36 protein-coding genes, 1 tRNA gene and 2 pseudogenes are annotated in these 40,758 nt (G+C 68.2%); 8 read left to right on the top strand and 31 right to left on the bottom strand.

What is annotated here, in order from left to right; all coding sequences use genetic code 11:
* Nucleotides 1-6 precede the first annotated feature (6 nt).
* Complete coding sequence (locus ACFWEP_RS05940; protein ID WP_387366177.1) at nt 7-996, bottom strand: methyltransferase domain-containing protein; 990 nt, start codon at nt 994-996, stop codon at nt 7-9.
* A gap of 66 nt (nt 997-1,062) precedes the next feature.
* On the bottom strand, nt 1,063-1,974 hold the full coding sequence (locus tag ACFWEP_RS05935) for a LysR family transcriptional regulator (protein WP_387366174.1): 912 nt from the start codon (nt 1,972-1,974) through the stop codon (nt 1,063-1,065).
* 126 nt (nt 1,975-2,100) lie between these two features.
* Between ACFWEP_RS05935 and ACFWEP_RS05930 the strand changes: the two genes are divergently transcribed.
* Together ACFWEP_RS05930 and ACFWEP_RS05925 are read left to right on the top strand one after the other, a co-directional pair.
* Nucleotides 2,101-3,471: an MFS transporter gene (locus tag ACFWEP_RS05930; protein WP_387366171.1), complete on the top strand. Its 1,371-nt coding sequence runs from the start codon at nt 2,101-2,103 to the stop codon at nt 3,469-3,471.
* Between the two features lie 114 nt (nt 3,472-3,585).
* Nucleotides 3,586-3,990, top strand: coding sequence for a globin (locus ACFWEP_RS05925; protein WP_387366168.1), 405 nt, complete (start codon nt 3,586-3,588; stop codon nt 3,988-3,990).
* 39 nt (nt 3,991-4,029) lie between these two features.
* Here ACFWEP_RS05925 and ACFWEP_RS05920 read toward each other — a convergent pair whose 3' ends face one another.
* The 7 genes and pseudogenes from ACFWEP_RS05920 to ACFWEP_RS05890 all read right to left on the bottom strand — a co-directional run bounded on the left by ACFWEP_RS05920 (nt 4,030) and on the right by ACFWEP_RS05890 (nt 14,090).
* Nucleotides 4,030-4,737, bottom strand: coding sequence for a hypothetical protein (locus ACFWEP_RS05920; protein WP_387366165.1), 708 nt, complete (start codon nt 4,735-4,737; stop codon nt 4,030-4,032).
* Nucleotides 4,734-5,156, bottom strand: coding sequence for a thioesterase family protein (locus ACFWEP_RS05915; RefSeq protein ID WP_266704383.1), 423 nt, complete (start codon nt 5,154-5,156; stop codon nt 4,734-4,736). The genes ACFWEP_RS05920 and ACFWEP_RS05915 overlap by 4 nt, the downstream gene beginning before the upstream one ends.
* A gap of 5 nt (nt 5,157-5,161) precedes the next feature.
* A complete protein-coding gene (gene ettA / locus ACFWEP_RS05910) occupies nt 5,162-6,826 on the bottom strand; it encodes an energy-dependent translational throttle protein EttA (protein WP_387366161.1) in 1,665 nt (554 codons plus the stop codon).
* Between the two features lie 434 nt (nt 6,827-7,260).
* On the bottom strand, nt 7,261-8,787 hold the full coding sequence (locus tag ACFWEP_RS05905) for a Cys-Gln thioester bond-forming surface protein (protein ID WP_387366158.1): 1,527 nt from the start codon (nt 8,785-8,787) through the stop codon (nt 7,261-7,263).
* Between the two features lie 548 nt (nt 8,788-9,335).
* Nucleotides 9,336-9,701, bottom strand: a pseudogene (locus tag ACFWEP_RS05900) (single-stranded DNA-binding protein); the annotation flags it as partial.
* Between the two features lie 376 nt (nt 9,702-10,077).
* On the bottom strand, nt 10,078-12,447 hold the full coding sequence (locus ACFWEP_RS05895; RefSeq protein ID WP_387366155.1) for a GTPase: 2,370 nt from the start codon (nt 12,445-12,447) through the stop codon (nt 10,078-10,080).
* On the bottom strand, nt 12,444-14,090 hold the full coding sequence (locus ACFWEP_RS05890) for an ATP-binding protein (RefSeq protein WP_387366180.1): 1,647 nt from the start codon (nt 14,088-14,090) through the stop codon (nt 12,444-12,446). Before ACFWEP_RS05890 ends, ACFWEP_RS05895 begins: the two co-directional genes overlap by 4 nt.
* Before the next feature lie 317 nt (nt 14,091-14,407).
* Between ACFWEP_RS05890 and ACFWEP_RS05885 the strand changes: the two genes are divergently transcribed.
* Nucleotides 14,408-14,480, top strand: a tRNA-Arg gene (locus ACFWEP_RS05885).
* A 177-nt stretch (nt 14,481-14,657) separates the two neighbouring features.
* Here ACFWEP_RS05885 and ACFWEP_RS05880 read toward each other — a convergent pair.
* From ACFWEP_RS05880 to ACFWEP_RS05830, 11 genes are all read right to left on the bottom strand, one after another.
* Nucleotides 14,658-16,052 (bottom strand): tyrosine-type recombinase/integrase, encoded by a 1,395-nt coding sequence (locus ACFWEP_RS05880; protein ID WP_387366152.1) that lies wholly within the window; start codon nt 16,050-16,052, stop codon nt 14,658-14,660.
* Nucleotides 16,052-16,252 (bottom strand): helix-turn-helix domain-containing protein, encoded by a 201-nt coding sequence (locus tag ACFWEP_RS05875; protein WP_328721633.1) that lies wholly within the window; start codon nt 16,250-16,252, stop codon nt 16,052-16,054. The genes ACFWEP_RS05880 and ACFWEP_RS05875 overlap by 1 nt, the downstream gene beginning before the upstream one ends.
* A complete protein-coding gene (gene repSA / locus ACFWEP_RS05870) occupies nt 16,249-17,655 on the bottom strand; it encodes a replication initiator protein RepSA (RefSeq protein ID WP_387366148.1) in 1,407 nt (468 codons plus the stop codon). The genes ACFWEP_RS05875 and repSA overlap by 4 nt, the downstream gene beginning before the upstream one ends.
* Nucleotides 17,656-17,766: 111 nt before the next feature.
* The gene (locus ACFWEP_RS05865; protein ID WP_387366145.1) at nt 17,767-18,087 is read right to left on the bottom strand and encodes a SpdD-like protein; all 321 of its coding nucleotides are present in this window, start codon (nt 18,085-18,087) and stop codon (nt 17,767-17,769) included.
* A gap of 21 nt (nt 18,088-18,108) precedes the next feature.
* Nucleotides 18,109-18,264: a hypothetical protein gene (locus ACFWEP_RS05860; protein ID WP_266704398.1), complete on the bottom strand. Its 156-nt coding sequence runs from the start codon at nt 18,262-18,264 to the stop codon at nt 18,109-18,111.
* 12 nt (nt 18,265-18,276) lie between these two features.
* Entirely contained in the window at nt 18,277-18,468 is a 192-nt protein-coding gene (locus ACFWEP_RS05855) for a mobile element transfer protein (RefSeq protein ID WP_387366141.1), read from the bottom strand.
* Nucleotides 18,469-18,487: 19 nt separating this feature from the next.
* Nucleotides 18,488-19,156, bottom strand: a complete 669-nt coding sequence (locus ACFWEP_RS05850) for a DUF2637 domain-containing protein (protein WP_387366138.1) — start codon at nt 19,154-19,156, stop codon at nt 18,488-18,490.
* Nucleotides 19,156-19,353: a hypothetical protein gene (locus ACFWEP_RS05845; protein WP_387366135.1), complete on the bottom strand. Its 198-nt coding sequence runs from the start codon at nt 19,351-19,353 to the stop codon at nt 19,156-19,158. The genes ACFWEP_RS05850 and ACFWEP_RS05845 overlap by 1 nt, the downstream gene beginning before the upstream one ends.
* 110 nt (nt 19,354-19,463) lie before the next feature.
* Complete coding sequence (locus ACFWEP_RS05840; RefSeq protein ID WP_387366132.1) at nt 19,464-20,822, bottom strand: FtsK/SpoIIIE domain-containing protein; 1,359 nt, start codon at nt 20,820-20,822, stop codon at nt 19,464-19,466.
* A 2-nt stretch (nt 20,823-20,824) separates the two neighbouring features.
* Entirely contained in the window at nt 20,825-21,181 is a 357-nt protein-coding gene (locus ACFWEP_RS05835) for a hypothetical protein (protein ID WP_387366129.1), read from the bottom strand.
* Between the two features lie 139 nt (nt 21,182-21,320).
* Nucleotides 21,321-22,100: a GntR family transcriptional regulator gene (locus ACFWEP_RS05830; RefSeq protein WP_387366126.1), complete on the bottom strand. Its 780-nt coding sequence runs from the start codon at nt 22,098-22,100 to the stop codon at nt 21,321-21,323.
* 18 nt (nt 22,101-22,118) lie between these two features.
* On the opposite strand from ACFWEP_RS05830, the gene ACFWEP_RS05825 reads away from it, so the two are divergent.
* Entirely contained in the window at nt 22,119-22,583 is a 465-nt protein-coding gene (locus ACFWEP_RS05825; RefSeq protein ID WP_387366123.1) for an NUDIX hydrolase, read from the top strand.
* A gap of 441 nt (nt 22,584-23,024) precedes the next feature.
* Here ACFWEP_RS05825 and ACFWEP_RS05820 read toward each other — a convergent pair whose 3' ends face one another.
* Both ACFWEP_RS05820 and ACFWEP_RS05815 read right to left on the bottom strand, forming a co-directional pair.
* The gene (locus ACFWEP_RS05820; protein ID WP_387366120.1) at nt 23,025-23,927 is read right to left on the bottom strand and encodes a hypothetical protein; all 903 of its coding nucleotides are present in this window, start codon (nt 23,925-23,927) and stop codon (nt 23,025-23,027) included.
* A 31-nt stretch (nt 23,928-23,958) separates the two neighbouring features.
* A complete protein-coding gene (locus ACFWEP_RS05815; RefSeq protein WP_387366117.1) occupies nt 23,959-25,440 on the bottom strand; it encodes an AAA family ATPase in 1,482 nt (493 codons plus the stop codon).
* Between the two features lie 881 nt (nt 25,441-26,321).
* On the opposite strand from ACFWEP_RS05815, the gene ACFWEP_RS05810 reads away from it, so the two are divergent.
* Nucleotides 26,322-27,260: a restriction endonuclease gene (locus ACFWEP_RS05810; RefSeq protein ID WP_387366114.1), complete on the top strand. Its 939-nt coding sequence runs from the start codon at nt 26,322-26,324 to the stop codon at nt 27,258-27,260.
* A gap of 181 nt (nt 27,261-27,441) precedes the next feature.
* Nucleotides 27,442-27,906 (top strand): hypothetical protein, encoded by a 465-nt coding sequence (locus ACFWEP_RS05805; RefSeq protein WP_387366111.1) that lies wholly within the window; start codon nt 27,442-27,444, stop codon nt 27,904-27,906.
* A 433-nt stretch (nt 27,907-28,339) separates the two neighbouring features.
* On the opposite strand, the gene ACFWEP_RS05800 is transcribed toward ACFWEP_RS05805, so the two are convergent.
* The 5 genes from ACFWEP_RS05800 to ACFWEP_RS05780 all read right to left on the bottom strand — a co-directional run bounded on the left by ACFWEP_RS05800 (nt 28,340) and on the right by ACFWEP_RS05780 (nt 34,719).
* Complete coding sequence (locus tag ACFWEP_RS05800) at nt 28,340-29,149, bottom strand: DUF6551 family protein (RefSeq protein ID WP_387366108.1); 810 nt, start codon at nt 29,147-29,149, stop codon at nt 28,340-28,342.
* A gap of 235 nt (nt 29,150-29,384) precedes the next feature.
* Nucleotides 29,385-31,055 carry an HNH endonuclease gene (locus ACFWEP_RS05795; RefSeq protein ID WP_387366105.1) on the bottom strand — a complete coding sequence of 557 codons (1,671 nt, stop codon included), beginning with the start codon at nt 31,053-31,055 and terminating at the stop codon, nt 29,385-29,387.
* 1,908 nt (nt 31,056-32,963) lie between these two features.
* Nucleotides 32,964-33,683 carry a GntR family transcriptional regulator gene (locus tag ACFWEP_RS05790; RefSeq protein WP_387366102.1) on the bottom strand — a complete coding sequence of 240 codons (720 nt, stop codon included), beginning with the start codon at nt 33,681-33,683 and terminating at the stop codon, nt 32,964-32,966.
* Nucleotides 33,684-34,113: 430 nt separating this feature from the next.
* Nucleotides 34,114-34,428, bottom strand: coding sequence for a hypothetical protein (locus tag ACFWEP_RS05785; RefSeq protein WP_387366099.1), 315 nt, complete (start codon nt 34,426-34,428; stop codon nt 34,114-34,116).
* Nucleotides 34,429-34,440: 12 nt separating this feature from the next.
* Nucleotides 34,441-34,719, bottom strand: a complete 279-nt coding sequence (locus tag ACFWEP_RS05780) for a hypothetical protein (protein ID WP_387366096.1) — start codon at nt 34,717-34,719, stop codon at nt 34,441-34,443.
* 77 nt (nt 34,720-34,796) lie between these two features.
* On the opposite strand from ACFWEP_RS05780, the gene ACFWEP_RS05775 reads away from it, so the two are divergent.
* Complete coding sequence (locus ACFWEP_RS05775) at nt 34,797-35,555, top strand: GntR family transcriptional regulator (RefSeq protein WP_387366093.1); 759 nt, start codon at nt 34,797-34,799, stop codon at nt 35,553-35,555.
* 666 nt (nt 35,556-36,221) lie between these two features.
* Here ACFWEP_RS05775 and ACFWEP_RS05770 read toward each other — a convergent pair.
* The 3 genes from ACFWEP_RS05770 to ACFWEP_RS05760 all read right to left on the bottom strand — a co-directional run bounded on the left by ACFWEP_RS05770 (nt 36,222) and on the right by ACFWEP_RS05760 (nt 39,802).
* A complete protein-coding gene (locus ACFWEP_RS05770) occupies nt 36,222-38,552 on the bottom strand; it encodes an FtsX-like permease family protein (protein ID WP_387366090.1) in 2,331 nt (776 codons plus the stop codon).
* Nucleotides 38,549-39,217: an ABC transporter ATP-binding protein gene (locus ACFWEP_RS05765; protein WP_387366087.1), complete on the bottom strand. Its 669-nt coding sequence runs from the start codon at nt 39,215-39,217 to the stop codon at nt 38,549-38,551. Before ACFWEP_RS05765 ends, ACFWEP_RS05770 begins: the two co-directional genes overlap by 4 nt.
* 174 nt (nt 39,218-39,391) lie before the next feature.
* Nucleotides 39,392-39,802, bottom strand: coding sequence for a hypothetical protein (locus ACFWEP_RS05760; protein WP_387366084.1), 411 nt, complete (start codon nt 39,800-39,802; stop codon nt 39,392-39,394).
* Between the two features lie 303 nt (nt 39,803-40,105).
* Here ACFWEP_RS05760 and ACFWEP_RS05755 point away from each other — a divergent pair.
* A pseudogene (locus ACFWEP_RS05755) lies at nt 40,106-40,371 on the top strand (transposase family protein); the annotation flags it as partial.
* A 58-nt stretch (nt 40,372-40,429) separates the two neighbouring features.
* On the opposite strand, the gene ACFWEP_RS05750 reads toward ACFWEP_RS05755, so the two are convergent.
* The gene (locus ACFWEP_RS05750; protein ID WP_387366081.1) at nt 40,430-40,543 is read right to left on the bottom strand and encodes an LPXTG cell wall anchor domain-containing protein; all 114 of its coding nucleotides are present in this window, start codon (nt 40,541-40,543) and stop codon (nt 40,430-40,432) included.
* Nucleotides 40,544-40,758 lie beyond the last annotated feature (215 nt).

Below are 40,758 nucleotides of genomic sequence, written 5' to 3'. Positions count from 1 at the left end.
GGCCCCTCACCGCCCCTGGTGGCCGGTGAGGGGCCATACGTACGGGCCCTCCGGGTCGTCCAGCCAGGCCCACTGGCGGCCCCGGTCGACGGTGAGGCCGAAGCGTTCCCGCCCGGGGCGGCCCTCCCCCTCCCAGAGGTTCATCGCCTCGTCCGCCCCGAGCGAGCCGCCCGCCAGCGTGAGCAGGAACGAGAAGAGGTCGTTCCCGGTCATCCGCCGGGCCGGACCACCGGTCCGCTCCGGAGTCCCGCGCAGCGGTACGAAGAACGCCGGGGTGTGCAGGAAGTGCCCCTCCGCCCGGCGTCCGCCCGCCGAATCCCGTACCCGGAGCGAGATCAGCCCGGTGGCGAACGGGGCCAGGACGCGCGCGTCCGGAGCGCACTGGGCGAGCCAGTCCTCGGGGATCAGCGGCAGGGTGCAGGTCGCGATGATCCGGTCGTACGGGCTCCGCCCGGGGCAGCCGCGCGCCCCGTCGCCGGTGACGACGGTGGGGCTGTATCCGGCGGCGGCGAGGTGGCGGCGGGCGGACTCGGTGATCTCCGGGTCGAGATCGACGGTGGTGACCGCCCGGTCACCGAGCCGGTGGGCGAGCAGGGCCGCGTTGTAGCCGGTGCCCGCGCCGATCTCCAGCACGCTCTGCCCGTCGCGCACGTCCAGTTCGTCGAGCATGAGCGCCATCAGGGAGGGCTGGCTGCTGGAGGAGACGAGCTCGCCGTCCTTCATCCGGGTGGCCAGCGGCCCGTCCGCGTACGCCCCGCGCAGCCACTGCTCGCGGCGTACGGGGTCGGCGTCCTCGCGCCAGAGACGCACGGCGCCGAGGAGACCGCCCTCGTAGTAGTACGGCACGAACAGGTGGCGCGGCACGTCCTCGAAGGCCGCGCGCCAGCCGAGGTCGCGCAGCCCGCCGCCGGCCACGATGAGCCGCACCATGGCCTGCCGGGCCGCGGCCCCCTCGGCTTCGAACGGATCACGCGTCTCGCGCGCTCGGGCACCCATGCCTCCACTCTCCTGCCGCGGTGCCCGGTGGGCGACCGGCGCGCGCCCGTCACGGGTGCGGGGCGGTCACGGGTGCCCGGCCCACCCCTCCGGGTACGGGCCCGCGGCGGCGTAGAGGGTCTCCCGCAAGCCCGACAGGGCCGACTCGCGGTCCTCTCGCCAGACGAGACGCAGACAGAGGTCGGGGAGGGGCAGGCCGAGGCGGACCAGGGCGCCGGTCCGGAGGCTGTCCGCGACCGCGAAGCGGGGCAGCAGCGAGATCCCCAGGCCGTGTTCGGCCCAGGCGCGCATCACCGGGACCCCGCCTGCCCGGATCCGCTCGGGCCCGGCGCCGAGAGCACGCTCCCCGGCCATCCAGAAGGAGCACTCGGGCACGTTGACCAGCAGCCGTACGCCGTCGAGGTCCGCCGGGGTCAGCGCCGTCCGCCCGGCCAGCGGGTGCCCGGGCGCCGCGACCAGGACGAGCGGGACCGGGTCGAGATCGACGAAGGCCAGGGGTTCGGCGGGCGGGGGGAAACCCAGTGCGCCGATCTCCTCGCCCGAGTCCAGGAGCAGGGCCGCGTCGAGGCGCCCCGCCACCACGTCGGCGAACAGCCCTTCGCGGGTGCGGTCGGAGCGCACGTCGACGTCGAGGCCGGGCCGCCGCTCGGCCAGCCGGGTGAGGATCAGCGGGACGTGCGAGCCGGCCAGGGTCTCCAGCGCGCCGAGCCTCAGGTTCCGGCGCCCGGTCCTGACGTCGTGGACGGCCTGTTCGGCGGTGTCGAGCAGGGAACGCGCCCAGCCTCGCATCCGCTGCCCCGCGGGAGTCAGCTCCATCCCTCCGGGACCCCGGACGAACAGGGTGACCCCGAGGGCCGTTTCGAGGGTGCGGATCTGTTGCGAGACCGACGAGGGGGCCAGCCCGAGCGCACCCGCCGCGCCGGTCACCGTCCGGTGCTCGACGACGGCGGCGAAGGACCTGAGTTGACGTAACTCCATGTCGGAGGAGAACCCGGCGGAGCGTTCGGAAATTCCGAACGCGGTGTGCGGGGCAGCCGGTGGAGCGCCCGCGCCGGAACGGCCAGAGTGAGCCGTCCGCCCCGACCCCCTGGAGGCCGTCCCCTCATGGCTGTCGTCAACCTGCCCGATTCACACGGCCGTTCCCTGCCGAGGAGATGGCGTGCCCTCGCGCTCACCGGCATCTCGCTGGGCTATTTCATGGTGCTCCTCGACACCACGGTGCTGTCGGTCGCCGAACCCGATCTCGCCTCCTCCCTGGCCACGTCGACGGCCGGACTCCAATGGGCGGTCACCGGTTACACCGTGGCCTTCGCGGCGCTGCTGCTCCCGGCGGGGGCGGCGGCCGACAAGTACGGTGCCGAGCGGCTCTTCCGGGGCGGCGTCGTGGTGTTCGTCCTCGCGTCGCTGCTCAGCTCCGTCGCCCCCGGCCTGACCACCCTGCTGGTGCTCCGGGCGCTCTCCGGCGCCGCCGCCGCGGCGTGCGTACCCGCCTCCATCGCGATGATCGGCCGGCTGTACCCGGAGCCCGCCGCGCGGGCACGCGCGGTCTCGGTGTGGGCCGCGGTCAGCGGTGCCGCCGTCGCGGCCGGCCCGATCGCCGGGGGCGCCCTCGTCGGGGCGGCCGGATGGCGCGCGGTGTTCCTGGTCAACGTGCCCGTCGGGGCGGTGGTCCTGGCCCTCACCCGGAGCCGTGCGTGGCGCTGTCCGCGCGGTGCCCGCGCCATCGACTGGCCGGCCCAGGTGGCGGCCGGTGCGGCGCTGGCATTGCTCACGGACGCGCTGATCGCCGCCGGGGCCCGCTCCTGGGGCCACGCGGCGGTGTCCTCGGTGGGATGCGTCGTCGCGACGCTGGCCTTCGTCGGACGCGAACGCCGTAGCCCGTCACCGGTGCTCGACCCCGTGCTGATCCGGTCCGCCCGGGTCCGGGCCGTCCTCCTGGCGGCGGCAGCCACCGGGTTCGCGCTGGCCGGCGCGCTCTTCGTACTGCCGCTGCTCCTCCAGGAGCAGCGCCACCTGAGCCCGCTGGAAACCGGGCTCGCGTTCCTTCCGCTGACCGTCCCCTTCGCCGCGAACCCGCCGCTGACCGGCCGGATCGTGGCGGCCAGGGGCCCCCGGCTCCCCGTCCTGACCGGCCTGTCCCTGCTGACCGCCGGTGGCGCCGCGCTCGCCGGCACCGTGCTCGCCGACGGGGACTCCTTCTGGCTCGCCCCGGGCCTGCTGCTCACCGGCTTCGGCATCTCCCTCGTGCTGCCGGCCGTCGTCGCGGCCGTCGTCGACGCCGCCCCGGTGGGCGGCGCGGGTGCCGCCGGTGGCCTGCTCAACGCGGTGCGCCAGGTCGGTGCCACCCTCGGCGTCGCCGTCATGGGAGCCACGGCGTCCTCGCACCCCGGGTGGTCCCTGCTGATGTCGGCCGGAGTCTGCGCACTCGCCGGGCTCGTCTTCGCCGCGGCGCGCCCCGCCGCGAGGCAGCGGTGACGGAGCCGGGGCCGGTGGCGGGGTACGTACCGCGCCGTGGACCGCGGGAACGGCCGGGGCCGGGAGGGTCCTAGGACCCCCGACCTCGGCCGGTACGTCTGCGACCATGGACGGGTGACAGAGAACCCGCACGACACGCTTCAGGAGCAGACCTTCTACGAGCAGGTCGGCGGCGAGGCGACTTTCCGGCGCCTGGTGCACCGCTTCTACGAAGGAGTGGCCGAGGACCCGCTGCTGCGGCCGATGTACCCGGAGGAGGACCTGGGCCCGGCCGAGGAGCGGTTCGCGCTCTTCCTGATGCAGTACTGGGGCGGCCCCCGGACGTACAGCGACCACCGTGGCCATCCCCGGCTGCGGATGCGGCACCAGCCCTTCCGGGTGGACCGGGCGGCGCACGACGCCTGGCTCGGACACATGCGGGTCGCCCTGGACGAGCAGGGGCTCTCGCCCGAGCACGAGCAGAAGCTGTGGTCCTACCTCACCTACGCGGCGGCATCGATGGTGAACACCGCCGACTGAACAACCGGCGTCCGGCGGCCCGCGCATGGTTCGGCGCCTTCAGCGCCGGCCGACGGACAGCTGGAGCGCCCCGAGGCTGCCGCTGCCCTCCGTACGCAGGGCGACGGAGCCGTACGGGCTCCGCAGGCGCAGCCAGGACCCCGCGGCCAGCAGGCCGACCGGCAGGTCCGGCTGGGGGCGGAGGAAGCCGAGCGACTGGGCGGCGTGCACGGCGCGCAGCGGGAGCGGGGTCCCGCCGACCGGCCGGGACCAGATCTCGCGGCCGATCAGATCGCGTTCGGCCCGGGTGCGACGGTCCTCGGGCAGCGCCTCGTCGCGCGTGCGGAACTCGCCGACCGCCGTGTTCAGCGCGGTGCGCAGCTCCTGCGGCCCCGGCAGCCCGGGGAGTTCGCGCCAGGGGCCGCGCGGCGGCAGCATGCCGGTCCACGGCGGTCCGGTCACGGGGCCGGGCAGGACTCCTGCCGCCCCCGTGGGGCTTTCAGGGTCGAGCGTCTCCAGGAACTCCCCCGCCGACACCGTGACGTCGAAGGTCTCAGGGCTCCCGGTACCGGCACCGGCCAGGCGTGCCGTACGGATCGCGAGCACGTCGAAGGACGGCGGGCGTCCGAACACGGCCAGCGCCCCGCCGGTCGCCTGGAGGCGGACGGCGGCGGCGCGGTCGTAGTGGAGCAGCCGACCGAGGAAGGCGGCGAGATCGGCCGCCTCCCTCGGATCGGCGAAGAGCACGGAGTGCGCGGGCATCGTCATGCCGCGGCGGGCTCCTGCTCCATGTACTCCTGGAGGAAGAGCTTCTCCTCGGCGGAGATCCGCCGGGGCCGCCCTTCCACCAGGTTGTAGGGCACGACGACCGTGGAGGCCCGCACGTACACCAGGTCCGCGTCCTTGATCTCGTACGCGATCGTCAGTGACGCCGCGCCGATCTTCGTGACCCAGGACTCGACGGTGACCGGCGCGTGGCGGTGGACCAGCGGCCGGAGGTAGTCGATCTCGTGACGGGCCACGACGGAACCGCCCGCGAAGGACGGCGAACCGTCCCCCGGCGCGAGCCGGAACATGAAGTCGATGCGCGCCTCCTCCAGGTAGCGGAGGAAGACCACGTTGTTGACGTGGCCGAAGGCGTCCATGTCCGACCAGCGGAGCGGGCAGGGGTAGAGGTGACGGGCCACGGTGATCAGCCCCGGGTGAGCTTCTTGTACGTGGCGCGGTGCGGGCGGGCCGCGTCCGCGCCGAGGCGCTCGACCTTGTTCTTCTCGTACGACTCGAAGTTGCCCTCGAACCAGTACCACTTGGAGTCGCCCTCGTACGCCAGGATGTGCGTGGCGACGCGGTCCAGGAACCAGCGGTCGTGGGAGATGACCACAGCGGCACCGGGGAACTCCAGCAGGGCGTTCTCCAGCGACGACAGGGTCTCGACGTCCAGGTCGTTGGTGGGCTCGTCGAGGAGCAGCAGGTTGCCGCCCTCCTTGAGCGTCAGCGCGAGGTTCAGGCGGTTGCGCTCACCACCGGAGAGGACACCGGCCGGCTTCTGCTGGTCCGGGCCCTTGAAGCCGAACGCGGAGACGTACGCCCGCGAGGGCATCTCGACCTGGCCGACGTTGATGTAGTCCAGCTCGTCCGAGACGACGGCCCAGAGGGTCTTCTTCGGGTCGATGTTGGCGCGGGACTGGTCGACGTACGAGATCTTGACCGTCTCGCCGATCTTGACCGTGCCGGAGTCCGGCGTCTCCAGGCCCTGGAGCATCTTGAACAGCGTGGTCTTGCCCGCGCCGTTCGGACCGATGATGCCCACGATGCCGTTGCGCGGCAGCGTGAACGACAGGTCGTCGATCAGGACCTTGTCGCCGAAGGCCTTCGAGAGGTGCTCGACCTCGACGACGATGGACCCGAGGCGCGGGCCCGGCGGGATCTGGATCTCCTCGAAGTCCAGCTTCCGCATCTTGTCGGCTTCGGCCGCCATCTCCTCGTAACGGGCGAGGCGGGCCTTGGACTTGGTCTGACGGCCCTTGGCGTTGGACCGGACCCACTCCAGCTCTTCCTTGAGCCGCTTGGCGCGCTTCTCGTCCTTGCGGCCCTCGACCTTGAGGCGAGTGGCCTTCTTGTCGAGGTACGTGGAGTAGTTGCCCTCGTACGGGAGCGCGCGGCCGCGGTCCAGTTCGAGGATCCACTCGGCGACGTTGTTGAGGAAGTACCGGTCGTGGGTGACGGCGACGACCGCACCCGCGTACTTCGAGAGGTGCTGCTCCAGCCAGTTCACCGACTCGGCGTCGAGGTGGTTGGTGGGCTCGTCGAGCAGCAGGAGGTCCGGGGCCTCGATGAGCAGCTTGCAGAGCGCCACGCGGCGCTTCTCGCCACCGGAGAGGTTGGTGACGGCCCAGTCGCCGGGCGGGCAGCCCAGGGCGTCCATGGCCTGCTCCAGCTGGGCGTCCAGGTCCCACGCGTTGGCGTGGTCCAGGTCCTCCTGGAGCTTGCCCATCTCGTCCAGCAGCGCGTCGGAGTAGTCGGTCGCCATGAGCTCGGCGACCTCGTTGAAGCGCTTCAGCTTGCCCATGATCTCGGCGGCGCCGTCCTGCACGTTCTGCAGGACGGTCTTCTCCTCGTCGAGCTTCGGCTCCTGCATGAGGATGCCGACGCTGAAGCCGGGCGAGAGGAAGGCATCACCGTTGGACGGCTGCTCCAGGCCGGCCATGATCTTGAGCACCGTGGACTTACCGGCGCCGTTGGGGCCGACGACACCGATCTTCGCGCCGGGCAGGAAGTTCAAGGTGACGTCATCCAGAATCACCTTGTCGCCGTGCGCCTTGCGCGTCTTGCGCATGGTGTAGATGTACTCAGCCAAGAGAAACCGTCCGGCAGCAATAGGGGTGGGAGCAGATACACCCCATCTTGCCTGACGACAAGCCCACGGGGGAAACCCGTCCCGCGCGGGGCCGCTGACCTGGGCGGCCGCAAAGGCGACATCCCCGGACGAGGCCACCGACGGACGCGAGCTCCCGACGCGGGGCGTCTCGGGGCCGACCCCGTTGGGGTCCAGGGGACGACCCCGGCGCGGCGCCGCACCGGGGGCCCCGGGCCGTGACCACGGGCCCGTACCCGGTCCCGCGCGGATTCGCCCGCGTACACACGAAGGCCCCGGCACCCCCTGGAATCCTGGGTGCCGGGGCCTTCGGCCGTACGGTCCTGCTGTTCGGCTCGACTACTCAGCCCAGCTGCTCAGCTGCTCAGCTGCTCAGCCACGGTGCGGCGCGCGCGGTGACCGTGCGCGCCCGGCCGTCACTGGCCGGCCGCGGCCGACTTCTTTCGGCGGAGGAAGAACACCGCTCCACCACCGAGGACGACGAGCGCGACGGCGACACCGGCGATGACCGGGGTGGCGCTGGAACCACCGGTGGCGGCGAGGTCGCCCTCACCACCGCCGGTCACGTCGCCGGCGGCGACGGTCGTGGCCGGGCTCGGCGAGGCGCCGGTCTGCGTGTCGGTGCCCTCGTCGCCGCCCGGAGCCGGGGTGGCCGCGGTGACGCAGTCGAGGACGCCCTTGAAGTTCTGCGAGAAGTCGTTGTCGACGCCGACGACCGTGATGTCGTACGACTTGTCCTCCCCGACGCCGACCGACGCGGTCTTCGAACCGCCGGGCTCAACGGTGTAAACGTCACCGGCCACCGCGAACGTGAACCTGAACGGCTGGTCACCGTTGTTGGTCACGGTGAAGTCGATGCGGTTGTCGGCGCAGTTCTTCTGCGCGGTCACCGCGGGAACCGGGCCCTTGGCGGCCCAGGTGGCGGCTGCCTGCGCGGAGACGACCGACTCGCTGGAGCCGGCCAGGATCTGAGTCTGACTGGTGGTCGTCACACCGGTGAAGACGCGGCCGACCGGAACCGAGGTGGTCGCCTGCACGGTGAGCGAGGCGGTGCCGTCCGTGGCGCCCTTCGGCACGTCGAAGTAGAGCTCGGTGCCATCGGTCGCCTTCGAGACGGGGTTGCCGTCCTTGTCGGTGATCTTGACGCCGCTGGCGACTGCGTCGGCCGGCGGGGCCACCGTGGCCTCGGCCGCGTCGGTGTGCACGGTGACCGGGCCGAGCAGGCCGCCGGCCTGGCCGGAGACGGCCGCCGGGCTCAGGGTCAGCGAGGCCTGGGGCTCGGTCGAGTCCTGGGCCTTGTCTTCGAGGTAGTCGGCGAGCTTCTCGGCGTCCTCGTTGACCGCGGTGACGTCGGCCTTGTCCGAGAAGCGCCAGATGGCGACCTGGGTGCCCGCGGCAGCGGTGCCCGCGGTGAGGGACTTGGCGCCGGACGCCTTCGCGAGCGAGGCGAGGTCGTCGACCTGCGGGTAGGAGTGCTCAAGGATCCAGCGGATACGGCCGGCGTCGGCGTTCTTGCCGAGCGAGGACTCCGCCCAGGGAGTCTCCTTGTACTCCGCGCTGCTCTGGGTGGGGTTGTGGATGTCGATGCAGTACGTCTTGAGCTTGCCGCCACCGTCGACGGTCATCTCGAAGAGACCGGCGGACACCGACTGGGTCCCCTTGTCCGTCTTGATCTTGGCGCCGTCGTACGTCTTCAGCCCGTCCAGGACGGCTACCGCGCCGCCCGGGTGCTGGGGTGCGGTGTCCTCGGCCGCCGCCGCGCCCGCGCCGACGAGGGCGCCCGCCGCGACGAGGCCGGTGACCAGTGCGGCGGAGGCCAGGCGGGTGAGCCCGTTGCCCCGCCCCCGCAGCGGTCGGCGCGTGCCCGAACCGGCGCCGAGGGCCGGGCCGTTCGCTATGCCGGAATCTTCAAGCGCTGAAATCTCAGAAAAAGCAGAAGTCACAGAATTCCCCTCCGGGGCGGGACCCTCGCGCTCGGTGCGCGTGTGGGGAGTGCCCCGCCGACAGACTCAAGTGCCCATGAGTACGGGGGAATCCTATGGAGGGGGGTGCAAACCGCTCCCCTGTCTTGCTCTCGCACAACCATTCCGAATCGCAATCGTTATCACCGCCACTCCCGCCCCGAGGAGCACGGCGAAAACCATCAGCACCCCGTCACCAGGTGCTCACCGAGCGCGTGTCAAGGTTGTCAAGATGTCGACATGACGCCTACAGGCCCTTTCTGACGGACCGTCCGGGCCCCTGACCCGTCTCCCGCACACGGCGGTCCGGTCGCCCTCGTACGGGCTGGTGGCCCGCCGGCGGGCTGCCTCTCCCAGGACGGGCCGTCACCTGCGGATTCGCTCGCGAAAACCGGACCGTCCTCGTCCCCTCCTCCTGGTCCCGCCGCCCTTCCTCCTGCCCGGTCTCCCGGGCCTCCCGGGCCCGCCCCGGAGCCCTTGCCCGCACCCGTCCCTGCGCCCGTCCCTGCGTCCATCTCCGTGCCGAACGGCGGCTCACGTCGTACCGACCGCCGGAAGGCCGCGGAGCCGCGGCTCAGGTCGTGGCCCACCGCGACCGCCTCGACGTCCACGAACGTCTTTCGCGCGCCGTCGCGTTCCTCCTCCCGTACCTTCAGCCGGCCGTGCACCAGCAGGGGTTCGCCCACGGAGACCGAGGCCGCCACGTTCGACGCGAGGCTCCGCCACGCCCACACCGTGTAGAAGCTCGTGTGCCCGTCGGCCCAGAGCTGTTTCTCCCGGTCCCAGCGGCGCGGCGTCACGGCGAGGCGGAACCGGGCCATCCCGCCCGAGGCCGTCTCCCGGAAGTCCACCCCCGTAGCGGCGTTGCCGACCAACGTCACCAAGGTCTCGTTCATGTCCTGTCCCCCGTGTTCGCTTCCTGTGTGTACGGACAGCCGCCCGCGTACCGGACAGTCGCCCGCGCGCGAGCAGCCCTCCGTGCACGAGCGGCCCCCTCCGTCCGGGCGGCCTGTCCGGCAGCACTGCCCGTCCGAGCAGCCCTGCCGTCCGAGCAGCCCTGCCGGACCGGTCGGCACCGCCGCGCGCGGGACCGTCCTCGCGCGAGCGGGCCCGGAACGCGGGAGAGCCCCGCGCGCCGGTGGGCTCGCGAGGCTCTCCCGCACCCCGTCCTGCCGCCTCCCGTCACCGGACCGATTGCGGACCGGTGCTGGTCCCTGTCCGACCAGGACTCCATGCTGGACGAGGTGAGGCGATCCTGCCGGGGCCTGTGGACTACCCGCCGGTTGTGGAAAACTCCGTCACCGCCCCGTACCGCTCGCGCACTTCGCGGTAGCGGGCGAGTTCGGCGGCGACCGGATCGAGGACCCTGGCGCGACCGCATCCGGCCGCCGCGTCCCGCAACCGCCTCTCGATCTCCTGCCCGTACCGTCGCGCCGGTCCCCGCGCGGCGGCAGCGCACGCCCACTCCACCAGCGGTCCGCCGACGACTCCCGCGAGCATCACGAGCGCGGGAACGATCAGTCCTGGTTCCAGAACGCCGGCGATCTGGCCGACCAGCCACAGCCCGCCGAAGATCTGCAGCAGGGTCATGGACGCCTGGACCACCACCGCCGCCGGCCACCACCTGGGGCGCGCAGGCCTGGCGGGGCGGCCCGCGAGTACGGGCGTACCCTGGGCGCCGCCGGCTCCGGTCTCCGTACCGGCCCCCCGGGAACGGCTCCGTCCGAACCTGCCGGGGCCGCGGCCCCGGCCGGCGCCACGCCACCTTCCCTTTCCGGGGACTCCCGCGCCGTGTCCCGTACCGCTCTCCGCATCGCTTCCCGTGTCGCCGCCGGCCTTCCGGCCACGGGCGGGAGCGGCCGAACCCGCCTTCTCCGCCAGTTCGTCCAGTGCCTCGGACAGCCCCTTCGACCCGTTGTACGCGGCTTCGCGCACGGCCTGCGCCCACGGGTCCGGGAGCCCCGCGGCGGCGTCGTCCGCCACGATCCGCACCGCCTGCTCGACCCGCTGCCGCGCGGTCGCCTGCTCCTCCTCGCGCGGCGGTGCGAGGACCTGGCCCATCCGTTCCAGGCCTCCGAGCCTGCGCGTCGACTCGTACCAGCGCCAGAGCCGCAGCCATGGAGTGCCACAAGCCCGGCCCGCGTTACGGCGCCACTCCCGCTCGGCCGCCTGCCCGGCCGCCGAAGCTCCGACCGCGTCGGCGAGCCGGTCGGTGAACTCCTCCCGCGCCCGCTCGCCCAACCCGGGCCGCCCCTGCGCGACGTACACCGGGCGCAGCCGCGCGGCGGCGGCGTCCACGTCGGCGGAGAGCCGGCGCTGTGCGGCCGCACGTTCCTGCACGAACTTGCCCAGCAGCTCACGCAGTTCGCCCACTCCATCGCCGGTGAGAGCGGACAGGGCGAGCACGGTGGCGCCGGGGTCGCCGTGCTCACCCACCGCCATGCCGTCCTCGTCGAGCAGCCTGCGCAGATCGTCGAGGACCAGGTCGGCGGCCTCGCCGGGCAGCCGGTCGATCTGGTTGAGCACGACGAAGCTGACTTCCGCGTGTCCGGCCAGCGGGCGCAGATAGCGCTCGTGCAGGGCCGCGTCGCCGTACTTCTCCGGGTCCACGACCCAGACCACCGCGTCCACCAGCGCGAGGACCCGGTCCACCTGCTCCCGGTGCCCGGCAGCCGCCGAGTCGTGGTCGGGGAGGTCCACCAGGACGAGTCCCTGGAGCGCCGGGTCGGCCCCCGCCGTCCCCGGCTGCGGCCTGCGTCGGAGCCGGCCCGGGATCGCCAGGCGGTCGAGGAGGCCGGCCGCCCCGTCCGTCCAACTGCACGCGATCGGGGAGGAGGTGGTCGGCCGCCGTACACCGGTGTCGGAGATCTGGGCTCCGGCGAGGGCGTTGAACAGGGAGGACTTCCCGCTCCCCGTCGCTCCGGCGAGCGCGACCACGGTGTGCCGGGAGGAGAGCCGCTGCCGCGCGGCGGACTCCTCGAGTACCCGGCCGGCCTCGGCGAGCGCCCCCTGGTCGAGCCGTGCGCGGGAGAGACCGACCAGCTCGCGCAGCGCTTCGAGTCGCGGCCGGAGCGTACCGCCGGACGGTACGTACGCCTCCACCTCGGGTCCGGGTTCGTCCTCCGGCACCGCCCGCCCAGGGTCGTGGCCCTTGGTCCGGGAGGCCGCGGCCCGCCGTGCGATCAGCCCGTCGTCCCAGTGGGAGGGCAGGCCCGAGGGGGTGACGGCGGTGTCCTGCGGGTCCGGCTCGCCGGCGGATCGGAGTACGGCGGGCTCGTCCGGCCCGCCCCGCTCACCCGTCGGTCCCGGCACGCCGCCCCGCTCTCCGGGCGCCTCCGCCGACCCGGGCGCGTCCGCGTTCCGGGCCGTGCGTCCGGCGCCCGGGACCTTCGGGTCACCGGCTGTCGAGGCACCGCCGGGGCGGGCCATCGGGCTGGAGGCCTCCGAGCCGCCATCGGGCTCCTCCGGCACCCTCACCTCGGTCCCCCCACCGCTCGCGTCCGCCTCGACCCGCCGCCGGACCCCATGCTCCCGGTCCTGATCGCCTCGTCCCCGGCCCCGATCGCCCTGTTCCCGGGCCCGATCACCTTCCTCCGGGCCCTGATCGCCCTGTTCACGGTCCTGATCCACGACGGCAGTCATCGCTGCCTCCTCTCCCTCTGCAGCACGGACAGTGCGGCGATCAGCTCTGCTTGCGGTTCGGGGGCGATGTCGAGCGCGTCGAGCGGGGCGAGCCGCCGTTCCCGCTCCACCCGCAGCACCTGTTCCAGATAACTGGTGAGGAGAGACCCGCCCTTGTCCCGCAACCGCAGGGCGCCCTGGGCGCCGATGCGTTCGGCGAGCTGCTCCCCGGCGCTACGGGCGCGGCGACCGCCGAGCAGGGCGGCGGCGAGCAGCGCGGCGACGGTCTCCGAATCCGGCGCGACACTGCGGTCGAGCCGGCCCACCTCTTCCTCGGCCAGCTCTTCGACGACACGCCGCCACCGGCGTACCGCCACCGCGATCCGCCCTTCGACGTCCTCCGCCGGGCCCCAGCCGCCGCTCTCCTTGCCGGAGCTCTCGAAGCGGAACGCCGCCGCCGCCGGATCACGCCGCCAGGTCGTACGGATCTTCTCGTCGGCGGCGGCGACGGCGCACTGGATCAACGCGACCAGGCTCTCCACCAGCGCTTCCAGCACCTCGCAGGCCGAGCTGTCCAGCGGGTACCCACGCCAGCGCGTCCGGGCGTCGCCCGCAAGTACGGCCCCGTTTCCAAGCCGGCGGCGGATGCGCTCGGCCTCCTTCTCGTACGCGTCCTCGACCGCTCCGGTCAGCCTGACGGCCGCCGCGTACTGCTGGGCGACGGCCCCGGCCAGGGCGGGCATCCGCACGTTCAGCGAGTCGATGACCCCGGACGCCGTACGCCCCACGGCCTGCTGGCGGGCGGCGGGGTCCTGGGCCCGGTGGGTGAGCCAGGCGCGCAGCGGAGCTACGGCCGTGGTGGGCAGCAGCCCACTGGCGCCGCCCGCCGACTCGGGCAGCTCGGGGATGGTGAAGCGGGGTACGTCCCCGAGCCCGGCCCGGGTCATCAGCGCCGCGTACTGGCGGGACACCTCCCCGACCACCTGATGCGGCACCCGGTCGAGGACGCTGACCAGCGAAGCGTCGTACTCCTTCGCCGTACGCAGCATGTGCCAGGGCACCGCGTCGGCATACCGGGATGCCGTGGTCACCATCACCCACACGTCGGCCGCGCAGATGAGTTCGGCGGCGAGGACCCGGTTGCGTTCGACGAGGGAGTCGATGTCGGGGGCGTCCAGCAGCGCGAGCCCGCGCGGCAGACTCATCGCCGTCTCGATCCGCAGTTCCTGTGCCGCCCCGCGAGCCCGTCCGGCACCCGCCTCCTCGATCCCGTCCGCCCCGGCCCCCCGCCCCGGCGGCAGCCAGACCCGGACCAGCTCCGGCAACACCCGTACGTCCGCGAACCAGTGGTGGTCGTCCGGGTGACAGACCAGCACCGGCGTCCGGGTCGTCGGCCGCAGCACCCCCGCCTCGCTGACCCGGCACCCGACGAGCGAGTTGACCAACGTGGACTTCCCCGCCCCGGTGGACCCGCCGATCACCGCGAGCAGCGGCGCCTCGGGAGCCCTGAGCCGGGGCAGCAGGTAGTCGTCGAGCTGCGCGAGGAGTTCGGCCCTGGTCTGACGTGCCCGCTCCGACCCGGGCAGCGGTAGTGGCAGACGCACGGCAGCGACACGGTCGCGCAGGACGGAGAGTGCGTCGATGAGCTGAGGCCGTACATCCAAGGTCACCACATGCGAAGAATGCCCGCTTTAGGTGGCTTTTTGAAGCGTATGGGTACCCGTGCGCGGCGGATCCACTCCGAGAGCAGCGGCGACCCGCACAGCGCGGGCATAACGAGTGCACAACACCCGCGCGATCCGGCCCGAAAACCGGTGCGCGATCCGCACCCAGCTGCGATTATCGGTTCGCTTCACCGAACCTCCACAAGGTGCCACGCAGGCGAAGCAACCGGGACACCGCGACAAGAGCCCTATCCTTGTCCGGGCACGGCCAGGGACTCCCTCACCACAGGACCCCCGTCCGCCACGGCCCACACCCGGCCCCCGTAGCTCAGTGGATAGAGCAGGCGCCTTCTAAGCGCTTGGCCGCAGGTTCGAGTCCTGCCGGGGGCACTGCCGAGAGCCCTCCCCATCGGGAGGGCTTTTCGCTGGTCAGGGCGGGTTTCGGTGGGGGCGGCGAAGCCCCGGCATCCCCCTCTGCGATCAAGGTCGGACACCGGGGCTGTACGGCTGTCACCGGGTTTTTGCGGGTGGCTGAGTCGAATACGAGTCGAAGTTTTCGGCGAACGGTCAACCAGCGTCCGGCGGCTCCGGGAGGTCCCCCGCCGCTTCGAGCCGCCTCTTGAGATCGGGAAGTTGCCCTTCCACGCACCGCGCGTAGGTGGCCAGAAGCACCGGAACACTGTTGCCCGCCCAGTCCGCGACCTGGGCCGGCGGAACGCCGTCATTCAGCCACTTCGTCAGGCGCGTGTGCCGGTTGTCGTACACCCGCCGCCCGGTGGGCGATTCGATGACGTGCGGAGCCAACACCGCCTCGCGCGCACTCCGCCAAGCCCGCCGGATCACCGAGCCCGCGAGGACGCCGCCCGTCTCACCCTGGAAGAGCAGATCACCGGGCTGGAGGTCTTCGTCCTCGATGTGCTGACGGAGGACTCGCGTCAGGGCGGGGTGCCCCGGAACCGTGCGCGTCTCGCCCTCGGCCCGGCCTTTGAGGTCGCGTTCCTCGTGGATCTTGCCGGTGTCGGTCCACTGCTTGCCCACTTCCGGTGTGGCCATGTGGATCAGCAGTTCACACCACTGGTCGGCGGCACCGAGCGTAGGCAGCGACACGTCCTTGACCCGCATGGCCGCAGCCTCTTCGGGGCGCAGACCGCAGTAGTACAAGGTCGCGAAGAACGCGTGCAGTCGCTTCCCACCGCGAGGCCGCCGCCGTATCCAGTCTAGGAGCGCCGCCGCCTGATCGGGGTTCATCAACGACCGCTTGTCCACGGCGTTCGTGGTCTTGGCGACAGCCGTCGCGTCCTTCCCTTTGGGGAGCGGGTTGGCCCGCAGAACGCGCCGTCGGATCGCGTACTTCATGACGACGTTGAGGATGCGGCGGTGACGCTTGCGGGACCAGGCGGCGGCTTGCTTGCCGTCAAGGCGCGTGTCGACGGCTCGTAGAACCTCATCTACCTTGCCGGGGTCTTCCCAAGTCGAGACGGGCAGCGAGTTCCGCTCCACCCATCGGAGGATGGTCTCCACGTCGTCAGGGGCCGTACTCCGCCGGTTCGTGTTGAACGCCCACTCACGGAGTGCGGTACGCACCGCCACCGGCTCGAACTGGGCAGGCCGGGTGCGGAGAAGCGCGACGGTGGTCGCGGTCAACGTCTTCGCGAGGTTCTTCCGGCTGTTGCCGCCGAGTTGGGACCAGCGCGCGTCCACGTACTCGACAGCGAAGGCGTACCAGCTCACAGCGGCGGACTTCGAACGGTGAGAGACGGGCAGGCCCGTCGCGATGACGAACGCCTCGCCCTTGCCCGTCGCCGTGATGAGTCCGGAACGGAAGCCCTCGGCCAGGGCAACGGTGTCGAACGTCTCGCGCCAGCGCTTCCCTGCCACCTCCCAGCGCACGGTGTAGGTGGTCTTCCGGGCGCCCTTATAGGAGATGATCTTGATGACCTTGACGTCGTACGTCGTCTCCATCAGGCGGCGTCCTCACGGTCGTCAAGCCAGTGGTCGAGGTCGAGCCGTCGAATCCTCAGGTCGCCGTTCGGGAGCTTGATGCAGCGGGGCGCCCGGTGCTTGGCACGCCAGTCGTAGAAGGTCGAGCGCGAGACGGCCAGTTCGTCACAGACCTCGGCCAGGGTGAGCAGCGTGGTGCGGGACCGGACGGCGGTGGTCATGACCCGCTCCCTTCGCTCCGGAGCGCGTCGCGGGCCGTCTCCCGGTTGAGCTGGAGGTCCCGGGCGATGGTGGCGGCGAGTGCGGCCTCGCCCGGGGTGTGGCCGTGGCCGGCGTACTGCCAGTCGGTCAGGACGAGGACGGTGTCCGGCTCCCGGTCGTCGAAGTCGAGGACGGGTGCTTCCTGAGCGGCGCGGTAGTCGGCGCGAGCCTGACGGAGGGCGCCGAGGGTGGTCGAGTACGTACGCGACTTGGACGAGAAGTGCCCGCGGAAGCCGAGCATGTGCGCCCACGCCCAGATACGTCGGTCCGGGTAGAGCGGGTCCAGATCGCGGCAGGCGACGATGAGGCGTCGGGCGTGGTCCGGGACCCCGTAGCGGTCGAGTTCGGAGAGCTCGCCGATGCGGCGGTCCAGGGTGCCGGTGTTCTCCGCGGCCTTGGTGGCGTACTTCGCCACGTAGGAGGCGACGGCCTGCTCGCTGAGATCAGAGCCGCCGTCGAAGGCTTTCACCGGGCGCACGTCGAGCTGTCGGCCCCATCGGAAGGTACGGGCAGGCTGGTCGCCGGAAGCGGGGAGCGAGACCGAGGTGTACGCATGCGCGGCTGCGGAACGTATCGCCTCGGTCAGGAGCGCGACCGTGGCCCACGCGGGCGGAGGCGTCCCCGGACCGGTCGGCCCGTCGAGGCGCACGACGGCATGGAAGTGCAGGGCGCCGCGCTTCTGGAACTCGGCGACCTTGCCGTACGAGAGGCGGACGTGGGCGGCGAGTTCGCTTCGCGGCAGGCCGGCGCGGGCGGCGAGTTCGCGGCGGAGCCGGGTGGTGAAGCGCTGCCAGAGCTGTCCGGCGAGGTTGTTGAAGAGCACGGCGCCCGCGTAGTCGTAGGTGTCGGGGGCGAGGGCCGTTCCCAACTCCGGTGCGTTGAGCGCATGGTGGGCGCCGCAGCGGCAGGCGCCGTGACCGGGGCGGTTGTGGACCGGGCCGAACGAGGGAGCCGTGAGGGTAGCGAAGACGCGCGGGTGGTCGCGGACGCTCGCCGGGATGTCTCGGCGGTCGTCCCCGGCCAGTCCGGCGCGGATCAGGTGGTAGGTGTCGCCCGCGTAGGTCCACGCGCAGGAGGGGCAGCGGGACGCGCGGCGGTTTCCGCAGGCGATGCGGAGGCGTCCGCCCGGTTCCCCCGCGGTCGAGTAGTGGTGCAGGCTCTCGCCGGTGGTCTTGTCCTTGTGGAGGACCCAGCCGTTCAGATGGACCGGGTCGGCGCAGCCGCCGGTGCGGCGGACCTGCTCCTCCCAGCGGGTGTAGTCGTCGGCCGAGGCCGCCCGGAGCACGTCGCCGAGAACGATCGGGTCGAACGGTCGGACAGTTGTGGGCGCATTCTTCGCCGTGGATGAGGCCCGGTGGGGCATGCTGAAGGTTCCTTCCGGTTGCGAGATCGGACGGGTACGGCTCCCGGGCGGCGGATGCTTGGCGGTATCAGAGCCGCCCGGGGCCGGTCAGACGTGGCAGGAGTGGGCTGGTCAGCGCCGCTTGCTGCCCGGCGCGAGCAGGGAGCGCAGCACGACGGCGCAGACCGCGACCGAGGCGCCCGTGATGGCGACGGCGAGCAGCAGGGAAACGAGTACAGCCCCGAGGACCAGGACGACGGCCGTACCGGCGCCGACGAGGGCGAGCGCAGCGCCCGGGGTGATCTGGACGACCGGGCGGGCCGGCTGCGGGGCAACGGTGGGCACCGTGGGCAGGGCCTGGGTGCTCGGCACGACGTCGGTCGGCTGGATGACGGCGGGCGGCGTCACCAACCCGGTGGGCTGGGGCATGGTCGGGACCTTGGGCTGGAACATGAGCGGGTCTCCTTTCGCGGGTTACTTGACGGCGGGGTCGATGACGGAGGCGAAGAGGCTGTCGGCGAGGAGGTAGCCGCCGAGGAGGAACACGCAGACCAGCCACCAGGGCGGGCGGACGAGCTTCACGCCGAGGTAGCCGACGACCACGAGGGCGAACCAGAGGGGGACGTCCATGGGTGGTGCCTCCTAGCGGGCGGTGCAGCGGTGGGTGCGGGCGGCGAGCTGGGCGGCGGTCCGGCTGGAGTAGTCGGCGGACCAGCCGCAGCGGTCGGCGGTGCAGACGGTGGCGTGCACCGTCCGGCCGTTGCGGTCGCGGTGGGTGCCGATCTGCACGGGGCCGATCCGCATCAGGGAGTGGAAGTTGTCGCGTGCGGGCATGGCTGTCTCTCCTTGCTGGTCAGGCGAGGTGGGCGGCGATGGCGGCGGCAAGGTGGGGCGGGACGCCGAGGCGGGAGCGCAGGGTGTCGGTGTCGATCGGAGAGCCGGTGCGGTCGCGGTGCTCGTCGGCGACCTTGCGGGCGTGATCGACCAGCGCGGCGGGGACGGGCGGGACCGGGGAGGGCTGGACGGGAGGCGCGGACGCTTCGTCGTCCGGTACCGGCAGCGGGATGGCGTCAGCCGGGGGCACGGGGTCGGTGTCGGCCGTGTCTTCGACCGCCACCGCGTCCGTGGCGGTGGCCGGCATCATCGGCTCCCGGTCCGTAGCCGAGTGAGCCAGGAGGGTGCCGCCGAGGAAGGCCAGCGCGGGCCATCCGGCGATGCCGAGCCGGAGCGGGGCGGGCGGGTCGGCCAGGTCGAGGAATCCGGCGGTGGCGATGTTGGCGCCGAGCGAGGCGACCAGCGCCACCAGGAACCAACACCAGGCCAGTCGGGACGGTCCCTCGGCCCGGAGGCGGCGCCAGGCCGCGACAAGGAGGAGGTCGACGCTGACCGGGTAGGCCCACGCCTTCCAGCCGTCCTGCCCGGCTGCGGCGGCCAGGTCGTGCAGGTGGGCGAAGGACAGGGCCCCGGCGATCACGGCTTGGATCAACACCGCGTCGATCCGGAGACGGGGCCGGGCGCCCATCAGAAGCCCTCACACGGGCCGCTGTCGGGGTCGTAGCCCTCCGGCAGCCAGTCGATCGGCGCGACGAGCAGCGACACGGCGAGGGACTGGCTGACGGTCTCCGCGAAGTCGAGGTCGGCGCCGGGGGTCTCGGCGTACAGGGCGGCTTGGCCGAGCAGGCGCACGGTGCGGACGAAGTCCTCGCAGTCCGGGCACATGGTGGTTCTCCCTCTCTGGGGCATGGCGGGGGTAGGGACCTGGCGCGAAGGCGGTCGCGCCGACCGGGAAGGGTGGGGAGGAAGGATCAGGCGGTGAGGGGCGGGAAGGCTCAGGCGGTCGCCGTCGGCGAAGTGACGGCCGACGGCGCGGGAGCGGAAGCGGAGACGGCGAGAACGGGGCGGAAGGCTGCCAGTTCAGGCAGGTCCGGGGTCCGGTCGGCGTACCGGTTGCAGAGGTTCACGGCTTGGCGCAGCGAGGTGTGCGGGGCGCGGATGCGATGCCATCCGCCGGACGAGTCGCCCGCTATGGCGATGCCCTGCTTGTCGGCCGGTATCTGGATGGCGGCCAGGACGGCGTCCGGGGAGATGTCGCCGAAGGCCATGTTGGCGGAGGTCTCGTCGTTGACGCGGTGGGCGGTACGGCCGGTGAGCTGGGCACGGAGCATGGTGATGCCCTTGCCGAGTTCGGAGCCGAACCGCTGCCCGCAGATTTCGAGGTAGATGCCCGCGGCCCTGCCCAGCTGGGCGAGACGGACGAGGGCGGTGATGATGCGGTCCCGGCGCTTCTCTTCTTCCTTGCTCGCGTACAGGGCGAGTTCGGCGACTTCATCGACCAGGACCACGACCGGGGTGGGGCGCAGGTCGTCGGGCAGGTCCCAGATGTCCGCTGCGATCTCCGCATCCGGTAAGTCTGCGGTGATCCGCTGCTGGACGCGGATGAGTCGGTAGACGTCCGCCATCCGTTCGACGAGGGCGTCGAGGAGTTCGGCGGCGGCGTCCGGGTTGTCGGCCAGCGCGGAGAAGCGGCGGGCCAGCGGGAACAGTTCGACCCCGCGCTTGCAGTCGATGCCGACGAGGGCGACGTCCATCGGGGCGAGGCCGGCGACCAGGTTGCGCTGGTAGACCGACTTCCCGGACTCCGTGGCCCCGAGCGTGAGGGCGTGGGGTATCGCCCGGTAGTCGCGGTAGTGCACCGCTCCGTCCTCCCGCAGGGCGACCGGCACACGCATCGGCCGGGTGTCGACCTTGGCCGGCATCTGCACCCGCTTCAGTACGTCGTAGCCGGTCATCCGCACTTCGACCACGCCGGACCGCAGCTCGCGCGAGTTCACGCCGTACATCGAGAACGAGTGGCGGAGCCGGTCCGAGGCGGCGGAGACGTCGAAGGCGTCCTGTCCGGGGCGAAGCTTGAGCCGCAGGACCAGGCCGGTACGGGTCGGCCGCAGTCGGAGGATGCGCGGTGGACGCGGCTCCGGCATCTCCCGGTTGGTGACCCGCGCCAGGGCGAGCCGCCACCGTGCGGGCGGAACGGTGAGCCCGCACGCGTCCATGACCGAGCCGTACCGGACGAGGACCCGCAGGGCGGCCAGGGTCGCCCCGAACGCCAGCCAGTACCAGGCGGGGCGCCGCCACCGCAGCAGGCCCGCGACGGCGACGACCAGCGCCAGGGCGACCATGAAGGTGGTCATGGTCAAGCCGCCTTGGACCCTGCGGAGGCGGCGGCGAGCGAGGTGACCGCGACGGCGCGGAACGCGATGCCGTGCCGCTTCTGGCCGTTGAAGTCGTTCTCCCAGGGCCGGGCGATGAGCCCCGTGAGCGCGACCGGCGAGCCCATCACCAGCTCGCCGCTGATCCCGGTCTCCGGGACGGTGACGGACAGGATCTCGACTTCGTCGTTGGCCGCGAACATGACGTCGACCGTCATGAGCTTCGCGCCGGTCTCGGTGTCGGTGGCGATCTCGCCGGTACGGCGGTCCCGCAGCTTGATCTGCGGGGACTTGGCGACCATCACGACCGCGCTGGAGGTGTCGACGGGAATCTGACGCACAGCAGATCACTCCTCTATATGTGCTGGACTCCGCCACTCATGTACATGAGTGACATGAAGAAGAGTGCATCACTCCTATATATGAGTCAACCCGCCGCGAGCAGGAACTCACGACGGGTTGGGAGGAGTTGAGCGCGCGTCAGCTGTCAGCGGGGATGCGGTACTCAAAAACGAACTGGTCAGCGGCCATGAGGGTGTCGCAGACCTCCACCACGAGCCCCGCGGCGGTACGAGCCTCACGGATCAGGTGGACCACCGGCGTACCCGGGCTGAGAGCAAGCTCCACCGCCTCCGCCTTCGAGGCCGGACGCGCTTGCAGCGTCTCGACGAACTCCGCGAACTCATGGCCGTGGTCTTCGAGTCGGGCGTAGATGCCACCGCCGCCCGGGTTCTCCGCGAACAGCTCCGGGATGTCCTTCACGACGTCCCAAGGAAGGTACGACGTTGCGGTCTCGACCGGAGTGCCGTCCCGGAAGTAGAGGCGGCGACGGGCCAGCACCTGTGCGCCGGCGCGGACGCCCAGCCGCGCGGCGGCATCCTCGGGTGCATACATGGGCCCGATGTAGAGGACGCTCACCTTGGCGGTGGCACCGGACTGAGCGGACTCCGCGAGGTAGGCGGCCTTGCCACCCTGCCGGAGCGAGCGCCGGAAACGGTCGGACGAACGGTGCCTTACCGGTGGCCGGTTCTTCACGATCGAGCCCTTGCCGTGCCGGGTCTCCACCAGGCCGCTCGCCCGCACTTCGACCATGGCCTTGCGGATCGTTCCGCCGGAGACGCCGTAGCGGTCGACAAGCTCGGATTCGCTCGGCACCATGTCCCCGGCCTTGAGAACCCCAGCCCGGATCTGCTGCACGATCTCATCCGCGATCTGCACGTACCGGGGGCCGGAACCGACCCCTCCCGCCGCAGTTCCCATAGTCCTTCTCTGCCTCCTATGCTCCTCTACATGAGTCAATCACAGGAAGCGACCACCCCTCCCCTGCACTCCGTGTCCGTTGCCGGAGTAGTGGTGCGCGAGGACGGGCGGCTCCTGGCGATCCGGAGAGCCGACAACGGCACCTGGGAACTCCCCGGCGGCATCCTCGAACTCAACGAGACCCCCGAGGCCGGCGTGGCCCGCGAGGTCCTGGAGGAGACCGGCATCCACGTCGAGATCGACGAACTCACCGGCGTCTACAAGAACATGACCCGCGGCATCGTCGCCCTGGTCTTCCGCTGCAAGCCGTCCGGCGGCACCGAGCGCACCTCCAGCGAGACCACGGCCGTCTCCTGGCTCACCCCCGACGAGGTAACCGACCGCATGAGCGAGGCGTACGCGGTCCGGCTGCTGGATGCATTGGACGGGAACGGGCCTCACGTCCGGAGCCACGACGGGAAGAACCTCATCCCAGCGGGATAAGACTTTCTCTACTTCATCAAGGCCCCCGGCTGCGCTCCGCTCCGCCGGGCGCGCTCCCGGCTCTGGCCGCGCCCGCGCTCCTGCCTTCGGCCCGCTCGGCGCGCCGCCGCCTACGCGCGCCTACGACGGATAAGCCGGGGCCGTTGCGACGAGGCCAGAGTCCGCGGCTTCAAGACATGCCTCCGGCGGGGGCGCTCCGGCACCGGGATGGACGGGGCGCCGTTCGCGGGTGCCGGCCGGAGCGTGGTGAGCGTCGTGGTGGCTCCCATCCCGACCACCTCCGACCCAGGCAGAGCCGAGCAGTCGCGGCCCAGGGCGTCAAGGTCGTTCGTACAGTGGCGCGCTCCACCTTGACGCCCTGAACCACGACCACTCCACGGTGTGTGGGTCGAAGGCGGACGGGATGGGAGCCGGGGTGAGTGGTGGATTGGCGAAAGTTGATCAAGAGCTAGTTGCATATTGTTTTAGGTTTTGGAACAAATCGAATTCCTCAAAATCTGACAGCTCGAGGCAAGCAGTTAGGCAAATTTCCATAGCCGAAGCTTGAGCAAGGTGTCGCCTGTCCTCGCGAAATAGATTCCCATGGAGCGAGGCAATATACCTCACCAAAACCGCACTAATGTCATGACCTCTGATGAAATGACGAACATCTGAGGAATCTGGAAAATCCACCCGCGAATATTTCGAGATAAGGTCCTCGATATGCATTCCTTGGCATGAACGACGGAAGGCTTCCTCCACGTCGAGAGAGTGGCTATTGTCAGTGAATTTAAGGCTCTCTATTACTTTACTGGCGAGCTTCTTTGGCTCTGGCAACGACCTAAGAATAAATCTGATGGTGAAAATGGTCACCAAGACTGGCGTGATTGCCTCCATAATCGTCCGAGGCGAAACGCTAGAGGGCGCCCTAAGTGCCACGCTGAGCATTTTCCCGATAGGCTTTTCCGCGAAGAAGTAGAGCTCCATAGACGCAAAATCAGTATAGAATATGCTATCAATCTGGGGACACGCGTCCAATCCAAGGGAGCTGAGGTCGCGATCCGCGACGAACCGAAGTCGATTGCCTTTCGGATGCGCGGCATGCACGATCTCCGCAACAGTCAAAACGCTTCCTCGCTTACCTCTGGTATAGCCATGCGAGATAACAATGCTCTCATCAATCACGACTCTATCTTCCACGGCGAAGATATCAATCTCCGCACGGGGCTGTATTTGGGAGAAGTACCAGCGCAAGAATGCCTGATCGCCCCTTCCCTCGACAATAATTTCCTTCATGTCGGGTTCCAGTATTTCGAGCATGGCCATCTCGTCCGGAGTTCTACGATTTTCGTCAATAATTGTCATGCGGCCCCGCCCCCTGCTTCAGATTGAACTCTTAGTCCTTCGAAACCAGTCGAGATAGCGAATCCCTGTTACCTGTGATCACCTCTACAGAGTGGGTAGCGACCACGAACTGCATTCCACTGCCTTCCGTGCACGCAAGTAGAGCCGACATGAGCTTCCGCTGCCATTTAGCATTGAGGCTAAGTTCTGGCTCATCGATAAGGAAAAGACGAGTATTTCCGCGGGCAAGAATGGTGTTGGACAGGAGGAGCAAAATTTGGCGCTCCCCCGAGGACAGCTGATGAGGGCTTAGCTCATGTTCTCTGCTGTCGGACGCAACTACGCGCATGCCGCGCGAAAGGTCGAAAACCAGCCGTTTCGTTTGGAGGAAGCCATTCGCTTGCTCTACAAATGTTCGAATTAGCTGCTCCGTCTTTTCCAAGGCATCAAGCCGAGTTTCTTGCGCTTCGAGGTATGGGAGAATCACCTCTTCTGCGACTGCCGCCTTATCGCTTGGGATATCTGTGAGAAGGTTTGCAAAAGGCTGAGAACGCAACGCCGGAACAAGACCAAATTCGGCATACTTCTGCGTTCTAACCGCCAGATCATTAAGCCGATTGAGCAATGTTTCGATGGGGGATGAGTTGCCTCCAGTGAAATCTCTCTGCGCAATCCGCGCAAGGATGTCTAGATAGATTCTATTCGTTCCACGGGAGCCTAGTTGATTCCCTCGCAGTACTTGCTGCTGGAACTGGACATGAACCCTACGCATTGCCGACCCAAGCTCTTTGCCTAGGAAGGACTTGGTGTCATTCGGGCCTTCCTCTTCCACATCTCGAATGATCCTGTGGTGTTGTTTCGAGCTGTGGTTTAGATCATCACCGTAAATTTGCCGATCATCCGCCAGGAAGTGAGGGTTTGCGTTGAGCCCTTGGAGATAATCGACATAGGAATCAAACCTCTGGTCGGCAAAGAGGGCAAGCTGTTCCCGTGCGCGCCGAGCGGCAATTGATGACCGGGGCTCGCGCAGGCGCCGCTCCATGCGCAAACGGTATTCCCTTTCCTGTCGGGAAAATTCTGATACGGATCGACCGTCATCTCCTACAGCAAAGTAGCTGTCGTCATCTATTGACATATACCGCTGCTGAACATCTACCCCCGATCCTCTTACCTGAATTTGGAATGGCCCTTGCAGATCCTCTAGCTTTTCCACTGAAATCGAATCGCCATTATTTAGGCGAATTACCAATGTGGCGAATGGGCAATTTCCCAAATATGAACGATGCGTTCCGGTCGGCGAACCGCTAAGCGTGTTCCATAGCAGGTTAAGAATGGTTGTTTTTCCGCACCCATTGTCTCCATAAAGAAGCGTGAGGCGACGACTCGAAGACGCATTGAGCACAAGATCGGTCAAGTCGATCTCATAATTGAATTGACCGAACAGGCCGGTCACTTCAACCGACTTGATCAGACTTTCGTCCGTTACTGTTTCTTTTGTCAGGTTCGGCGACTGGGATGTGCTCATTTCGTCCATGTGGGCAGTTTACAGTCGAAGCGCCCGCCGTACGGGCATCTTTGAGAATAACTTTCGTGCTTGGGTTACCCATTGAGGTGCAGCGGCTCGTGGTGATGCCAGATGAGGTACCGGTCTTCTCGACGAAGCTCTGCGGCTTCCCATTCCAGTCGCGTCACTCCATGGTTCATGGAGCAGGCGTAGGCAACGAGCACCAAGCCCACGTCAGGGGGCAGCTGGCCGAGGTCCCGGTGCGCTTCCTGCTCTTCGAGCTCATCAAGCCCTAGGTCTAGCTCACCCTGCATGGGCTCAGGTACATGGTGACGGATCAGGTCAGCGCGTAACCCGGTAGCCCGTCGTAGTCGTGCTGCGGTGACGGGCACGTCGGTCTTGGCGTAGCGAATCGGATAGATCACGTTGCCAGCAACGATCATGACCGTCCGAGCTTGGAGGCGGACCGCGGTCGCACCAGGGAGGTGCTCGGGGCCGGCGGCTAGCTCCTCGTACTGCACGGCGTGGAGGCCGTGTCCGTACGCCTCCAAAGTTTGAGTGTGCACACCTTGGTGGCCGTTCCGCGCCCGTTCGTAGGCCCGCGACAAGCACCATGGCGTCAGCCAGCGCCCCCGCTACCTCACCGAACGTCTCCTTGGCCCATGGAGTCATCACGCTCATCGCCTACCGCCCTTCCCTCGAGCATCTCGCCCACCAAAGCAGCACCGCGCCCACCGCCCCGGCCCAGACCTCGGCGTAGTGCGCATAGGGGCGCACTTGTGCACGAACTCGGCGCAGGAATCATTCGTAAGTCCAAATCGGATGCGAAAATTTGACATCCGATTTCGGTACGTGCATGATTCCTGCGATCGCGTCTCGCTGTGAGGTGCGGCAGTTCTCGAAGGAGGCCCATGAGCGAGACGGCATCGGACACCATGGAGTGGCAGCTCAAGCCCGGCGATCAGATCGAACGCAAGGCGCTGCACAGCACGTTCGGGGGACGGACGCAGGGAGGCATCGGGCCGTCGGCCAAGACGCCCAACGTCTTCGTTTTCACGGACCCCGTCGCCGGCGAGAAGCACGGCTACTACGACGACTGGATGCCGGACGGCCGCTTCCACTACAGCGGAGAAGGCCAGTACGGCGACCAGCGGATGATCTCCGGCAACGCCAGCATCCTGAACCACCAGGCCGAAGGACGTGCGCTCCGCGTCTTCCAGGGCGCCCGCGGAACGGTCACCTACCGCGGCGAGTTCACCGTCGACCTGGAGAACCCCTGGTACTCCGCGGACGCTCCCGAGACCAACGACGGCCCTCTCCGCAAGGTCATCGTCTTCCGGCTCAACCCGGTAGACACCGCACCCCGGGAGCCCGCCACCAAGCTCGGCCGGCTGCTCGTCTCATACCCCAACCAGGTGGACGGCCTCCCCTTGGAGAGGAACGAGAGCGAGACCACATTCGTCAACCCGAACCAGGAACCCTACGAGGCCGACCGCAAGGAAGCCCGCCTGATCAAGGCATTCGCGGACTACCTGACCAGCAATGGTCACCAGTCCGGCCGGCAGCGCATCCTGCCCCCCGGTGAAAGCCGCCCTCTCTTCACCGACCTCCACGCCAAGGGACTCGGACTCCTGATCGAGGCCAAGGGCAGCGTCACGCGCGAGAACATCCGGATGGCCATCGGCCAGCTCGCGGACTACAGCAGGTTCGTGGACCACACCATCCGCGCCATCCTGCTCCCCTCCGAACCGCGGGAAGACCTCCTGGCCTTGGCCAAGACGCAGGACTGCGCCGTGATCTGGCCCGAGGGCAAGGGGTTCACCAGCACCAACCCCAATGCGCTCCCGTAGCAGCGGATCGAATGGCGCCCCTGTCTCCTCCGTGCCCGATCGACCGGGTAACCCGCGGATACTGACGGATAGGGCGAACGACAACGTCCCCCGACCGAGTCGCCAGGTCAGGGGGCGTTCGTCTGCGGTGGATGTGGAGTTCGAGCCCACGGTGACAACGGATTTCTGCTAGGAAACCAGCATGGATGCCGCTCTCGTGGGACTGATGGGCACAAGCATTGGTGCCACAGCTGGATTTTCCGGTGCATGGCTCGCCCAGCGCAGCCAGCTACGGATCTTCCGAGAACAGCGATCGCACGAGTCCGAGGTGCGGTGGCTGAACGAGAAGAGGGAGCTGTACAGGGATCTCCTGATGGCCATGTACGGCTGGCATGACGCCCTGGTAGGCATCTGGAATGACGAGGAGTCAGACAACCTTTTTGAGGTTCGAAGTAAGGCGATCACGCTGGCTCTTGAAGTCTCACTCATCGCCAAGGCCCCAGCGAGAAGTGCCGTACAGGAGGCCCACAGGGGGCTATTGAATGCCCAGCCACTCATCTTGCCGCGCGCCCAGCGCACGTCTGGCCCGGAACCACTGAACGATGTTCGGCGCACGCTGACAGCCATGGAAGAGGCCTTGCGTACAGAGCTCACCCAAGCGGGATAACGTGCAGCTACGGATCATAAATCGTCGTGCCGCAGTTGCGGCCGATCGGGCACGGAGAACGCCGCTCCATAGGCGAAGTCACCGAGATCCTGCGGTACAGCAGCGCGGTACCGCAACCACAGCAACCGCCACTGCTCGCTACCGTCTCTTCTGGATCCCGTAGCGGCCGGTATGGCCTTAGCTGACCGATCCGGCTAGAGCTACGGATCAGAAGGCGCCCATGCACCTGCCGTGCCCGACCGGCCGGGAAATGGCGGGGAGCCACGAGCGCGGACAGACAGGACGCATGAGAGTGACCCTCGACCAATTCACCTGGTTCAGAGGCCGTTCATCTGCTTGGAGTGTGAGATTTGGACCCACGGTGACAACACTGCGCGAGGGTTATCAAGATCGTCAACGGGGTCGGGCCCACCGGGGCCGATCCGCGCCAGAGCTAGATCCCGATACGGTTCTCCTTGCGTCGGCCCTTATCCCACTCAGTGACGAGCAGCGTGTAGCAAGTGCTGATCCTGGAGCCGGTGCCGCTATGGCGCGTTCCGCCGGCCGACGCGAGGGCCGTGATGTTTGCGCGCCACCGGAAGGCGGGGTCCTTCTTACCGATCTTCTCGGAAAGGACCCTGTCGTCGATGTCGTCCCCATGTTTGCCAAGGAACATGCCGATGCCACCCAGCAGCATGCCGTCCCATGTCTCCTTGGTTCGCCCCCAAGCGTCCTCGGCAACCTTCAGCGTTCGCTCAAGCGTTTCGGGGCCGTAAAGGTCAGTGATCCGGAGGACACCGGCTACTGCGCCCACCATGTTCGTCCCCGTGGAGCCCATCGCAAGGTTCCGCTTCCGCAGTGCGGACTCCGTGTCGACGAACAGAGGGATGCCTGCCGTGAGCCCGATCTTGTATTCGTCAAGTGGCGTCGGCTTGCTCGACTCCCGGTTCTTGATCAGGAAGAGGACTGCCTCCTCCTGCTGGTCCAACCCATGATGAACCTCGGCCACGATTTCGGGGATGCCGGTGAGCTTGCAGACGTGCCACCGGTGCATGCCATCGACGATGTACTGATCGCCGTCGGTGCGCTGGGAGACCACGATGGTGCCAAGTGCCTCGGGCACCAGGTTGTTAGCCATGCTCCGGGCGCGCGGCTCATTCAGCACCCGCTGCGCCTTCTCGTCGATCTTGAGGTTCTCAACCGGGATGCGGACGCCGTGGTCGACCTGGTGCTCCGGCAGTTCGTAGGCGTACTTCTTAGGCATGGCTCTGCCCCTCTTACATCGCGCTCAGGAGTGTTGGCGGATCGCCAGATATGGGATGCGATGCAAGATCAAGAGATACATGCCCCCGTCGACTATTCCGATCAAAAGATGAATCCAAGCCAATACTTGACCTGATCCCGCCGGAAGGCAGGGAGAGGCGCAAGGGCAAGTGCTGGCCCGCCAGATGCCGGTAGCGTGCTAACCCTCGTCATCGGGCCGTGCCGCGGGGCAGGTGCTAGCTCAGCTCCTGTGCGTGCAATCGCTCGGCTGTGGCTGCGAGCACGCGCCGGAGCGTCTCGCGGTTCTCGCCGTAAGTTTTGACTGCGTGGCAGTTCGGGCAGAGGGCAATCATGTTCCAGGGGATATCGGGGCCGCCCTTGGTGAGATCGCGCACGTGGTCAACTTGCAAGATCGGCATGCCTGCGGTGGTTCGTTCTTTTGGGTGTCCCTCGCACTTGGGGCTCTCGCAGTTGCCCTTGCTTCGCCGTATCACGGCCGCTCGCGCGCTTGGGTCCCGGACGTAGCGATCGGCCTTGGTCGGCTTCTTCAGGTTGCCTCGCCGTTTGGCGTTTGCTTCTGCCCGTTGCGCCAGGCGCTTGTACGCGTCCTTGTCGCTCTCACCGGCGTCGCGCTCGCCGGGGTCCACGTCACCGGGTTGGTAGTCGACAGTGTCGTCGTGTAGCTCACCCGTGTCCTCTTCCAGCGCTGCGACGACGTCGGACGGCCACGTCTCACGCTCGGGTGAGGGTACGGGGGCCAGTACCCAGAGGAACTCGCGGCGCCACTTCTTGTCGTCTCCGAGACCCCAGCGCCGTCGGCGCTGCACGATCACGGCCCATGTCTCGAAGCTGAACTGTCCCTGGTATGGCTTGTGCCAGTAGCGGAGCGGACGGCCATCGGCCTGGTACGCGGCCATGAGCTCGTTGCCATCGGTGATCTTCTGGTCGCCTGATAGGCCGTCTCCGACGTAGGCAATCCAGTTGGCGTCGGGGATTCGTCCGTCGGCGTACGGCCCCTTGTCATCGGAGAAAGCGCTGAGAATGCCGTCTGCGAGACAGCCGATGCCCGCCATCTTTTGGCCGCCGTAGACTCGCCAGATGGCATCGCGGTCCTTGTGCGTCTCTCCGAGTAGCGGGCGCAGGGCATCCGCCCACCTGCCTGCGAGCAGAGCGCGGAGGCCGAAGTCTTCCAGCAGGTTGGAAGGGAGTGGGAAGAAGTAGCGCAGTAGCAGTCCTGCCGCGGCACTGGCGGCGGCTTCAGGCTGCGATAGCAGCAGCGCGTAGTCCTCCTCGCGAAGGCCGCCTGCCGGATCTACCTGGTTCAAGGACTCCAGAGTGGGACGGCGTCCCTGACTGGTGAGGGTGAGCTCCTGTGCATCGTCCACGCTCCACAGGTTGTCCCGGATCAGGGCCCAAAACGGGTAGCGGGTTGCGTCAACGCCGTCTCCGGCCTGGGCGTACTTCTCCATCAGGGGCGCCACAGCATCGCGGGTGGTGGACCACGGCTGCATGCGAGGCGCGCCTGCCACCGCCTGCCCGAGTGCCCATAGCAGAAGGACGGGCCGGTGCAACGGCGTGCCACCGGCGCGACGCGGCGGACGAACATCGCCAATCCGCCGGTGGAACGTCTTAGGCGGCTCAACAACCGTGAAGCCTTCCCGCCTGAGCCAGGCCACTGCGCCCTTCAAGCCACCACTGAGTTGTGAGTGCTTGAGCGCGGTTCCAAAGTCGTAGCGATGGGCTACGCCGGCAATGGCCTTGGAGTCGTACTCTCGCCCCTCGTGTACGAGCAGATACGTGACTGCCGCTCGGTAGCCGTACGTGTCCCGGAAAGCCTCTACCCCCACGCGGTCATGCTCTTCAATCGCATTTAGGATGCCCTCGCGTGTGATCTCAGACGGTGCCATGAACCACACCGTAGATCACGGCACCGACAACGAGCCCAGGCCCGTTGTCAGCAGGTGCTGTGTATCGCTGCTAGCCGTCCTGCCCTTTGCCCGGTTCGCTTGCGGCCACCCTCGTACACCTGCTTACATCACGCCACTCCGCGTCTCCGACCCGACCGTTCGTGGCCAGCCTGATCGAGCGAGGACGACAAGGCCAAGACTCACGAGCATCATGGGCATGGCGTCCTCCAAGTCGCTCCGCGTCGGCCACTCAGGGTCAGCCATGCGCATCTTCAGGCATTGGGCCCTAACTTCCTCTAGCACATCTTGATTGACACCCCCGTCTTGAACTGCCTTACCTGCTCGAAGGACGACATCAAGGTGCACCAGAAGCGCTTCGGGCTGCCCCGGAACGGGTCCACGCCCAAGTGACCGGATCACGACTCCGAACGCCCCCTTGTCTTCGAACTGAGGGGCACACTTCGCAACGAGGTCCTCCCGGTTGTAGGTTCCCGAGTAAAACGCCTCGGTAAAAGCCTTCAAGAGTTCGCGGCGGCTACGAGGGGTTCCGAGCCTCGGGTCGCATAGCGGATGCACGAACTGAGCGGCCCTGGCCTTCGCCCACGCTCGGCTACCGCGGGGATCACCGACGTACGTGCGGAGAGCACGCAGCGCCTGTCGCGTGCTCACCAGATCGTCATCGCCGATGAACAGCCAACACACAAGCACGAACTCAGCCAGCGGTTGGACCGATGACGGCTGCCTTCTACGCACTAGGTCTAGGAAAAGCGTCCGTTGGGCAGCTGAATGCAGCGCCTTCTCTGAGCCGCGTTGGCCTGTCCGCCGCCGCTGAGGCTGAGCCAGTAGCCCTCTAGCCACCCAGTCATGGATGAGGCGCTTGGTCACTTGGTGACCTTCTGCCGCAGCATCGGCGACCAGATCGTCGATAGTACCCGGTTCGGTAATCACTCCTGGAAATTACATCAGATCCGAGCGGGACACCTGTAGTCCTCGGAGCCCCAACTCGTAGGCTCGCCAATAGAATCGGGGACCCACACCGGCCCAAGCAAGCCGACACCGTCGCTGATTGGTCCCTGATCACGCGACACCACATTCAAGGAGAAAGATGAGTGTCGACCAGAATGACATTAAGCCTGCCACCGAGCAGTGCACTAGCCCCCGAGCACCGAAGGGGCGGTCTCGACGGTTGAGTCCCCTGCTTCGGATCATCCTTCGAAACATTATCGGAGGGGCCGCGTCAGCAGCGGGAGCAGCGATCACCGGCCTGCTGATTTTGCTGGTTCAGCGATAGGCCGTCCGGTCCGCTCAGACGGTTACCCCGGAGGAGCCGATCAAAGTTGGAAGCCGTTGCTCTTGTGAGATCCACTGTTTCAACAACCTGAGTTCTAACTTCCACAGCTGACATCAACGACGCCACACAGAGGTATACGTCAGTCTCTCTGTCCGGCTGCCACGCCAGACGACGGTAGCAGCCGGAGCAGACTTCGATCGGACTTACAAATCAGATGTCACAGCGTCGAGTATCGAAGCCCGCCAACGCGAAGGCCCCCAACTCTGATTACTTGGGGGCCTTCGCGTTGGTGAGAGCGAGCAGGGGTCAATCCGACTGTGGCTCAGGATCCGCGAAGAAGTGGCCTCGACTAGCCGCCACACGGAGCACGCGTCCTAGCGCTCCGGTCAGTTCCTTGGCCAGGTGCCGCACGTCTTCCAAGGTCGTTTCGTCATCAGCGAGGACTCCGGACGCTCTCTTCACTAGAGCGGAAGCCATGTCGAGTTGTTCCGCTTCGATATCGTCCGCCAAGCGGGACATGTGGCTATCGCCGTCGTCGGTGCTGAGGTAGCAGGGCTTCCCTTCTGAGCTCGACCACGGGAGAAGCCGTAGTTCATTCCGTTCCGTCATGATGACGATTACCTCCCGTCTGTTGCATGGTGTGTAAGGAAGACCGCGTCGGTTCGGTCCCCGGGAAAGGCCAGAAGCGCGGCTTCCACGACGCGTCCAGCGGAGTTGGTGGCAGTGCGCGTGATCGCAAGGACTGCCGCGGTGGGGCTGATCCGCAGGGCCGAGACTTCGTCCGGGGTCGGAGGGCGGGCGCGGACCGTCTCCCGGACGGCCGCTGGCGATGAACTCAGGACGGCGAACCTCTTGGCCGTCTGCTCGTACGACGGCTCCTCGCCCAGAAGCCCAGTGGGAGCCAGATCGTGCGGGAGGTATATCCGGGCCAGGCCGAGCGGCGACGCCCCTTCATGGCTGACGCAGACAATCTCCGCAAGGGGGGTGCCATTGGGCACGTCCAGCAAGCCGGCCAGAAGCCCCTGTGCTGGAACCGTGGCGGTGCGAACGGTGACTCGGGGCGAGGCATCCGCAGCGGTCCACGGGTCGAACGTCCCCCACCCTCCGACGTACATGAACCTGCGCAGAGGGCGGCGAACGAAGTTACCTCTCCCGTGAAACTTGTCGATGAGTCCCTCCCCTTGGAGCACAGAGAGAGCACGCCGCAGAGTCCCCGTGCTCACCGCGTAGCGCGCGGCCAACGCCGGTTCGGGCGCAAGGCGTTCGCCGGGACCGATACGGCCGGTCGTGATCTGCTGCCGTAGATCGTCGGCGATTTCGCGGTGACGGAAGGGCACGTCAGGTCACCGCCTTCTCGTAATGCGCACGGCAACAAAGCGGGTCCGCGGGTGCATCGTCAGGAGTTCGCCGGAGTCGAGAAGGAGTTGCTTGGCTCCGTGCGGCAACTGGAGGAGGTTAGTCACGCGGCAGGCGCGGCCGCCGACTTGGATGATGTCTCCGCACAGGACGGTGGTCGAGGTGATGTCCACGTGCGACGCCAGGAGCCGCCCGGCTTCGTGCCCCCTCACCGCTGGGACTCCGCCCGTGCGGGACGGCCGGACGACGCGTGGCAGGGGCAAGCGCATACCTCGTAGACCAAGGGGAGGGCGATGGGTACGAGCGGCGCCGGAGACTCCGTGCAGGTGTCGTGGGTTCCGATCCGGCAGGTGGCCGAACGGTAGGGAGGGGCCTCGATCGACGCGAGAACGCCCCTCAGGCGAAGAGCCATCAGGATGCCCCCGTGAGCGACGACCACGCTGCGGCGGACAGGTGGGGAGCCACGAACAGCGAACGAGGCTGCGTGCGCTTCTCCCAAGCCGCCAGGACGTACGGGCGGACGAGCGCGGAGTCCTCCCCCGCGAGGGCGTACCGGTGGCGCCCGCTGTCGTCGTTCGAGTCCTGGTCGGCCCTCGGCGCGTGAGCGGGTGCCGCCGCGCTGGTTGCGCCCGCCAGCCGGGTAGGAGCTTCCGGCCGACGATGCCGGCCCTTGAACACGTGCCCGCCTCTGGTGATCGAAACGGCACGGCGGATACGGTTGAACATGCTGTTCAGCTCCTATCGCTGATAGCCCGGTCCCCCGACATAGCCCGTCGTGGGGACCGATTTGCGTACGACCGCCCAGAGGGTGCGGACGTTAGAACTGGTGGCGAGGAGGCCGAATCGGTCCGCCTCGCCCACCGCCGCCAGGACCTCGCCCCAGGACTCGGCCGGCAGGGATTCGGGGATCGTCGCTTCGACCGCCGTGTAGCGGGCGTGCTCCTTGATGCGTGGTCGCAGCCCGAGGGCGGACAGCCGAGCAGCGATCGACGCCGCACTTACTCCCGAGCTGGGCACAGGCAGCCTCCGTTAGCAGCAGTCACTTTGAGTGAAGCTAGTTAACTAGATTAGGGCTAGTGGACTAGATTTTCCATATGCCTGAGCAAGCGCCTTATCTCCGCATCGCCGACGAGCTGCGGCGGCGGATCGCAGAGCACGTCTGGGAGCCAGGAGACCGCCTGCCGTCCCGCGCCCAGATCGGCCAGGAGTACGGCGTGGGCGAGAACGTGGTGCGCCGGGCGCAGGAACTACTGATCTCCCAGGGCCTGCTGGAGGGCCGCGCGGGATCGGGCACCTACGTGGCCGAGCCACGGGAACGCGTGCGGATGGTTCGCTCCTCGGCGCGCGAGCAGCCTGACGGTTCGCCGTTCCGGGCGGACATGAAGGCCGTGGGCAGGCAGAGCGACTGGGAGAGCCGGTCCGACGTGAAGGTCCCGGCGCCGGCGGACATCGCGGCGCGTCTCGGTATCGCCGAGGGTGATCTGTGCGTCCGAACGGTGTACGAGTTCCTGGCGAACGGCCGACCCGTGCAGCTTTCGACGAGCTGGGAGCCGTACGAACTCACCGTCGGCACGCTCGTCGTCCTCCCGGAGGGAGGCCCGCACGCCGGGGTTGGAGTGGTGAACCGGATGGCCGTCATCGGCATCACCGTTGGGCACGCGGTGAAACAGCCGGAGCCGCGCGGGGCGACTGCGGAGGAGGCGTCACTCCTCGGCATCCAGAACGGCGCGTACGTGACGCACATCCGGCGGACGTACTACAGCGATCAGGGCCGGCCCGTCGAGACCGCCGACATCGTGGTGCCGGTCGCACACTGCGAGATCGTTTACGAGATCCCCATCAATCGGCAGTAGCGGCCCGCCGGGTCCGTGGCGGCAGGTCGGGCGCCTACCTTCGACGTCGGAAGTACCAGACCGCCACGACCCCGATGAGGATGGCAACCACGAAGGCCCAGACCGTCGTTGTGCCGTGGTAGGACCGATAGGTGCTCAGAGCCAGCATGTTCAGGCGGATACCCCGAGCACGCGGCTTCAGCCGACGCCCGTCCCAGGCCCCGTGCCGAATACGAGTCGAAGGCGCTGCACGCCCACCGCCAAGAGGCGGATAGCGCCAGCTCAGGCAGCATGAGCCGCCGGTCAGGCCAAGCGCCTTCTAAGCGCTTGGCCGCAGGTTCGAGTCCTGCCGGGGGCACTGCCGAGAGCCCTCCCCATCGGGAGGGCTTTTCGCTGGTCAGGGCGGGTTTCGGCGGGGGCGGCGAAGCCCCGGACCCTCCCCCGATGATCAAGGAAAAGTCCGGGGCCGTACGGCTGTCACCGGGGTTCTGCGGGTGGCTGTGCCGAATACGTGCCGAAGTTTTCGGCTGTCCCGTCAGCCTGCGGGCGGCGGCTCCGGGAGGTCCCCCGCCGCTTCGAGCCGCCTCTTGAGATCGGGAAGTTGCCCTTCCACGCACCGCGCGTAGGTGGCCAGAAGCACCGGAACACTGTTGCCCGCCCAGTCCGCGACCTGGGCACCACCCTGGCCTATTCGGTGCGGAGGAGCGCCGGATCGGGCCTGCGGTCGGTAACGGCCCATGCGGGTGGGACGGCTACGGCGACACCGCACAGGGCGACCACGACCATGGTGGCGACCGCGCCCGGGTGTGCTCCGACATGCCCCATGGTGATCTGATCGAAGGCGCTGTTGAGCAGGACATCGGTGACAGCGGCCAGTGCACCGACCATGACCATGGGGATGGCGAGGTACCAGAGTTGAGCTCGTCGCAGGGTCGACGTGTCTGCGCCCGCGACCACGAGTGCGGCCGTGATGCGTCGGCGACTGACGGCCGCGTCGTATCCGGTGATGGCCAGAGTGGTCAGCAGAAGGATGGCCACGGCTGCGGCAGCCGCCCATGTCACGGCCCTGTAGGGGGCAATGTTGCGGGCGGATTGGGCGAGTTGCACGGACGTGCTGTCGATGACGGCGGCGGGATCAGCGGCCAGGACGCGTGACCGGACTGCCGATTCGGTCGCAGCGGCGCCATCGGTGAACACGAGGAGCCGGCCGGCGGGTGGCGCGGCCCGGGCGGTTTCGGCGAAAGTGCTGGGAGGGATCAGCAAGTCCGCAGTGAAGGCGCCCGCACCGGGGATCTCGGGAAGGCGCAGGACCGTGGAGGGCACGGTGACCTCTACGCGGGGCGCATCCGGTGAAGGGTCGGTGGCATAGGAGAGTTCCGCGTGCTGACCGGGCTGGACACGCGTACCCATGCCGGGCCATTGGACCCGCGCCGGTTGGCCGGGTGGCGGGCAGGAAGCGAGGTCGCGCCCCCAGATCGCATGGAGCTCGGAACAGTCGGCGACCAGCGCGGACACGAAGTCCGGGGCGGTTCCCGGAGCTGCGGGAGCGGCTTGGTAGAGCTGTAGCTCTACGGTCGCCCGTACCTGGGGGATGGCGGTGTAGTCGGCTCCGAAAACAGCGGCGGTGGGGTGGTCGATCACCACGGCGCGCCCGGCCGGGGTGATCGACGCCTTGGCCAGGTAGTCGGTCGCCGAGTGATCAAAAACGGACAGGAGTAGACCTGCGCTCGCCAGGGCAACCATGCCGAGGGCCAAGGAGGATGCCGCGCGCGTGGTGTCGTCCTGACCTCGGTGAAGCCGAGTGGCGGCCAGTTGCAGGGCTAGGCGTTTACTGCGCCTGCCAGCCCGTCCGGTCCAGGACCGCACCAGGGCGGGCAGCGCCACTGGGACGCCGATAAGGCACAGCAGGGCGGCGAGATAGAGCAACGACAGCAGGAGGGTCTGATCACCTCCCGCGTCCGCCGGTTCGTGGATGATCAGCCCGGTCAGGCTCAAAGCGCCGGCCGCCAGCGGCAGGACACGGCGCAGGCGTGCCGGCGGGCGGTCTGCGGAGCGCCGCTCGGCGTACGGGGAGTCAACAGCTCGGGAAGCACCCCTCCGGGCCACCCACACACCGAATGCTGGAAGCAGGACGGTGGCCGCCCACCCGAAGGGACCCGGCCAGGCGTCGGCGGTGAAGAACCTGTATCCGCCCACTTGCCAGTGGGCAGCCAGCGGCATCAGAGCGGCGAAGAGCGCCCATCCCAGCACGGCGCCCAGCAGGCAGATCAGCAGCACCTCGCCCGCGAGTATGGAGGTGGCCTGGCTCCGGGACGCGCCGCACAACCTCATGGCGGCGAGCCGCCGGTGGCGGCGTTGCGCGGAGATGCGCACACAGGAAGTCACGAGCACGAAGAGTGGGATGAGTAGCAGCGCGGTGATCGCAGCCGTGGTCTTGACGGCGCTGGCGAGGGAACGGCTGGCCTCGATCCGTGTCACCCGGTCGGCGCCGAAACCGTCCGCCGTGACCACACCGCTGCGGCCCTTGAGCGCGGGGGTGCCCACCCAAGCCACCAGCTCGCCGGGGTCGAGGAGGCCCGGGGCTGCGATCAGCGACGTCCTGCCCTGGCAGTAGCGCCGACGCAGCGAGTCCGATCCCGGTTCGGCCAGCAGTCGACGCAGCGCGGGTGAGACCGCGCACCGGCCCGCGTCGGGAAGAGATGTCAGGCCCGGGGGTGCCGCGCGTCGGTTGGGCGGCACGGCGGAGGCGTCGACCAAGACGCGGGTGATGATGCGGTCTTCCCACAGATCGCTGTCCTGACGCAGGCGCAGGTGTGAACCGGCGGCGTGCGTATCGATCCTGGTGGGGGCTCGATCGACCGACCGATCGATCCTGGCGGCCACTACCTGCGAGGCGGCGCAGGCCGACAGGACGGCCAGCAGCGCGATCGCGACGCCCACCGCGGCAAGCGCAGCCCGCAACCGTCCTCCACGAGTCTGTGCCGCCGCCAGGCGTATGCCGAACAGGACGTTTCTCATCGGGCCGTCTCCGACGACACGACGCGTCCGTCGATCACCTGCACGACCCGGTCAGCGAGGTCCGCGACCCTTGAATCATGGGTGACCAGCACCACCGACGCGCCCCTGTTCCGCGCCAGCGACCCGAGCGCGGCAAGCACCGTTTCGCCGCTGTGCGTGTCCAGTGCCCCAGTCGGCTCGTCCGCGAACACCACCGATGGGGAGTGCACCAACGCCCTCGCCACCGCGGCCCGCTGTGCCTGTCCCCCGGACACTTGGCCCGGAAGCCGGCTCGCCAACTCTCCGATCCCCAGTTCCGCGAGGACCGCCTCGGATCTCCGGCGCGCGTCCCTACGCGAGACGCCGGCGAATCGCAGTGGCAGTGACACGTTCTCCAGAAGACTCAATTCGGGTACAAGTTCACCGAATTGGAAAACGAATCCGAACCGGCTGCGGCGCAACTCGCTGAGCTCGTCGTCCGTGGCGGTATCGACCCGCATGCCGCCTAAAGTGACTCTCCCCGCCGAGGGGCGCACCATGCCGGCCAGGCAGTGCAGGAGCGTCGATTTTCCCGAACCGCTCCGCCCGACGACCGCAACAATCTCTCCGCTGCCAACCGACAGCGATGCATCGTCCAATGCGGCGTGCTCGCCGTAAACGACACGCAGCGATTCCGCTTCGAGCAAGACCGACCTCCATGTACGTGCGCTGAACCACACCGGTCGGCGGAAAGCCCACCAGGGCGGTATCGCGCATTTCTCCAGCTGCCGCATGAGACGCCGGCCGTGGCCCCCGAGGAGGTGTGGCACCCGCATGGACGGATGCCACACCCCTAGCCACTTACGCGCTGGCTGGCAAAACTACGGTATTGCCCAGTGATAGGTGGACGAGCAGTTGTCGGGCTGCAGTTGAACGTCTCGGCAGACCTTGAAGTACAGGTCCCCGAACGAACCGTCACCGTTCTGCCGGGCATCGACGACACTCTTGGTGGTACCCGAACCACCGCTGTTGCGCAGGGTCACGTGGCCGTAGCCATCCTGCCACCATTCCACGTAGACCGAGTGGCTGTCCCCGGAGGTGTCGGACAGCGAGCAGTTGATCTGCGCGTGATCATCGTGGATCAGGACCGCCCAGGTGCTGAAGTAGCAACTCGCCGAAGCGCCGGTGGTACTGCGCGTAACGGTCGATGAAGTGGCCGCGCTGGCGCTGGTCGTCGACAGCGCCAGGACACCTACAGCGACCCCCAGCGTTGTAGCAATCTTCCCTAACATGCGAACCCCCGGAAGAAACACGGCGGGAAAATCCCGCCAGTCGATGAATCAAACATGAACGTCGAACCCGAAACATCTTTGCGATTCCCGAGATTATCTAGCAACCGATTTCAGGCGTGAGAAAGACCATGCTACTTTTTCGGCCACAACCATCGATTCAGGTAGCACCATCCCCTTACAGCGACTAACACAGAGGCGGCTGGGACTTGGTGGCCGCACCAGTGGGCCTCTTCCATCCTGCGCTGGGGGAAAAACGGGCTGCTCAGAGTGCGTGGCGACGAGACAGAGCCTCTCGTCGTTGTCGTGGTGATCTCACTCAACACACCGGCGGCCGAAGAGGCCCTGTTGGGTTCCATATCGAGCCATGCTCGACTTCTCGCAAGCTCATCGAGCATGTTTCCTGGCCATTGGACGAACGCCGCCGATCCCGCAACACCCACTGGCGCAAACTCGGCTACTTCAAGCAGGCGTTACTCGCTCTCATTCATCTACGCAGGAACGAGACGTTCGCCCAGCTCGGAGCCGGATTCGGGATATCCCGGCCCACCGCGTGGCCGTGCGTCGACGAGATCAATCGCCTGTAGCCACCTGCCGAGTCCGTGAAGGCAGGTCCCGCAGGCTTGGCGCCTACCTTCGGCGTCGGATGTACCAGGCCGCAACGAGCACGATGAGGATGGCAACCACGAAGACCCAGACCGTCGTGGCGCCGCTGTAGGACCGGTAGGCATACAGAGCCAGCATGTTCTGGCGGATACCCCGGGCACGCGGCTTCAGCCGACGCCCGTCACATGCCTCGGGCCGAATACGAGCCGAAGGCGCTGCACGCCCACCACCATGAGGCGGACAACGCCAGCTGAGGCAGCATGCGCCGCCGGTCCGGCCAAGCGCCTTCGAAGCGCTTGGCCGCAGGTTCGAGTCCTGCCGGGGGCACCGCCGAGAGCCCTCCCCATCGGGAG

Origin of the sequence: Streptomyces sp. NPDC060198 (assembly GCF_042728415.1) — a bacterium.
Classification (GTDB): domain Bacteria; phylum Actinomycetota; class Actinomycetes; order Streptomycetales; family Streptomycetaceae; genus Streptomyces.
Note: the sequence above shows the minus strand (reverse complement) of the source record. Positions and strands in the feature narration are given on the sequence as shown.

What these genes read in the sequence shown, in the direction of transcription:
- ACFWEP_RS05940 (WP_387366177.1), bottom strand. Translation starts at nt 996, where the DNA reads ATGGGTGCCCGAGCGCGCGAGACGCGTGATCCGTTCGAAGCCGAGGGG.
- ACFWEP_RS05935 (WP_387366174.1), bottom strand. Translation starts at nt 1,974, where the DNA reads ATGGAGTTACGTCAACTCAGGTCCTTCGCCGCCGTCGTCGAGCACCGG.
- ACFWEP_RS05930 (WP_387366171.1), top strand. Translation starts at nt 2,101, where the DNA reads ATGGCTGTCGTCAACCTGCCCGATTCACACGGCCGTTCCCTGCCGAGG.
- ACFWEP_RS05920 (WP_387366165.1), bottom strand. Translation starts at nt 4,737, where the DNA reads ATGACGATGCCCGCGCACTCCGTGCTCTTCGCCGATCCGAGGGAGGCG.
- ACFWEP_RS05895 (WP_387366155.1), bottom strand. Translation starts at nt 12,447, where the DNA reads ATGACTGCCGTCGTGGATCAGGACCGTGAACAGGGCGATCAGGGCCCG.
- ACFWEP_RS05880 (WP_387366152.1), bottom strand. Translation starts at nt 16,052, where the DNA reads ATGGAGACGACGTACGACGTCAAGGTCATCAAGATCATCTCCTATAAG.
- ACFWEP_RS05875 (WP_328721633.1), bottom strand. Translation starts at nt 16,252, where the DNA reads ATGACCACCGCCGTCCGGTCCCGCACCACGCTGCTCACCCTGGCCGAG.
- repSA (WP_387366148.1), bottom strand. Translation starts at nt 17,655, where the DNA reads ATGCCCCACCGGGCCTCATCCACGGCGAAGAATGCGCCCACAACTGTC.
- ACFWEP_RS05865 (WP_387366145.1), bottom strand. Translation starts at nt 18,087, where the DNA reads ATGTTCCAGCCCAAGGTCCCGACCATGCCCCAGCCCACCGGGTTGGTG.
- ACFWEP_RS05860 (WP_266704398.1), bottom strand. Translation starts at nt 18,264, where the DNA reads ATGGACGTCCCCCTCTGGTTCGCCCTCGTGGTCGTCGGCTACCTCGGC.
- ACFWEP_RS05855 (WP_387366141.1), bottom strand. Translation starts at nt 18,468, where the DNA reads ATGCCCGCACGCGACAACTTCCACTCCCTGATGCGGATCGGCCCCGTG.
- ACFWEP_RS05850 (WP_387366138.1), bottom strand. Translation starts at nt 19,156, where the DNA reads ATGGGCGCCCGGCCCCGTCTCCGGATCGACGCGGTGTTGATCCAAGCC.
- ACFWEP_RS05845 (WP_387366135.1), bottom strand. Translation starts at nt 19,353, where the DNA reads ATGTGCCCGGACTGCGAGGACTTCGTCCGCACCGTGCGCCTGCTCGGC.
- ACFWEP_RS05840 (WP_387366132.1), bottom strand. Translation starts at nt 20,822, where the DNA reads ATGACCACCTTCATGGTCGCCCTGGCGCTGGTCGTCGCCGTCGCGGGC.
- ACFWEP_RS05830 (WP_387366126.1), bottom strand. Translation starts at nt 22,100, where the DNA reads ATGGGAACTGCGGCGGGAGGGGTCGGTTCCGGCCCCCGGTACGTGCAG.
- ACFWEP_RS05825 (WP_387366123.1), top strand. Translation starts at nt 22,119, where the DNA reads ATGCTCCTCTACATGAGTCAATCACAGGAAGCGACCACCCCTCCCCTG.
- ACFWEP_RS05820 (WP_387366120.1), bottom strand. Translation starts at nt 23,927, where the DNA reads ATGACAATTATTGACGAAAATCGTAGAACTCCGGACGAGATGGCCATG.
- ACFWEP_RS05815 (WP_387366117.1), bottom strand. Translation starts at nt 25,440, where the DNA reads ATGGACGAAATGAGCACATCCCAGTCGCCGAACCTGACAAAAGAAACA.
- ACFWEP_RS05810 (WP_387366114.1), top strand. Translation starts at nt 26,322, where the DNA reads ATGAGCGAGACGGCATCGGACACCATGGAGTGGCAGCTCAAGCCCGGC.
- ACFWEP_RS05805 (WP_387366111.1), top strand. Translation starts at nt 27,442, where the DNA reads ATGGATGCCGCTCTCGTGGGACTGATGGGCACAAGCATTGGTGCCACA.
- ACFWEP_RS05800 (WP_387366108.1), bottom strand. Translation starts at nt 29,149, where the DNA reads ATGCCTAAGAAGTACGCCTACGAACTGCCGGAGCACCAGGTCGACCAC.
- ACFWEP_RS05795 (WP_387366105.1), bottom strand. Translation starts at nt 31,055, where the DNA reads ATGGCACCGTCTGAGATCACACGCGAGGGCATCCTAAATGCGATTGAA.
- ACFWEP_RS05785 (WP_387366099.1), bottom strand. Translation starts at nt 34,428, where the DNA reads ATGTTCAACCGTATCCGCCGTGCCGTTTCGATCACCAGAGGCGGGCAC.
- ACFWEP_RS05775 (WP_387366093.1), top strand. Translation starts at nt 34,797, where the DNA reads ATGCCTGAGCAAGCGCCTTATCTCCGCATCGCCGACGAGCTGCGGCGG.
- ACFWEP_RS05770 (WP_387366090.1), bottom strand. Translation starts at nt 38,552, where the DNA reads ATGAGAAACGTCCTGTTCGGCATACGCCTGGCGGCGGCACAGACTCGT.
- ACFWEP_RS05760 (WP_387366084.1), bottom strand. Translation starts at nt 39,802, where the DNA reads ATGTTAGGGAAGATTGCTACAACGCTGGGGGTCGCTGTAGGTGTCCTG.
- ACFWEP_RS05750 (WP_387366081.1), bottom strand. Translation starts at nt 40,543, where the DNA reads ATGCTGGCTCTGTATGCCTACCGGTCCTACAGCGGCGCCACGACGGTC.